Annotated in this window: 44 protein-coding genes and 2 pseudogenes (1 of these 46 running past the window's edge); 28 read left to right on the top strand and 18 right to left on the bottom strand. The window is 69.3% G+C overall.

Going from position 1 to position 50,742, the window contains the following annotated elements:
* Positions 1 to 124: 124 nt before the first annotated feature.
* From ACZ6TB_RS01400 to ACZ6TB_RS01365, 8 genes are all read left to right on the top strand, one after another.
* Positions 125 to 586, top strand: a complete 462-nt coding sequence (locus ACZ6TB_RS01400) for a hypothetical protein (RefSeq protein WP_465549305.1) — start codon at positions 125 to 127, stop codon at positions 584 to 586.
* Between the two features lie 5 nt (positions 587 to 591).
* A complete protein-coding gene (locus ACZ6TB_RS01395; protein WP_465549303.1) occupies positions 592 to 2,469 on the top strand; it encodes a copper resistance CopC/CopD family protein in 1,878 nt (625 codons plus the stop codon).
* 271 nt (positions 2,470 to 2,740) lie between these two features.
* On the top strand, positions 2,741 to 3,010 hold the full coding sequence (locus ACZ6TB_RS01390; protein ID WP_465549301.1) for a metal-sensitive transcriptional regulator: 270 nt from the start codon (positions 2,741 to 2,743) through the stop codon (positions 3,008 to 3,010).
* 113 nt (positions 3,011 to 3,123) lie between these two features.
* Positions 3,124 to 3,432 (top strand): rhodanese-like domain-containing protein, encoded by a 309-nt coding sequence (locus tag ACZ6TB_RS01385; RefSeq protein WP_465549299.1) that lies wholly within the window; start codon positions 3,124 to 3,126, stop codon positions 3,430 to 3,432.
* A 302-nt stretch (positions 3,433 to 3,734) separates the two neighbouring features.
* Positions 3,735 to 4,196 (top strand): rhodanese-like domain-containing protein, encoded by a 462-nt coding sequence (locus ACZ6TB_RS01380; protein ID WP_465549297.1) that lies wholly within the window; start codon positions 3,735 to 3,737, stop codon positions 4,194 to 4,196.
* Between the two features lie 34 nt (positions 4,197 to 4,230).
* Positions 4,231 to 5,007, top strand: a complete 777-nt coding sequence (locus ACZ6TB_RS01375) for a sulfite exporter TauE/SafE family protein (RefSeq protein WP_465549295.1) — start codon at positions 4,231 to 4,233, stop codon at positions 5,005 to 5,007.
* Between the two features lie 114 nt (positions 5,008 to 5,121).
* A complete protein-coding gene (locus ACZ6TB_RS01370; protein WP_465549293.1) occupies positions 5,122 to 5,493 on the top strand; it encodes a rhodanese-like domain-containing protein in 372 nt (123 codons plus the stop codon).
* Positions 5,494 to 5,521: 28 nt separating this feature from the next.
* Entirely contained in the window at positions 5,522 to 6,907 is a 1,386-nt protein-coding gene (locus ACZ6TB_RS01365) for an MBL fold metallo-hydrolase (RefSeq protein WP_465549291.1), read from the top strand.
* Positions 6,908 to 7,349: 442 nt separating this feature from the next.
* Here ACZ6TB_RS01365 and ACZ6TB_RS01360 read toward each other — a convergent pair whose 3' ends face one another.
* From ACZ6TB_RS01360 to ACZ6TB_RS01350, 3 genes are read right to left on the bottom strand one after another with little or no spacing between them, the layout of a single operon-like run.
* Positions 7,350 to 8,753, bottom strand: coding sequence for a non-reducing end alpha-L-arabinofuranosidase family hydrolase (locus ACZ6TB_RS01360; RefSeq protein WP_465549289.1), 1,404 nt, complete (start codon positions 8,751 to 8,753; stop codon positions 7,350 to 7,352).
* Positions 8,754 to 8,792: 39 nt separating this feature from the next.
* Complete coding sequence (locus tag ACZ6TB_RS01355; RefSeq protein WP_465550278.1) at positions 8,793 to 10,058, bottom strand: extracellular catalytic domain type 1 short-chain-length polyhydroxyalkanoate depolymerase; 1,266 nt, start codon at positions 10,056 to 10,058, stop codon at positions 8,793 to 8,795.
* 58 nt (positions 10,059 to 10,116) lie between these two features.
* The gene (locus ACZ6TB_RS01350) at positions 10,117 to 11,535 is read right to left on the bottom strand and encodes an arabinofuranosidase catalytic domain-containing protein (protein WP_465549288.1); all 1,419 of its coding nucleotides are present in this window, start codon (positions 11,533 to 11,535) and stop codon (positions 10,117 to 10,119) included.
* A gap of 578 nt (positions 11,536 to 12,113) precedes the next feature.
* On the opposite strand from ACZ6TB_RS01350, the gene ACZ6TB_RS01345 reads away from it, so the two are divergent.
* Complete coding sequence (locus tag ACZ6TB_RS01345; protein WP_465549286.1) at positions 12,114 to 13,754, top strand: cellulose binding domain-containing protein; 1,641 nt, start codon at positions 12,114 to 12,116, stop codon at positions 13,752 to 13,754.
* A 374-nt stretch (positions 13,755 to 14,128) separates the two neighbouring features.
* Here the strand turns inward: ACZ6TB_RS01345 and ACZ6TB_RS01340 are convergent, their stop codons facing one another.
* From ACZ6TB_RS01340 to ACZ6TB_RS01320, 5 genes and pseudogenes are all read right to left on the bottom strand, one after another.
* Positions 14,129 to 14,692 (bottom strand): RICIN domain-containing protein, encoded by a 564-nt coding sequence (locus ACZ6TB_RS01340; protein WP_465549284.1) that lies wholly within the window; start codon positions 14,690 to 14,692, stop codon positions 14,129 to 14,131.
* Between the two features lie 244 nt (positions 14,693 to 14,936).
* Positions 14,937 to 15,104, bottom strand: a complete 168-nt coding sequence (locus ACZ6TB_RS01335; protein WP_465549282.1) for an RCC1-like domain-containing protein — start codon at positions 15,102 to 15,104, stop codon at positions 14,937 to 14,939.
* Between the two features lie 14 nt (positions 15,105 to 15,118).
* Positions 15,119 to 15,199, bottom strand: a pseudogene (locus ACZ6TB_RS01330) (RCC1-like domain-containing protein); the annotation flags it as partial.
* Positions 15,200 to 15,256: 57 nt separating this feature from the next.
* Positions 15,257 to 16,006 (bottom strand): class I SAM-dependent methyltransferase, encoded by a 750-nt coding sequence (locus ACZ6TB_RS01325; RefSeq protein WP_465549280.1) that lies wholly within the window; start codon positions 16,004 to 16,006, stop codon positions 15,257 to 15,259.
* Between the two features lie 107 nt (positions 16,007 to 16,113).
* Entirely contained in the window at positions 16,114 to 16,545 is a 432-nt protein-coding gene (locus tag ACZ6TB_RS01320) for a Rossmann-fold NAD(P)-binding domain-containing protein (RefSeq protein WP_465549278.1), read from the bottom strand.
* A 446-nt stretch (positions 16,546 to 16,991) separates the two neighbouring features.
* Between ACZ6TB_RS01320 and ACZ6TB_RS01315 the strand changes: the two genes are divergently transcribed.
* The 3 genes from ACZ6TB_RS01315 to ACZ6TB_RS01305 all read left to right on the top strand — a co-directional run bounded on the left by ACZ6TB_RS01315 (position 16,992) and on the right by ACZ6TB_RS01305 (position 18,506).
* Complete coding sequence (locus ACZ6TB_RS01315; RefSeq protein WP_465549276.1) at positions 16,992 to 17,414, top strand: lysostaphin resistance A-like protein; 423 nt, start codon at positions 16,992 to 16,994, stop codon at positions 17,412 to 17,414.
* A gap of 228 nt (positions 17,415 to 17,642) precedes the next feature.
* Complete coding sequence (locus ACZ6TB_RS01310; protein ID WP_465549274.1) at positions 17,643 to 17,915, top strand: hypothetical protein; 273 nt, start codon at positions 17,643 to 17,645, stop codon at positions 17,913 to 17,915.
* Between the two features lie 24 nt (positions 17,916 to 17,939).
* Positions 17,940 to 18,506, top strand: a complete 567-nt coding sequence (locus ACZ6TB_RS01305) for a sensor histidine kinase (RefSeq protein WP_465549272.1) — start codon at positions 17,940 to 17,942, stop codon at positions 18,504 to 18,506.
* Between the two features lie 495 nt (positions 18,507 to 19,001).
* Here the strand turns inward: ACZ6TB_RS01305 and ACZ6TB_RS01300 are convergent, their stop codons facing one another.
* Positions 19,002 to 20,615, bottom strand: coding sequence for an ATP-binding protein (locus ACZ6TB_RS01300; protein WP_465549269.1), 1,614 nt, complete (start codon positions 20,613 to 20,615; stop codon positions 19,002 to 19,004).
* Positions 20,616 to 21,392: 777 nt separating this feature from the next.
* On the opposite strand from ACZ6TB_RS01300, the gene ACZ6TB_RS01295 reads away from it, so the two are divergent.
* A complete protein-coding gene (locus ACZ6TB_RS01295; RefSeq protein ID WP_465549267.1) occupies positions 21,393 to 21,569 on the top strand; it encodes a hypothetical protein in 177 nt (58 codons plus the stop codon).
* 103 nt (positions 21,570 to 21,672) lie between these two features.
* Here the strand turns inward: ACZ6TB_RS01295 and ACZ6TB_RS01290 are convergent, their stop codons facing one another.
* The 3 genes from ACZ6TB_RS01290 to ACZ6TB_RS01280 form a co-directional block, all read right to left on the bottom strand.
* Positions 21,673 to 23,061, bottom strand: coding sequence for an FUSC family protein (locus tag ACZ6TB_RS01290; RefSeq protein WP_465549266.1), 1,389 nt, complete (start codon positions 23,059 to 23,061; stop codon positions 21,673 to 21,675).
* Positions 23,062 to 23,428: 367 nt separating this feature from the next.
* Complete coding sequence (locus ACZ6TB_RS01285) at positions 23,429 to 24,106, bottom strand: BON domain-containing protein (protein ID WP_465549264.1); 678 nt, start codon at positions 24,104 to 24,106, stop codon at positions 23,429 to 23,431.
* Between the two features lie 135 nt (positions 24,107 to 24,241).
* Positions 24,242 to 25,711 (bottom strand): hemerythrin domain-containing protein, encoded by a 1,470-nt coding sequence (locus ACZ6TB_RS01280; RefSeq protein ID WP_465549262.1) that lies wholly within the window; start codon positions 25,709 to 25,711, stop codon positions 24,242 to 24,244.
* A gap of 199 nt (positions 25,712 to 25,910) precedes the next feature.
* Here ACZ6TB_RS01280 and ACZ6TB_RS01275 point away from each other — a divergent pair.
* Positions 25,911 to 26,204, top strand: a pseudogene (locus ACZ6TB_RS01275) (Gfo/Idh/MocA family oxidoreductase); the annotation flags it as partial.
* A gap of 183 nt (positions 26,205 to 26,387) precedes the next feature.
* On the opposite strand, the gene ACZ6TB_RS01270 reads toward ACZ6TB_RS01275, so the two are convergent.
* Positions 26,388 to 27,065 (bottom strand): BON domain-containing protein, encoded by a 678-nt coding sequence (locus tag ACZ6TB_RS01270; protein WP_465549260.1) that lies wholly within the window; start codon positions 27,063 to 27,065, stop codon positions 26,388 to 26,390.
* 120 nt (positions 27,066 to 27,185) lie between these two features.
* Complete coding sequence (locus tag ACZ6TB_RS01265) at positions 27,186 to 29,570, bottom strand: winged helix-turn-helix domain-containing protein (protein ID WP_465549258.1); 2,385 nt, start codon at positions 29,568 to 29,570, stop codon at positions 27,186 to 27,188.
* Between the two features lie 525 nt (positions 29,571 to 30,095).
* On the opposite strand from ACZ6TB_RS01265, the gene ACZ6TB_RS01260 reads away from it, so the two are divergent.
* The 10 genes from ACZ6TB_RS01260 to ACZ6TB_RS01215 all read left to right on the top strand — a co-directional run bounded on the left by ACZ6TB_RS01260 (position 30,096) and on the right by ACZ6TB_RS01215 (position 40,549).
* Positions 30,096 to 31,040: a PrsW family intramembrane metalloprotease gene (locus ACZ6TB_RS01260; protein ID WP_465549256.1), complete on the top strand. Its 945-nt coding sequence runs from the start codon at positions 30,096 to 30,098 to the stop codon at positions 31,038 to 31,040.
* Complete coding sequence (locus tag ACZ6TB_RS01255; protein ID WP_465549254.1) at positions 30,995 to 31,501, top strand: DUF1931 family protein; 507 nt, start codon at positions 30,995 to 30,997, stop codon at positions 31,499 to 31,501. The genes ACZ6TB_RS01260 and ACZ6TB_RS01255 overlap by 46 nt, the downstream gene beginning before the upstream one ends.
* A 13-nt stretch (positions 31,502 to 31,514) precedes the next feature.
* The gene (locus ACZ6TB_RS01250) at positions 31,515 to 31,919 is read left to right on the top strand and encodes a four-helix bundle copper-binding protein (RefSeq protein ID WP_465549253.1); all 405 of its coding nucleotides are present in this window, start codon (positions 31,515 to 31,517) and stop codon (positions 31,917 to 31,919) included.
* Positions 31,920 to 32,028: 109 nt separating this feature from the next.
* On the top strand, positions 32,029 to 33,930 hold the full coding sequence (gene dnaK / locus ACZ6TB_RS01245; RefSeq protein ID WP_465549251.1) for a molecular chaperone DnaK: 1,902 nt from the start codon (positions 32,029 to 32,031) through the stop codon (positions 33,928 to 33,930).
* Between the two features lie 7 nt (positions 33,931 to 33,937).
* Entirely contained in the window at positions 33,938 to 34,528 is a 591-nt protein-coding gene (locus ACZ6TB_RS01240) for a nucleotide exchange factor GrpE (protein WP_465549249.1), read from the top strand.
* A complete protein-coding gene (locus ACZ6TB_RS01235; RefSeq protein ID WP_465549247.1) occupies positions 34,528 to 35,496 on the top strand; it encodes a DnaJ C-terminal domain-containing protein in 969 nt (322 codons plus the stop codon). Before ACZ6TB_RS01240 ends, ACZ6TB_RS01235 begins: the two co-directional genes overlap by 1 nt.
* Positions 35,493 to 35,822: a chaperone modulator CbpM gene (locus ACZ6TB_RS01230; protein WP_465549245.1), complete on the top strand. Its 330-nt coding sequence runs from the start codon at positions 35,493 to 35,495 to the stop codon at positions 35,820 to 35,822. Before ACZ6TB_RS01235 ends, ACZ6TB_RS01230 begins: the two co-directional genes overlap by 4 nt.
* The gene (gene clpB, locus ACZ6TB_RS01225) at positions 35,813 to 38,434 is read left to right on the top strand and encodes an ATP-dependent chaperone ClpB (RefSeq protein ID WP_465549243.1); all 2,622 of its coding nucleotides are present in this window, start codon (positions 35,813 to 35,815) and stop codon (positions 38,432 to 38,434) included. Before ACZ6TB_RS01230 ends, clpB begins: the two co-directional genes overlap by 10 nt.
* Position 38,435: 1 nt before the next feature.
* Entirely contained in the window at positions 38,436 to 38,870 is a 435-nt protein-coding gene (trxA, locus tag ACZ6TB_RS01220) for a thioredoxin (protein WP_465549241.1), read from the top strand.
* Complete coding sequence (locus ACZ6TB_RS01215) at positions 38,867 to 40,549, top strand: FAD-dependent oxidoreductase (RefSeq protein ID WP_465549239.1); 1,683 nt, start codon at positions 38,867 to 38,869, stop codon at positions 40,547 to 40,549. The genes trxA and ACZ6TB_RS01215 overlap by 4 nt, the downstream gene beginning before the upstream one ends.
* Positions 40,550 to 41,106: 557 nt before the next feature.
* Here the strand turns inward: ACZ6TB_RS01215 and ACZ6TB_RS01210 are convergent.
* Positions 41,107 to 42,144: an AraC family transcriptional regulator gene (locus tag ACZ6TB_RS01210; protein ID WP_465549237.1), complete on the bottom strand. Its 1,038-nt coding sequence runs from the start codon at positions 42,142 to 42,144 to the stop codon at positions 41,107 to 41,109.
* 236 nt (positions 42,145 to 42,380) lie between these two features.
* Here ACZ6TB_RS01210 and ACZ6TB_RS01205 point away from each other — a divergent pair, with 236 nt between their 5' ends.
* A complete protein-coding gene (locus ACZ6TB_RS01205) occupies positions 42,381 to 44,663 on the top strand; it encodes a putative bifunctional diguanylate cyclase/phosphodiesterase (RefSeq protein WP_465550276.1) in 2,283 nt (760 codons plus the stop codon).
* A 125-nt stretch (positions 44,664 to 44,788) separates the two neighbouring features.
* Positions 44,789 to 45,289, top strand: a complete 501-nt coding sequence (locus ACZ6TB_RS01200; protein WP_465549235.1) for a hypothetical protein — start codon at positions 44,789 to 44,791, stop codon at positions 45,287 to 45,289.
* A 7-nt stretch (positions 45,290 to 45,296) separates the two neighbouring features.
* Here ACZ6TB_RS01200 and ACZ6TB_RS01195 read toward each other — a convergent pair whose 3' ends face one another.
* Positions 45,297 to 45,515 (bottom strand): UBP-type zinc finger domain-containing protein, encoded by a 219-nt coding sequence (locus ACZ6TB_RS01195; protein ID WP_465550274.1) that lies wholly within the window; start codon positions 45,513 to 45,515, stop codon positions 45,297 to 45,299.
* A 48-nt stretch (positions 45,516 to 45,563) separates the two neighbouring features.
* Entirely contained in the window at positions 45,564 to 46,055 is a 492-nt protein-coding gene (locus ACZ6TB_RS01190; RefSeq protein ID WP_465549234.1) for a hypothetical protein, read from the bottom strand.
* 478 nt (positions 46,056 to 46,533) lie between these two features.
* Between ACZ6TB_RS01190 and ACZ6TB_RS01185 the strand changes: the two genes are divergently transcribed.
* Together ACZ6TB_RS01185 and ACZ6TB_RS01180 are read left to right on the top strand one after the other, a co-directional pair.
* Entirely contained in the window at positions 46,534 to 47,643 is a 1,110-nt protein-coding gene (locus ACZ6TB_RS01185) for a hypothetical protein (protein ID WP_465549233.1), read from the top strand.
* Between the two features lie 963 nt (positions 47,644 to 48,606).
* Positions 48,607 to 49,629, top strand: a complete 1,023-nt coding sequence (locus ACZ6TB_RS01180; protein WP_465549231.1) for a LuxR C-terminal-related transcriptional regulator — start codon at positions 48,607 to 48,609, stop codon at positions 49,627 to 49,629.
* 172 nt (positions 49,630 to 49,801) lie between these two features.
* Here ACZ6TB_RS01180 and ACZ6TB_RS01175 read toward each other — a convergent pair whose 3' ends face one another.
* Positions 49,802 to 50,742, bottom strand: partial view of a sigma-70 family RNA polymerase sigma factor gene (locus tag ACZ6TB_RS01175; RefSeq protein ID WP_465549229.1) — the 3' portion only. Its footprint extends 196 nt past the window's final position; 941 of the gene's 1,137 nt are visible here — the last part of the coding sequence; its start codon lies off the right edge, out of view; the stop codon is at positions 49,802 to 49,804.

Below are 50,742 nucleotides of genomic sequence, written 5' to 3'. Positions count from 1 at the left end.
GGTGTGGTGGAGCGGGGAAGGAGGGGTGGGGGGGCGGATCAACACCCACCCCCCCCCCCCCCGACGGAGGCCCCCCGGTGGTGGGGGGCCCCCCCCCCCCCCGCACCCGGGAAGGAGAGCCACGATGAACCTCTCGATCCGCCGGTCCCCGCTGCTCTACCGGGTGACCATCGTGCTGCTGGCCCTCGCGCTCGTGGCCGCCGTAGTCGGGCGATTCGCCACCGGTGCGGCCGCCCGCGACCCGTATCGGGTGCCTCAGGACGGCCAGATGGAAAGCTCCCTGGGCATTCGCATCACCCAGGCCGCGCTCGTCGGAGACGACGGCCTGGTGGAGATCCGGTATACCGTGCTGGACGCCCAGCGGGCGTCGGCGTTCCAGAACGACGTCAAGCACCCCCCGGTGCTGCGCAACGAGCGCTCCGGCAAGGTCGCCTGGCGGGCCGCGCTGATGAAGCAGGGCCACCAACTGCGTCCGGGCCAGACGTACTACATCCTGTACCTGAACAACCAGAATGCGATCAAGCGCGGCGACAAGCTGGAGATCTCCACCCCCTCGCGCAAGCTGGCGCACGTTCCGGTCCGGTGAACGGCGTGCGACGTCTCGCCGCTCTCGCCATGCTCGCCGTCCTGGCCGCCGCCTTCGCGGCGCTGGCCGGGCCGGCCAGCCCGGCCGCCGCCCACGCCTACCTCGCGAGCAGCTCACCCGCGGACGGCGCGATGCTGGACCGGACCCCCGAACTGATCGTGCTCAGCTTCACCGAGCAGGTCGAGGTGTCCGCCACCCACGTCGACATCGTCGACGGCGATGGCCGGCGGTACGCGCCGACGTCGCTGACCCTGCGCCACCGGGCCGACGCCGCGGCCACCGGCCCGCAGCCCGAGGCCGAGGCGGACAGCGAGGAACCGGCCGACGTGGTCATCGGCTTGCCGCGCCTGCCGGCGAACGTCTACCACCTCACCTGGCGAACGTTGTCCAGCGACGACCTGCACGCCACCACGGGCAATCTGGTGTTCGGGGTGCAGCGCAAGGTGCGGGCCGGTGGAATCGTGCCCGGACCCGCGGCCCCCGGCCCGCTCGAGACCACCCTGCGCGCGACCGGACTGGTCGGCGTCTGCGTGCTGCTGGGCGGCGTCTCGCTGGCCCTGCTCTCGGGCCGCGCCGGCGCGCCGCGCCGCCGGCTGCTGCGGGCCGCGGCCGGTGCCGGGGTGGTCGCGCTCGTCGCCACGCCCGCGCTGCTGGCTGCTCAGGTGTACGCGGGCACCGGCAGCACCGGAAGATTCCTGCTGACCGAACTGATCGGAATGCGCCGTCTCGGCTACGAAATGGGCATCGCGGCGCTCGTCGCGGCGGCGCTGGTGGCTCGCACGCGGCCGGCCGTGGCGATCCGGATCGGGGCGCCCGCCGCCGTGGTGACCGCGTACACCGGCATGACGCTCGGGCACGCGGCCAACACGTCGGTTCTGGTGCAGTCGGCAACCGCCGTGCACCTGCTCGCCGCCGGCGGCTGGGCCGGCAGCGTGGTCGCCGGCGTCCTCGCTCTGCTGCCGGCTTTGCGGCACGGCGGCTCGGCCTCGGCCGCGGCGGGCGTGCTGCTGCGCTCCTTCGCCAAGCTCGCCGTCGCGAGCGTGACCCTGCTGGCTGTCTCCGGCCTGCTGATGACGGGCGCGCTTGTGGCCACCGTGGACGCCCTCCTGACCTCGCCGTACGGGATCATCCTGATCGCCAAGGTGGCTTCGGGCGCCGCGGCCGGTCTGCTCGGCCTGCGCACCGCCCGGCGCCTGCGGCGCGGCGGTCCGATCACCCGGGGCGTCACGCGCGGCCTCGTCGCGGAGGCGGGCGTGCTCGTCGGTGTGCTCGCGCTGGCCGCGGCGCTGGGCTCAGCCGGACCGGCGCGCGGACCGCATTTCGAGGCGGCGGCGATGCGGACCAGTACCGAGGTCAGCGGCCAGGCGGCCGACCTGGTGGACGCCGTGACGATTCGCCCCAATCGGCCGGGGCGCAACGTGGTGTCAGTGACCGTCAACGACACCCGGCGCCCAGCATTAGCCCCGGTCGGTGGCGTCTCGGTGCTGCTTCGGGCGCCGGACGGGCGGTACAACGTGCACCCGGCGACCCGGGCGGCGGACGGCCAGTGGGTCGCGATGACCGACGACATCGACACGGCCGGCGCGTGGCACGTCGCAGTGACCGTGCTGCGCCCCGGTCTGCCCCCGGTGACCGACGCACACGCCTGGGGGGTGGGCGGCGGACCGGCCCCGATCGTCTCGGCCGCGCCGCTGCGTCCGGTCACGACAACCCTCGCCGTGCTGCTGGGCGCGGCGTTGCCGATCGCCGGTGGAATCTGGTGGACGCGGCGGCGCCGTCGCCGGAACGATGAACGTTCCTCGGCGAACTCGATCGGTTCTGCCGGTACCGCCGGCGCGACCGCGGAGGAACATGTGACCGAGCCCTCGGCCCTCGTCCCGTAGATGTGCAGCGCGCCATGTCGCCTCGACGCAGCCGAGGAGAAATTTGCGTACTCGTGCGTCGATGAAGCTCGGGCTTATTGCCCCGCAAACGCACTGTTCATGGGCTCCGCCGCGGGCGCGATCACTGGGAATGTCGGGTCCGGCTACGGATCGCCGTATCACCACGTGGCCCCGTGCGGCATGCGTCATGTCCCCGGAACGGATACCCCCTGGGGTATATTGTGACCGGGGTACCCCCAGGGGTATCCTCGGCAACGGAGAAGGGGTGACCATGGAGATGAGTCCGGTCCTGCTCAAGGACGCATTGATCCGCTTGAAGCGGGCGCAGGGGCAGCTCGGTGCGGTGATCGCGATGATCGAGAACGGCGAGGACTGCAAGCGGGTGCTCACTCAGCTGTCCGCGGTGTCCAGTGCTGTCGACCGGGCCGGCTTCAAGATCATCGCTACCGGGATGCGGGAATGCCAGACCGCCCGCGAGCGCGGCGAGGAGCCGCCGATGAGCGAAGAAGAGCTCGAGAAGCTGTTCATGTCGCTGTCCTGATCCCGAGTTCCCGCACCCTCTGCCGGACGGCACGGGGCGGGAGTTCGGTTCATCTCATGGCCCAACCAAGCCGTTCATATACCCCCCGGGGTATGCACTGATTGGAGTTTCCCGTGACGGTAAGTGAGATTTCCGTTGGTCGGCTGAGCCGTAGCGGCTTCGTAGGTGTGGTACTCGATGTGCGCAACCCGGCTGAGTATGCCGGCGGTCACCTGCCCAGCGCGGTGAACGTGCCGCTCGATGAGGTAGAGACGGTCGCCGCGCGGTACGCCGGGCAGGACGTGGTGACGGTGTGTCACTCCGGTGCTCGCAGTCTCGCCGCCGCCGGGCTGCTGTCCGCCGCCGGCGCCCGGGTGCTGTCACTGGCCGGTGGCACCGAAGCGTGGCGTCAAGCCGGGTATCCGGTCGAGACCAGCCGCTGAGCACCGCAAACGAACGAGGAGATGATGCAGTGACTACGTCGAGTGTGGCGGTCCGCCCGCGGGGAGCAGCGGGCCGGCGACGACAACACCCGCCTGACTAGCTGGCGACCGCCACCTTCGCCGACGTGGCCGCAGCCCGCTCCCGATCTGCCCGCACGGCTCGCCGGCACGGTCTGGGTGTACTGCGGCTCCGACGATCGCGCCGCGGCCGTCAGCAGCTCGACGACGCGTGCGCAGACGCCGGCGCCGACCTGCCCATCGTTCCCGGAAACTGAACCGGAGCACCGAACCTTATGATCATTATGCCGACCGGCGCTCCAGCCGCCCTCGATGTCCCCGCCCTGCAGCACCTGCTGCGCGAGCACCGCGACGAACTGCGCCACCACCTCGACGAGCAGGTCGTCTTGGTCTGCCGCTCCGGGCAGCGCGCCGCGCAGGTCCTCGCCGGCGCCGGTTTGCCGAACCTGCGGGTGCTCTCCGGCGGCATCACCGCGTGGCAGGCCGCCCACGCAGGGGTCACCACCGGCGCCCCACGGTGGGACCTGGAACGACAGGTCCGCCCTGTCGCGGGCAGTGTCGTCCTGCTGGCCGTGCTCATCAGCACCTTGGTGGAGCCGGTGAAGTGGGTGGCCGCGGTCATCGGCGCCGGGCTCACGTTCGCGGCGTCGATCAACACCTGTGCGATGGGCATGCTGCCCTACAACCGCGGACCGCGCACCGACCTCGACCGGATCGTCACCGCCCTGACCGGCGGCCGGCGGTAGACGCCATGCCCCGTCACCCCGCGCGGGGCCGGTCGTGATCGCCGCGATCGGGTTCGGCGCGCTCATCGGGATCCTGCTCGGTCTGCTCGGCGGCGGCGGCTCGATTCTCGCCGTGCCTGCCCTGGTCTACGGCGCCGGCCTGCCCCTCGCCGCGGCCGTGCCCACTTCGTTGCTGGTGGTCGGTATCTCGTCAGCGACCGCCCTGCTACCGCGGCTGCGCGCCGGGCTGGTGCAGTGGCGCATCGCCGCCATCGTCGGCGGCACCGGCGCCGCCGCTGCGTTCGCCGGCGCCGCCGTCAACCGGCTGCTCGACCCCCGCCTCGTCCTGATCGGCTTCGCCGCCCTCATGGTCGTCGCCGGGCTGCGGATGCTGCGAGACACCGGCGACTCCGGCGGCGACTGCGCCCTGCCCGGCGGCGGGGTCAACTGGCGCGGCTGCCTCCCCAAATCCATCGCCGCCGGCCTCGCGGTCGGGTTCCTCACCGGCCTGTTCGGCGTCGGCGGCGGCTTCCTCATCATCCCCGCGCTGGTCCTGCTACTCGGCCTGGGCATGCCCACCGCGGTCGCCACCTCGCTGGTCATCATCGTAATCAACTCCGCCGCCGGGTTCGCCGCGCACGCCGGTGACGCGACCATCGACTACCGCATCGCCGCGGCGTTCACCCTCGCCGCCATCACCGGCTCCCTGGCCGCCGGCCGGATCGCCGGCCGGCTACCCACCAAGCGGCTGCAACGCGCCTTCGCCTGGCTCGTCTTCGCCATCGCCGCCTTCGTCGCCATCCAGGCGATCGTCAACCCTGTCACAGCCTGAACGCCCCCGGAGGGCGGCGCACAGCACAGCCATCACCCAAGTACCCCCGGGGGTATCCGATGAGATCGATACCCGCCCGTTGGTCCGGCACCACCAAACCACCAGGGAGACCCGATGCCCGTAGCCGCATTGCTCACCAAGCTGTTCCGCAAGCCCTACCAGTCCGTGGACCCGGAGCGGGTCGCCGCGCTGATCGCCGGCGGCGCGGTGCTGCTCGACGTGCGCGAGCCGGCCGAATGGCGCGCCGGGCACGCACCCCAGGCCCGGCACATCCCTCTCGGGCAACTCACCGCCCGGCTCGCCGAAGTGCCGGCCGACCGGCCCGTGATTACCGTCTGCCGGTCCGGGGCCCGCTCCCGGAAGGCCGCCGCCCTGCTCACCCACCACGGACGGCAGGTGCACAACCTCAATGGCGGCCTGCGTGCCTGGACCAGCGCCGGGATGCCACTGCTGGCCAAAGGCGGCCGCCCCGGCCGTCTCGCCTGACCGCCCCATCACGTTCAAGGGAAGAAGCATGCTCTTCACGCAGTACTACCTCGACTGTCTCTCCCAGGCGTCGTACCTGATCGCCGACCAGATCACCGGCCGGGCCGTGCTCGTCGACCCGCGCCGCGACATCGGCGAATACCTCGCCGACGCCCGTACCCATGGCCTGCGCATCGAGGGCGTCATCAACACCCACTTCCACGCCGACTTCCTCGCCGGACATCTCGAAGTCGCCGCGGCCACCGGCGCCTGGATCGGCTACGGCCACCGCGCCGACACCGAATACGAGATCCGCAAACTGACCGACGGCGAACGCATCAGCCTCGGCGACGTCACACTGCAGATCCTGGAGACGCCAGGGCACACCCCCGAGTCGATCAGCGTGCTCGTCTACGAACGCGCGACCGACACCGCGCCCTACGGCGTGCTCACCGGTGACGCGCTGTTCATCGGCGACGTCGGCCGCCCTGACCTGCTCGCCTCCGCCGGCGTCACCGCCGAGGAGCTCGGGCGCATGCTCTACGACAGCGTGCAGCGCAAACTTATGGGCCTGCCGGATCAGGTGCGGGTGTTCCCCGCTCACGGCGCCGGCTCGGCCTGCGGCAAGAACCTGTCCACCGAACGGCAGTCCACCGTCGGCGAGCAGCGCCGCACCAACTACGCCTGCGCCCCGATGAGCGTCGAACAGTTCCTCGCCCTGGTCAACGCCGGGCAGCCCGCCGCACCCGGCTACTTCGCCTTCGACGCCGCCCTCAACCGCCAGGCCCGCAACCTGTTCGACCACGCTGCCGCACCCCGGGCGCTGACCGTCGCCGAGTTCACCACGGCCCGTACGGCCGGCACTGTCGTGATCGATGCCCGGGACCCGCACGACTTCGCCGCCGGGCACCTGCGCGGCGCGCTGAATATTCCGGCCGACGGCCGGTTCGCCGAGACCGCCGGCACCGTCGCGCAGCCCGGCGACACGCTCCTCGTGGTCGCCGACTCCGACCGCGCCGAGGAGATCATCCTCCGGCTGGCTCGCATCGGCTTCGACCGGGTCCTCGGCTACCTGCACGAACCCGAGGCCGCCCTGCCGCAGATGGAAGCCGATCTCATCCGCGCCAGCCGGGTCACCGCCGCAGCCCTGCGCATCGCCCTCGGCAGCCCGCAACCGCCCGTGATCCTCGACGTCCGCACCGCCGGCGAACGTGAGCAGGGTGCCATCGACGGCTCGGCACACATCCCCCTGGCCGAGTTGCCCCGCCGCCTCGCCGAGATCCCGGCCGACCGGCCGGTCGTCGTGCACTGCGCCGGCGGCTACCGCTCGTCGGTCGCCGCCAGTCTGCTGCGCACCACCGGCCACCCGGACGTCTCCGACCTGCTCGGCGGATACGCCGCGTGGCAGCTCGCGCTCACTCCCGCCACCCGCTGACCGGCCCGCCTCGCAGGACCTGCGCAGGACCAGGCCCTCGGCGGTGGCGATCGCTTTCATCGTCACGATGCGGACGCCGGTGTAGAGCATGAGCAGGGCGAACAGTCCGAACCCGGTCGTCGCGGCGGTGGAAGGGCGGCCGGCCGCTGCGACGAGCGCGGCGAGGGCGGTCGCGACGGCGAATGCTGCGCACAAGATGTTGTTGCGCCGCCGGTTCTGGTAGACGGCGAGCGGCTGTCGCAGCGCGGCGGGTGTGGGAGGCCGTTGCGGATGTCGGATGACGACCACGATCTTACCGGCCACGCCGTCGACGGCGTCGGCCGGGAACGCCGGCATGCCGGGCGCGACCGCGGCTCCCGGGCGAGTCACGGTATCGAGAGCACTGCCGCAGGCCGACGCCGCCGCGTCCCGGCTGAACCGGGGCGCGACGGCGTACGGCTGGTTATCGCTGCAGGGTGAGCAGGCCCGGGCGCCACGGCAGGTTGTTGTAGTCGCCGCCGGCGTTGGGGTTCTTGCCCTGGTAGAGCAGTTGCAGGTTGCAGGGGTCGACGGTCTTGGTCTGGTCGGGGTTGTTGCGGACCAGGTCGCCGTGGCTGATGTCGTTGGTCCAGGTGGCGCCGCTGTTGGCCTTGCCCGCGAACGGGTTGCTCTCGCTGGCGGCGTTCGGGGTCCACGAGCCGCTCAGGCTGGAGGCGGTGAACGACCGGAAGTAGCGGCCCTGGCTGCCGATCGCCTCGACGAGCATCAGGTACTGGTTCTGGCCCTGCACCTTGTACACCTCGACCGCCTCGAACAGGTTGTTCGTCGAGTCGCTCATCACCGTGGTGTACGAGGAGCCGAAGCTGCCCGGGAAGTTCCCGATCGGCATGCTGGCCCGGTAGATCTTGCCGTTGTCCCCGGCGAAGAACAGGTACATGTTCTGCCCGTCACCGATCAGGGTCTGGTCGATCACGCCGGTGCCGGAGCCGGAGATGCTTCCGGTGAACAGGGTCTGCGCGCTGGACCAGCCGTTGGCGTTGGTCGGGTCGGTGGACGTCTTGTAGCTGAAGGCGGTCGGGCCCCATTGGTAGGCCAGCACCCAGATGTTCTTCGGGGCGAAGTAGAGCAGCGTGGGCGCCACGGTGCCCTGGCTCATGCCGTTCTGGCCGGCGGAGGCCATGTCCGACCAGTTGGTGAACGGGGTGAAGTTCATCGAGCCGTACGACCCGTTGCTGACGTTCGACGCGTACACCAGGTGCTTGCCGTTGTAGACGACGTTGGTGAAGTCCTTCAGCGACGTCCACCCGTTCTTGGGATTGGCCAGCGAACCGGTCGAGGTCCACCGGTAGCTCGACGGCAAAGTGCAGTTGCTCCCCGGGTTCGAGGGCGATGGGGTCGGCGACGTGGGCGTCACGGACGGCGACGTGGGCGTCGGGGTGGTCGGGCCGGTGCTGCCGGTGCAGGGGACGCCGTTCAGCGAGAAGCTGGTCGGGCTGGGATTGCTGCCGGTCCACGAGCCGTTGAAGCCGAACGACACGGTGCCGTTGGTCGCGACCGAGCCGTTGTAGCTGGCGTTGGCCGCGGTCACCGCCGACCCGCTCTGGGTCACCGTCGCGTTCCACGCCTGCGTGACCGTCTGCCCGGCGCCGTACGACCACGTCAGCGTCCAGCCGGACAGGGCGTCACCCAGGTTGGTGATCGACACGTTGGCGCCGAAGCCGCCCTGCCATTGCGACGACACGGCGTAGTTCACCGAGCATCCGGCGGTGGCGGCATGGGCGGGCATCGCCACGACGACCGCCGCCGACGCCAGCAATCCGAGGCCGGCCGACACCAGGCCGACCTTGGCTGGTCTGGATCTGGTCATGAATCTCTCCTGTGGGGGATGGGGTTGACGCGGACAGGTTCAGGCGGCGCCGCACGCTGCGCCGTTGAGGGTGAAGCCGGCCGGGGTGCCGCTGTTCCCCGTGTGTGTTGCCTGGAAGCCGATGCTGACCGAGCCGCCGACCGGGATCGCGGCGTTGTACGACACGTTCTTGGCGGTCACCGCGCCGGCGGCGGGCGCGTAGGTGGCGTTCCAGCCGGAGGTGATCGTCTGCCCGGCGGGCAGGGTGAAACTCAGCGACCAGCCGTTGACGGCTGTGCTGCCGGTGTTGCCGACCGTGATGCTCTCGGTCAGCCCGGTGCTCCAGGCGTTGACCGTGGCCGTGACCCGGCAGGCGCTCGTGCCGGGCGGGCTGCTGGTAGTGGGGCTTGCCGGCGGAGTCGACGGCGTGCCATCCAGTCCGAGGAAGGAGATCGCGTACGCGAGCTGGCCCGTCTGCGGCAGCGCGTGCCCGACGCCGGCGATGCTGATGCCTTCGACCGTGGCCTGGGTGCCGGTGGTGCCGTACCGGGTGCGTGTCCACGACGACTGCGGGTGGTCGGTGAACGCCGGTGTCGGGCTCAGCCCGTGCAGGGCGGTCCACTGCTTGATCTCCTCGCCGAAGTTCGGGTAGGCGAGGGTGGTGTCGGTGTCGCCGTGCCACAGCTGCATCCGCGGGTACCCGCCGGTGTATCCGGGATACATCGCGCGGGCCTGGCTCGCCCACTGGGCCGCGGTCTTGATCAGGCGTCCGCCGGAGCAGGTGCTGTTCCACAGCGATCCGTCGGTGGTGGCGAAGCAGCCGGCCGGCACGCCGGAGAACGCCGACGCGGCCGAGAACACGTCCGGGTACTCGGCGGCGAGTACGTTGGTCATCATCGCGCCGGAGGAGAAGCCGCTGACCACGATCCGTGCCGGGTCCACGTTGTAGTGCGAGCGGGCCCAGGAGACCATCGACATGATGCCGGTGGAGTCGCTGCCCCCGTTGCGTTGCAGGGCCTGCGGGGTGGACACGTCGAAACAGCTTCCGCTGCGGGTGGCTTCGGGCAGCACGATGACGTAGCCGTAGCGGTCGGCCGCCGTGACGTAGTCGTGGCCGTTGCCGTTGAAGATGCCGGCGGCGGAACCGCTGCAGTAGTGCACGAGAACCAGCAGCGCCGGATGGGGCGCCACGGTGGCCGGCACGTAGACGTACATGTTGAGGTTGGTCGGGTTGGCCCCGAAGCCGGTCACCCGGGTGAGCGCGGCCGCGGCCGCGGGCCCGGCCAGCAGCAGCACGGAGGCGGCGATCAACGGGAGCAGGGCCATCGAGAGAGCGACCCGGAGATTCCTTCGCACATCGGATCCTTTCAGCGCGGGGAAGTGATCACCGGTAGCCGGCGGTGACGATGCTGGCCTGGACGGCGTTCTCGGTCGCGTCGCTGGGGTAGCCGGAGGCGATGGCGCCCTCGTAGAAGGTGCCGGTGCTGAGGTTGGTGTTGGTGGCGCAGCAGTCGCCGCCGCTGCCGAGGATGATTGCGCCCTGCTTCCTCATCGGGCTGTACCCGCGGGGGAGGGCGCCGTCCCACAGCGTGGCGAGTGAGCCGGACTGGGCGTTGCTGCCCTTGATGGCGAACCGGGAGGTGCCGTTGTTCTTCAGCATCGCGGTGACGAACTTGCTGGTGAAGGCCCGTTGGTTGGGGTTCCAGGAACTGCTGCCGCCGGGGTACAGGCCGTACTCGAGGTCGGCTTGGACCCAGGGACCGGAGCCGGAGCATCCGCCGAACCAGCAGCTGGTTCCGAAGTAGATCGCGTCCATCGCGCCGGCGCCGTCCGCGCGCCGGGTGGTCTCGCTGTTGCCGTAGTCGAAGCAGCAACCGCTGTTGACGTGGGTGCCGCTGGTGACCATGTACATGCCTTCGGGCGCGCTGCCGGTCGGTATGCCGGTGGCCGAGCCGTTGCGCCAGTAGCTGTTGCCGGGGTTGATGTAGAGCGAGTAGACCTTGCTGCCGCCGACCGTGACCGTCTCGCGGGTAGCACCGGCGGCGGTGTCGGCGCCCCCGACCCCGCCGGGTCCCTGGTAGCCGAGGTTGTTTCCCCGCCCGGACTGGTCGTAGATGACGGTGATGACGCACGAGGTGCCGCCGCAGAACGAGTCCTGCGCCGCGGCGTTGGCCGCGCCGCCCCGGCTAACGACGCCGATGTCGCGGGTGGTGTTGTCCGACGAGCGGCGCACCTGGTACAGGGCGCCGGTGTACGCGGCGAACAGCGCACGGGTGGTGCTGTGGGCGGCCACGCACGGCGTCCCCCCGGCGGCGTAGAGGTCGCAGGGCAGGCCGGCCGGCGGAGTGCTGGCCGTCGGGGTCGGGGTGGCCGGCGACGTGGTGGGGGTGGGCGTGACCGGGGCGCCGGTGCACACCACGCCGTTGAGCGTGAAGGCCGCCGGCGCGGGGTTGCTGCCCGTCGAGGCGCCGTTGAAGCCGAAGGCCGCGGTGCCACCGGTGGGGATGGACGCGTTGTAGCTCGCGTTGGCCACGGTGACCTGCGCACCCGACTGGGTCACCGAGCCGTTCCACAGCTGGGTGACGGTCTGACCGGCGGTGAACGACCAGGAGAGCTGCCAGCCGTTGATCGGATCGCCGAGGTTGGTGACGGTGACCGACGCGCCGAAACCGCCCGGCCAGGAACTGGTGACCGCGTAGTCGACCCGGCAGCCGGCCGCGGCCTGCGCCGGGGCCGTCGTCGCCGCGACCACTCCCGCCGTGAAGGCCAGCCCGACGGCGAGAAGCAAGGCTCTGGTTCGCATGGCGCCTCTCCTGTTCGGTGCGAATGTCCGGTGCGAATGTCCGGCGCGAGCGTCCGGCGCGAATGTCCGGCGCGGGGGCTCACCCCGTCCTGAGTGAGTCCCCGCGCCGACCGGGGCCCGGCACCGCTCACCCTCGTACCGGACCGTGCTCCCCACTGCGCCCGGCGTCCATACCGTGATCCACCACGTTGCGGAACGGGGTTGCGTTAACGTTAACAACGCCATCCGGATGTTACGGGAGCGCTCCCATGCATTCAAGATGGTAATTGGATTAGGGCTGTTGTCGATTCATAACGAGTTTTCAGGTATGCATTTCGCCGATACGTGCACACGGCCATTCCCAAGCGATCCCTTGACGACATGGACGCATCTGAATACGTTAGGAAAACGTTTTCCGAACATGCCGTCCCCAGCCCCCGCCACCGGGGCCCGGCCGTGTCCGGTGCCGGTTTCCGGGCGGATCAGTCCGAGGGCGGCGGGACGCGCTGCGAGCGCCGTCCTCCGCCGGCGCCGAGCCGGCCGGGAGCGCCTCAATCCGGCAGCGATGGCGGCTCCGCTCGAAGAGGAAAGAGAACATGATGCGAACTGTTCAGGCACCGACGCGGCGGTCGTTCCGCTGGACCAAGGCGGTGGCCTCGGTGGTGGCACTGGCCGCCGGGCTGGTGTACTCCGGCTCGATGATGAACCCCGCCGCGGCGGCGGCGGCCTCGAACACCCTGGTGGTGAACGCCGGTCAGAACCTGCGCCCGGTGACCCACGTCGCGACCGGAAGCCTCTACGGGCTGGCGAACGCGACGCAACCGTCGGTCGCCCTGGCCCAGGCGATCAAGCCGAACACCTTCGTGCAGATGCCGAAGGGCGGCCGGCAGCAACCCACCGGTGACATCTCGGTGGTCGCCCCGACCGCGGTCAGCGTGGGCGCCAAGCTGGTCAACCGGCTGTCCGACTACTACGCCGGCTGGCCGTACCAGTTCAGCTGGAGCACCTGGACGCCGTTCGTCAGCTCGCAGATCGCGGCGATGAAGTCGTCCTCGTACTACGGCAGCATCTCCGCCTACGAGCTCTGGAACGAGTCCGACAACACCTGGCAGAGCGCGAACGGCACCTATGAGAGCTTCTGGACGACCACCTTCCGCCAGGTCCGTTCCCTCGACCCGGCCAAGCCGATCCAGGGCCCGAGCTTCTCCGACAACATCGGCGACATGGAGAACTTCCTGCGCAACGCGGTCGCGACCAACACCGTGCCGGACGTCCTGGCCTGGCACGAGCTGATCAGCTCATCGAAGATCGCCGGTGACGTGGCCAAGGTGCAGGCGCTGGAGGATCAGCTCGGCATCAGCCGGCGGTCGATCGCGATCGAGGAGTACGCGGCGCCCAGCGAGGTCGGGCTGCCCGGACCGCTGGTCGGCTACGTCGCCAAATTCGAGCGGCTCGGCATCCGCGACGCCGAGCTGGCGTTCTGGAACCAGTCCGGCACGCTGGGCGACCTGCTGACCGCCCGGGGCGGGAGCCCGAACGCCGCGTACTGGATGTACACCTGGTACGGCGCGATGAGCGGCACCATGGTGACCACCACCCCGCCCGCGCAGACCGGCATCGACGGGTTCGCCGCGGTGCCGGCCGGCCGGAACCAGGTCAGCGTCGTGGCCGGCAACTGCAACGGATCGTGCGCGGTGACGATCAACGGCCTCGACGCGCTCGGCCTCGGCAACGCCGTCACCGTCAAGGTCGAGCAGACCGTGTCACAGGGCCGGACCGTCGCCTCGTCCGGCCCGAGCACGATTTCCAGCGCGGTCTATACGCCGTCCGGCGGCACGATCACCGTGCCGATCACGATGGCCACCAACAACGCGTACCGCATCACCGTCACTCCCGCCGGCGGCACCACCACGCCGCCGACCACCCCGCCGACCACGCCGCCGGCCGGGTCCGGCTGCGTCGCGTCGGTCACGGTGAATCAGTGGAACGGCGGCTTCGTGGCGACCGTACGGGTGACCGCCGGCGCGACGCCGCTGACCGGCTGGACGGCCGGACTCACCCTGCCTTCCGGCGCCGCCGTCACCAGCACCTGGAACGCCACCGCCCAGGGCAGCAGCGGCGCGGTGAGCTTCACCAATGTCGGGTACAACGGCAGCGTCCCGGCCGGCGGGTACACCGAGTTCGGCTTCCAGGGCACCGGGGCCGGCCCGTCGGCCACGCCCACCTGTTCGGCCCGATAGACCGATCGAAGCAGGGCCGCCGCGCGGTGGCCCTGCTTCGGCCCGATCCTTCCCATCCATCGATGTACTGCGATGATGGGAGCGCTTCTGGGGCGTGGGCGCCGACGGCGGCCCGACGGGCGACTGGACCGACTGGCGGGAATCGGCGCCGGCCGTCGAGGATCGCTGGCAATGCTTCGAATGGACGATGGACCCGGCGGACAACCGGTCGCGGTGTGGATCGACGGAACGGCGAACCCTGAGCTGACCGCCTCCACCACCGAGCACGGCCGCAATCTGGATCGACGACATTGCGCTGTCCACCCGGCGGCCCGGGCTGCTGACCGTCCGTCCCGATGACGTTGCCGCCGGCGGGTCAGGGGCTGCTCTTCGTCTCATCCCGCGACGATCTTCCAACGCTGGTTGGCGCTGGTGGAGTCACTGTACTGACCGGCGGCGGCGCCGTTCGCCGTACGCCCCATGCCGTCGAGGTAGAGACCGCTGCTCACGTTCCTGATCCGGACGAACGTGCCCGAGTTCTCGATCACCCATCGCTGGTTCGGACTGGCGCTGCCCGAGCCCTGAGCGACGTCGCTACCGGCCGCGGTGCGGCCCCAGCCGTCGGCGTACAGGCCGGTGGCGGCGTTGACGATGCGGACCGTGGTGGTGCCGCCGATGCCGATGCTCCACGAGTACCTCAGGCGGTTCAGCCCGGAGGGGTTGGCCAGCGTCAGGGTGAGGTTCGATTCGCTGCCGGTGCGCCGGGTCAGGCTGTACCAGTCGCCGTCGCGCAGACCGGGCCAGTAGACCCCGCCGGCGCCGAGCTCGCGCAGCTTGCTGCTGACACCCCGGACGTAGTCGGCGAATAACGAGCCGCTCGGGATGTTGTAGTCGATGGTGTCGTACGAGACGCCGTTCTTGCTGCCGGGGCTCATCGGGCCGCCCCACTCGGTGGCCACGGTCCGCGACGCGTACCCGCCGATGGAGCTCGCGATGTGGTTGGCCCACGAGGTCTCGTCCTCGTAACCGGCGAAGAACGAGTAGTCGTGGACGGCGAGCAGGGTCTCGTTGAGCCGGCTGTCCTGGCCGACCGCGGCGACGTTCTGGGCGAGCCCGGCGCCGTCCAGGATGACCCGGCCGCGGCCAGCACGGTGCCGTCACCGACAAGTCCCAGGGTACGGCGCCAGCCCGCGGCGACCAGGGTCACGTCGCGCCAAGACGACACATCGCGCTGCCATCGGCGTTCCAGCCCGTCGCCGTCACCGTGCCGTCGGCGCGCAGTCCGGCGCTGTGGGACCGCCCGGTGTTCGACGCTGTGTGCACGTTGCCCGCCGCCACCGCGACCACGTCGGTCCAGTCCTCGACCCGCACTCACCGGAGGCCCCCGTGCCGGCGGCGACCACGGTGCCGTCGGCGCGCAGCCCCAGCGAGTGCCGCCGGCCGGCGGCGATGACCGCTCTCCTCATCCGCCCCAGCATCGCGGGTGGCAGGGCGACGGTCGATCCCCCCTGACCGGTCTGTTCTCAGGTCTGGTCGGCCGGCCGCAGGACGGCGAAGTAGCTGAAGTCGTCCGGGTCGAGCGGCGGGTGCGTGGCATCTAGGCGTAGGCCCGTGCCGGTGAGCAGCAGCGCCAGGTCGGCCGGGGTGTAGCAGCGCAGGCGCTGGCTGATGCGTCGCTCGGGGCGGGCGGTCTCCCACCAGGTGTCGATGGCGGTACAGGTGTGCTGGTCAAAGGTGAACAGCCGGTCCAGTTCGGCTGGGTAGCCGTCCCCGGGCCGGGCGTCGCGATGTTCGCGCTTGCCGTGCTGGGCGGCCCAGTCGAAGGGGTTGTACACGTCGATCAGGGCGACGCCGCCGGGGGCGAGCCAGTCGCAGGCGATGCGGTTGAGCAGGCGGCGCTGGTCGGAGTCGCTGCCGACGCCGAAGCCGTCCCAGTAGGTGACCGCGTCGAATCCGGTACCGGGGTCGGCGGTGTAGAAGTCGCCGCGGACCAGGGTCGGCGTGACGTGGTGCTCGGCGGCCAGGCGTGCGACGTGCTCGGCGCGGCCGGTGAGCTCGACGGCGGTGACGGTGTGCCCGGCCATCGCGGTGGCGACGGCCGCGCCGCCGTACCCGCACCCGAGCTCGAGCACCCGAAGCGCCCCGGCCCGGCCGGCGTGGGCGCGGATGCGTGCCGCGCGTTGGTGGTCGGCGCCGGTTACCTTGGCTTCGGCGCCGCCCCACCAGTCACCCGTGCGGGTGTAGAACTCGCTGACCCAGTCCACATCAGGCATGGTTCACCACCTGGCGGCCGCGCGCACCGCCGTTACGACCTACGTGGAGGACTGAACCTCTACCTGCGGCCGACTCCCATGGCCAAGCGGCCGCACACCCACGGTGGTCACGATTCCCGACGGAAGCGCTCAGCCTCCGCGGCCGGTACGCCGATGCCGGTGAGATGCTCGAGGAGTTGCCGCTCGTCCGTGAGCCGGAAGGTGACGTGCTCGCCGAGCTCGGCGGAGAGCAGCTCCATCGCGTCCGGCCAGGACAGCAGCGCCGGTCCTGTCAGGTCGTGGTGGGCGCCCCACAGCTTCGGCTCCCTGAGCACCCGCAGCCCGGCATCGGCCACGTCCCGATGGTCGATCAGGGCCATCCGGCCACCGCCGGTAAGGCCGGTCCAGGAACGTGAGGCGCGGATCTCGGACGCCGCACGGACGGAAGCCAATTCCGTGTACGCGAGCATGCCGGTGTTCTGGTCTGGTTGCGCGCAGTGACGGTAGCGGGAAGGAAGGTATCGCAATATCGTCAGTGCATCCCGCTGGACCTCGCTCACTCGGCGGAGCGTCGTCAACCTCGTCGTCACCCGCGGAATGACCCCCACGGGGGGACTTGCGGGGTCGGTGTCGTCCCTAGCGTGCTGTGTATGCAGACAATGGGCGTCAACAGCGGTGAACTGGCAGAGGTCGTCTCAGCGGAGCCACGGCAGTACTCCCGCAGGAAGGTGCTGGGCGTTTGGGCAGCGGCCGCGTTGCCGATGGGCGCGCTGGCGTGGATCGTGGCGCCGGTGGTTGCCGGGCGCGACCCAACGCCGCAACGGCTCGCTCTGACACTGCTCTTCGCGCTGACCGCGGGGCTGCTCTGGCAGAGCTTGCTGGTGTTCGGCCTCGCGTGGGGGAGCGCACCCGGACTCGTACGTCGTTGCGTGATCTGCTCTGGTTGCGCGCACCGACTCGGCCGGGACGGCGCGGTGGACGGTTGTGGTGGTGGATTCTGCCGTACGTGGCCGGGCTCGCCGTTCTGGACATGCTGCCGTTCAATCTCGCGGGGCCTGCGGACCGTGACTTCGGGCAGTTCCTCTCCTCGGCTGCGGGGCGGCAGACCTTCCATCAGGCGTGGGCGCTGTACGCACTGGTCGCGGTTGAGCTGGCGCTCAACACGTTCCTCGGCGAGGAGTTGTTGTTCCGGGGTCTTCTGCTGCCGCGGATGCGCGGAGCCTTCGGTCGGGGTGACTGGATCGTCAATGCGGCGCTGTTCGGTCTCTACCACCTGCATGAGCCGTGGGTGATTCCCAACGCGGTGGTCACCGGCGCGCTGTGCGCATATCCGACTCGACGGTACCGCAGCGCCTGGATGGGCATCGCGATCCACTCGGTCGAGGCGGTCTTCTTCCTTGTCGTGCTGTTCCCGGTCGTGCTGTCCTGAGGGAAGGAGGCCGTCGATGAGTACTGCGGGAAGGGTTGATGTGGCACTCGCCGTCGTCTTCGTCGCGGCGGTCGCCGTGGAGCGGGCGAACCAGCCGGCCCAGAGCCTGCCGGCCACCATCTTCTCGGCCGCGCTCACGCTCGCCATGGCCGGCAGCATCGTGGCCCGGCGCCGATATCCGATGGCGGCCTACCTGATCAGCACCGGGCGTTGTGCACCGAGGCGTTGGTGCACCTGGCCAGCCCGATCTCGCCGTACGCCAATCTGCTCGGAGTCTATTCGCTGGGGGTCTATGCCAGCCGAGGCCGGGCGAACTGGGGTCCACCGTTGATCGCCGTAGCGACGGGGATCTACTTTCTCGGTACGAGCCGGGCCGCCGGAACCGTGCCGCTTGACGGCATCGGCGTTCTGATCGTCTGGCTCGCCGTCTGGAAGGTCGGGTATCAGACCGCCCGGCGCCGCGACGAGCAGCAGATCGCCCGGCGGGCGATCCGCCGGTAGGTGGTGGCCGAGGAGCAGACTCGGATGTCGCGGGAGTTGCACGACCTGATCGGGCACACGCTGAACCTGATGGTGGTCCAGGCCGGCGCCGGTCGGCTGATGCTTGACACCGACCCGGCGACGACGCGGAAGTTGCTGGCCGGGATGGAGGAGACGGGCCGCGAGGCACTGGCGGATCTGGACCAGATCGTCGGGGCGTTGCGCAGCCACCAGCCGCTTCTCGGGCTGGCGCAGCTACCGGATCTCGTGCACCGGCTCACCGAATCCGGCGTGGACGTGACGTTGAGCGTCGAGCCGGGCCTGCAACTGCCGCGCGCACTGGACCTGTCGGCGTATCGGATCGTGCAGGAGGCGCTGACCAACACGATCAAGCACGCGGCGCCCTGCTCCGCGGCCGTCGACGTGCACCAGGACGGGCCGGACGTCGTCATCGACGTGTCCGACACCGGCAACCGCCGGGTGGTCAGCTGCCGTCCTGGACGCGGGCTGCTCGGCATCGCCGAGCGCGTGTCGCTCTGCGGCGGCGTGCTGACCCATGGCCCTCGCGATCCGGGCGGCTTCGCGCTCCATGCCGTTCTGCCGCTGCGATGACGATCCGGGTGCTGATCGCCGACGACGACGCCGCTCTGCGCGCGGTGCGGCTGAGTCGAGGGCTGCGCTGGCAGGGTGGGCGTGGCAATCGCACACATTCAAACGTACTCAGCCCAGGTCGTTGGGCGCGTGCGGGCACGGTGGTGCCCTCGGCGCGGGTGCCGGGGTCGGTGAGCAGGATGTGGCCGTGGGTGGTGTCCAGCCGTGTGCGCTGCCGGGGTGCGGGGCTGGTGGCGCCGGAGCGGGCGAGGTCGATGTGGTGCACAGTGCCTGGCCGAGATGGCTTGCGCTACGGCGCGCGAGGGCGATCTGGCTCGATCTAATAGGTCGAGCTTCGAATCGTAGGTCAGCGGAGATTAATACAGCGGCGCCGAACGGTCCGCTGAAGCGATCAGGTCGGCGTTTCGTCAAGGCGTGATTGTGCCTCACAGAAGACGGCTGCCGTGCTGGGTTGCCGATTCGGACATCGGTGAGCCGTGTGGAGCGCTGGTCGGATCAGTTGACGGTCGCGTCGGCGCGAGGCAAGGAGATGTCGAAGGTTGTGCCGGGGCCGGTGTGATCGCGGACCGAGATGCTGCCATGGTGGCGTTCGATGATCGTGCGAGTGATGACCAGGCCGAGGCCGGTGCCGGGGATGCGTCGTTCCACAGCGGTGGAAGCGCGGTAGAAGCGGCGAAACAGCAGTGGCCATTCCACCTGCGGAATCCCGATGCCGGTGTCGGCAACGGTCCAGTTGATGTCACCGTTGTCCAGGCTGCGCGCGGTCACGGTGACTGCCCCACCTGCCGGGGTGTATTTGATGGCGTTCGAGAGCAGATTGTCAGCGACTTGCCGTAGCCGGTAGGGGTCGGCACGAAGGTGTAGCCGATCTGCCAGCAAGGCGGTGACGGTCAGATCTTTGGCCCGCGCGGACGCGGTCAGGCCATCGACCGCATCCTCGATGATGACCCGCAAATCGATGTCGGCCAGCTCGACAACCAGAAATCCGGATTCGAGCCGCGCCAAGTCCAGAAGATCCTCGGTAAGGACCGACAAACGTTGGATATGCCGAGCAACGACCCCCAGATACCGATGCTGTTCGGCCGTGGTCAGCGCCTCCAGGTCGTCGTCGAGCACTTGGACCGCGCTGGTGATCACCGCGAGCGGGTTACGCAGTTCATGAGTGACCAGCGCGAGAAACTCGTCCTTGGTCTTGGCCAGCTCGACCGCAAGTTCCTCGGCGCGTCGACGTTCCACGTATTGGCCAACCTGGGCGGCCAGACCGGTCATGAAAGCGATCAGGGTGTCTTCAGGATCCTCGATGCGGTCGCCGTAGACACAGAGAGCACCCAAGGTGTGCTGCCCGCCAGAGACCGGAACGCCGACCGCTACGTGTAGCCCGACGTGCGCGGCGGCACGGCTGCGAAACGATCGGGTGTCTGCTGCCAGGTCGGGGATCCAATCCGGGCTGGCCTGCTGGTACACCCGACCCGGCAATCCGACACCAGGTTCGAGCTCATCGAGCGCGAACGGACCGAGCTGCAGGCCTTCGGTTGCATGGCGGGCCGCGCAGACGATCAGCTGCCGGGATTCGTCCGCAAGCCAAAGTTCGGCCACCGGCCAGCTCATCCGCACCCCCAACGCAGTCACGACGCTCTGCGCCGCCACGGTGCTGGACTCGGCTGCCGCCAGACCGCGAGACACAGCCGCTTCGACGGCGGCGAAGCGACTCACACGCTGCGCGATGGTGACGTCCCGCGCGAAGGCGTGGAACATCCGTCCGGCCGGCTCTTCAGTCACGGTTAGGGTCAACTCAACCGGGAACTCGTGCCCGTCCCGATGGATGGCACGCACCTGTAGCTGCTGGCCGAGCAGGCGACCGGGTTGACCGGATGTGAGCCGGGCTAGCCCTGCCTGGTGAGCTGGTCGCAAGCGTGGCGGAATGATCAGGCCGGCGAGGTCTTCACCGCAAGCCTCCTGATGGGAATACCCGAACACCTTCTCGGCTGCCGGATTCCATGCTACGACCTGGCCGACCTCGTTGATCGCGACATACGCCTGCAACGCGACGGCCAGAACCCGTCCGGGGTCCTGCAGTCGTTGCCCGCCGCAACCGACCCGATCTTCCACCCGGTGACGACCCTCCCGCGGATCTGTGCCGTTGCCGTTCGGCGCGGGCGCAACTGAGGCCAATCTAGCCCCGCTGCTCGACCGAGCGGGCCGATAACTCCAGGTCAGTGCCAAGCTACTGGTTTCCGGTCGTCACTTGGTAAGTCATCGAGCGACACTGGCGGCTCAAACTCGGCCCTCGGGCTTCCGGTCAAGGAGGTAGCAGCAATGCCCTGCGGAGGTAGCGCGCGACGATGCCCTGGAGCGCAGGTGGGGCCACTGCATCGGCCGGGCCGGACGATGCGGCCGCTCGATCGCCGTGCCGCACGGAGTTTCCGGTCCGACCACGAACCAGCACTATGGCGGTGGCGCCGCAACAGTCGGCTGGTCGGGCTGGTGCACAGCTGACGGCTACCGGATCGGTGTCGCACGGCAGACCAGCAGATTGCGGCGTGCAAGCTGATGAGCTGCCCGCTGAGGTCGTCGGTGACGCTCCAAAGGTCCCGCCGACAATTTTGGCGTTCCAGTCCGAGGTGGCGTGGAGGGCGGCGATCAATGCCTGCTGGTTGGCCGGGCCGGGTCGGGCAGGCCGGGTCCGGGCTGGGCGGCGGTTGCGGCGTCGGCGTGGCAGCAGCGCCCACACGTCACCGAGCTCGGCCTCGGCGCCACGTTCGGTCAGGCCGTGGCGGCCCGCGCAGCGACGTCAGCTCGGTCGAGGCCGGTGGCTGCCGCCAACTCGGCGAACCAGCCTCGCCGGAATTCGTCGGTGACGGCGCCCACGGCGGCACCGAGTCGTCCATGGTGACGTGCTGCGCGCGCGACCTGATTGCCGCCGGCAAGGCCGAGCCGTCGTTCATCGTGAGCCACGAGCTGCCCCTCGACCGGGCGCCGGAAGCCTACGAGCACTTCGACAAACGGGACGACGGCTGGACGAAGGTCGTGCTGCACCCGGCGTTGACGGCGGCGGGTGCGTGACATCGGCGGATTGAGCTATCCCGCAACAAGCTAGCTATTCGCGTCGCAACCGTGCGATGGCGCACTCCGATGCATGAGGTCCAGGTCCGCTGAGCCAGCCGGGTCATTCCTGGTCAGCGCCGGGCTGCTGCTCGGCGGCGAGCGGGTCTGCGCTGGCATCCCTGCGGGGACGTGCAGCCCGTGGACTGGGATTCGCCAAATGCTCCGCCGCCTCCGCCGCGGCGTCTGTGGCGACGTCCATCATCCGTCGAACCGCCTGCCGGGAACGGTCGGTGACCAGCGGTAGACTCTGCTCGGCGGCGCCTACGACGCGCCGCGCGGCCCGCCGCGGCCCTTCGGTCAATGACGGTGGGCGCCACGGTTCGGTGGCCGGACGTACGGCCGCCTCGATCTCGACCCGCAGCCGGTCCACCGCGGTGAGCAGCGCGCCGTGTTGCTGCCATGCAGCAGCGTCGGCCTTCGGGTCGACCAGCAACAGCCGACCCAGCTGCTCTCGCCGCTGGTACAACTCGTGCAGTTGCTCGGCCACGCGGGCCCGAGTTGCGTCAACCGGCTCAGCGCCCGCGGCGACGGCGGCCACACCGTCGAAGGCCGCGGCGGCGACGTCGAGCACGTCGGCGAGGGCGACGCGGGCGGCTGCGGAGTAAGCGTCCGCTTCGAGTTCCGGCGGCAAATAGAACGTCCGATCGAACATCTCCCGGCACAGCGACCGGACAACTATGGTGCAGTATTCGATCGCAGTGAGGGCCGTACGCAGGCGCGGTTGCGCCACGCGAACCTCGCCGCCGCGCGGGTTGAGCACGGCGCTCTGCTCGGCCCGGACCAGCGAATGGTCGGCCTGCAGAACCGATGCGCTCAGGCCTCGGGCCGCCGAGAGCCAGTCCTGCGCGGCTTGACGCGACCATCCGGTGCGCAGGTCGGTGGACAGCGAGCGCAGGAAGTCCCCCAGGCGGGTGGCCAGGCTGGCCACCGCCGAGCCGGCAGATTCCACATGTACCGGAGGCGCGATCGCGAAGTTCACCGCGATGCCGGTCGCTGTACCGATGAGCGTCTCGTACACCCGACCGGCCGCTGCCTGCGGCGCTGTACTGCCGCCGACCGCCAGGACGAGCATCGCGCTGATCGGCACCTCCAGGGTGTGCGGCCCCAAACGCAGAACCTGCCCGAGCACCAGACTTGCGGCCACCATGACTCCGAGGCTCCACCAGCTCAGCCCCACGACGGTGGCGAGCCCGACCGCGACCAGGACGCCGGCCAGTACGCTCAAGACACGCTGGAATCCTTCGGCGACTGTCTGGTACACGGTCACCTGCACCACCAGGATGGCGGTCAGCGGCGCCAGAATCGGTGTCGCAGTAGTGTTCAGCAGATCGGCGGCGACGTAGGCCAGTACGGCGGCGAGCGTGACCTTCGCGGTGCGAATCCCGGGAATGCGGCCCCAGCGGGTCAGCACAGCCCGCCGAGGGTGGCGCAGGAGGGTGATCAGTCGCATCGCTCCTCCTCGTCGGCCGTTGCGGCCTCGTCTGGTGGGTGCGCATTCAGATGCTCTCGGGAGGTCGCTGGGCAGGCGGCCGAAATGTCACCGTAGCGGTTGACTGCCGGTTAAGGCGATATCGCGACGGGTAGCCGTTGCTACTCGGCGATGCCCGAGGCACGTGCATCGAAACGCAGGACAGGCGCGATCGGACAGCGGCCTGCGGCCGGGTCAAGCAGGCCGTGCGGTCGGAGGCCGACCCACCAGATCGGGGCGATGTCGTGGCGTCGACGGCCTCGCACCCGAATACCCTTCGGGGTGACTCCGCGGCGGCCGCCGCGGTGTTCGTCATGGACAAGCACCGCGATGGACTAATGGATCATGTTTACGCCTTGATCGAGATCAGGTTCGCCACGTCCGCGACACCGGGCGCCGACCAGGCGACACGCTCAGCCTCGAGGCGCTCGGCCCACGAACGTACGCTGCCCGTCAGGGTCACCTTGCTGCCGTGGGTGGCGACGTGGATCCGTGCCGCGTCCGTTTCGGCCGTTCGCGCCAGGGCTTCCTCGATCTTCTTTCTGAGCTCTTCCGGCGATAGGTCGATATGTGGCCGCACGGTGATGAGGTTGCTGATCCCCTTGACGCCGGTGAGGTTCCGGACCACCCGTTCCGCCTCCCGCCGCTGATAGTCCCAATTCGTCTCGCCACGCAGGGTGACCCAGCCGCCGGACACCGAGACCTTCACCATTTCATCGGGCACGAGTGAGTCCATCTCGAGAGCCCGCACGACGGATCGGGCGAGATCGACGTCGGTCTGCTCTTCGCTGGGCAACAGCCGGACCTCGATGTTGTTGACGACAGCTTTGACCCCGCGGATACGAAGCGCCGCGCGTTCGGCGGCCGACTTCTTGCTGAACGCGTCCACCTGGCCGGTCAGCGTCGTCACCCCGTTCTGCACGGTTACGCCGATCTCGTTCGGCGCGACCTCGGCGTCCCACTCGAGCTCGCGCAGTACCTCACGCTGGATGTCCTCATCGGTCGGGGTAGTTACGGTGCTGGCCACGCGGTCCTCCAAGGCTCCTCGGTCGTCAGCTGTGCGGGCCTTCTCGCGCCGCTCTCAGGCGATGGCCCGTTTCGACCATCGGCCCGGATCGGACGATTACGGCTCACCCGCGGCAGGGTAGAAGCGCGCTCGCGCTCAAGAGAAGCCGGCCAGCGCGTCGCGGACACGGTCCGCTGTTCGTGCCAGGGCCCGTGGCTCGGCTGACGCCGGGTCCTGGGGTCCTGCCTCGGCGGCGGCCGCCGCCTGCGCCGCGCGGACAGCCCTGCCCATCTCCCTGCGCTCCTGCCCCGGCACGGCTCTGCGGAGCTGGGGGAACTCCTCGTGTTCCTCACCGCGGGAGTGAGTGGTCACCATGTCGCGCAGCCCGACGATCGTGTCGTCGAAATGGCCGTGGGCGACGGCGCGTACGGCGTCGGACAGTGCGTCGCTGATCCGGCTCTCCTCGTCGACGAGACGGTCGGCCAGATGGTCGTCCGGGCGCAATCGCCGGATTAGCGGGTGGACTATCCGCTCCTCCGCGATCTCGTGCACCGCGATCAGCTGCGCCAGATCGCCGAACGCCATGCGCGCTTCGTCTCCGGTGGACCTCGCGGCAGCGTCGAACAGCTCGTTCGTCCGCGCGTGGTGCGTGGTCAGCAGCTCCAGCACGTCCTGCCCGCCCTCCGGTCGCGTCCGGTCCCGCGTCCGTTGACGGCGCCGGCGGGCAAAGCTGGCGCGATCCTGCCGATCCGCGTTGTGGATACAAGCCAGCGGCCGGTCGGTTCGCAGGGCCATCGGCTCGGGCAGGCCCTCGCCGACCACCTCATGTGGGTCACGACCGAAGTAGCGCCGTAGCATGGTCGAAGCCGTGCGCAGATGTGCCAGCCGCATCTGTAGATGCAGTTCCCAGATCGGCCTGAGCCGCCGGTCGTCCTCTTCGGCCATGAACGCGTAGTAGAGGTAACAGCCCGCCGACTCCTGGACGATCAATGCTTCCCAGCCTCTCTTCCGGGATAGTGGTTGATACCGGGTTGCCCACCGGTCGACCGCCTGCACCATGCAGTCGTGCAGCAGGGACAACGGCTGCATCGCCGGAGCAGAGGGTGTCTGACCGCGAGCCGGCGTGGTGGGCCGCGGGGACCACAATCTGTCCACCTCGTCGGCGATCTGATCGGCCCAGGGGAGATGTGTGCGGCCACTGAGCTCGGCGTAGCGGCGTAGGCGTTCCAGGTGCTGCCACGCCTGCTGCCGGTACGCGGACGACCGGTCTGGCTCGCGCTCGTTGCGGGCCGCCCAGCCAGCCATCTCGAACGCCGCCCGTTCACGATCAATCGCATCCTCTGCCGCGCTGTCCGTCGATGGCCGTACCCCGGCTATGTGCTGCCGCCGTTGGGCGGTCGCGTCGCGCAGGCCGCCTACGGACCGGCGTGCGTCGACGTCCTGGACGCTGTTCACGAGCTGCCGGTCGAAATGCTCGGCGTTCGCTTCGACGGCCGCCACCATGCTGATCCGGCGGAGGGTGGACGGATCGGTCGCGCGGGCATCGACCGGTTCGCCGTCGAGCTCATGCCAATGCCGGCCCTGCTGGTCGACCGGGATCCCGGGGTGGTCAAGTGGATCGAACACGAGATCTCCTCCGCTTCGCGGGTGGGCCGGACCCGTTGCTCCTCCGACGGATCCGCAAGCGACATCGTCGCGTCGGGGCAGGCGAGAAAGGGTCACCTGAAATGGGTGGTTCCGCCGGTCGAACTGTCGATGGACCACCACGTCTCATCTGTCCTGGGGGAGGGACGTGCCGGCATGAAGAGGATCGTGGACAACGCGCCTGCGACAGGCTGCCCTGCGGGCACCGCCGGACGTGCGCTTCGCCGGTGTCGGGGCCCCGGCGCCGGGACCCGTACGCGAACTCGCCGACCGGCACCATGTCCGGCCGTTCGATCGCTTTGCAGACCTTCTCGACCATTGCGATGCGGTGGCCTTCGCCGTTCCACCACCGGTACGGGCCGAGCTGGACACTGCCGCCGCGCAGCGCGGCAAGTCGCTGTTCCTGGAACGGCCGATGGCCGGCGACATCGCCGGCGCGGAGGAACTTGTCGAGGCGGCGCAGCGTAGCAACGTGGCCTCGCAGATCGGCCTGGCCTGGCGGTACTCCACGGAGGTACGCCGCTTCCTCGGCACCGAGGTCGGGCGGATCAAGCCGGACCGCGGCACGGGCCAGCTCGTCTCCGGCCGTCATCTCCACGGCGGATCGTCGGCGCGTGGCGCGTCGAGCGCGGAACTCTCCGCGATCGTCGGCGGAGGTTCAGTTCCCCACGACGATGCGGTTGTCGACCTCAATTACGCCCTGTGCCGACCACGCGGCCCTCTCCGCTTCCGCGGCCTCCACCCAGGAGCGCACGGATCCGGTCAGGGTGACTTTTCCGCCACCGACGGTGACGGTGATCGTACGGGTGTCCAACCTCGCGCTGCGGAGGAATGCGGACACGATCTGGTCCTTCACGGCGTCCGGGGTCGGTGGGTTGTCCGGCCGTACGGTGATGAGGTTCATGATTCCCCGGACGCCGGTCAGGTTACGGATCACCTGATCCGCCGCCAGCCGCTGATACTGCCAGTCGACCGTGCCGCGCAGGGTGACCCAGCCATTGGAGACCGACACCTGCACGGCGCTCGTCGGGATACGGGTGTCCCACGCAAGCGCCTGCACAGCACGCACGGCGATGTCGGCGTCGGTTCGTTGATCGCCGGCCGGCAAGCGAACTTCGACCTCGTTGGCCACGGCCTTGACGCCGCGTACGCGTAGCGCGGCGCGTTCGGCGGCCCACCGCGCGGGGAGGCTGTCCACCCAGCCGGTGAGCGTCACCACCTGGTCGTGGACGATGACGCCGATTTGGCTCTGCCTGACCTCAGCGTCGAATTTCAGCTCGATGAGCACCTCCCGCCGAACGTCCTCATCGGACGGGACGGTGGATGTGGCGGCCATGCGGAAGTCCTCCGAGTCCTGAGCACTGCGGTCGCGCCTTCGGATACACGATCGTACGGAGGATGATGGACGGGGGATGGATGAGGGCGGCTCACCTACAGCGGGGGAATTGCCGCACGGTCAGAGGAACCGAAGCTCGCGACCGCGCCGGATCGCGTCCTTGCGGCGGGTCGCGCCGAGCTTCGAGTAAATGTTCTTGACGTGCGTCTTCACGGTGTTCACCGAGATGTGGAGCAACTCGGCGATCTCGACATGCGAGAGGCTGCCCTGCAGATAGCGAAGTACGGTCAGCTCGCGGTCTGTCAGTGGCGTGATGGCAGATCCGGCGGGTATTGCGTCCCGGCCGTTCCGGCTCGGGTACGGCAGGGAATCCCGCATCGCCGCGTCCAGCGTCCCTGTCAGTGCCGCAGCCACTCGCGAAAACACTGGCATCGTCGGTGCCACCGACTCGATAAGTGCGCGCAACCGGTACCCGCCGGCGGCGAAGCCCCGTCGAAGATCCTCTTCCTCCGCCATCCGCAGGGCGGTCTCGAGGCCTCGTCTTGTCTGCTCGCGATGACCGAGGCCCTGACCGGCCAGCGCACTGACCAGACCGGCCCAGGCCCGGTATGTCCGGGAGGCGAACTCGTCGTGCGCCGCCACGTACGGTTCGACGGCCGTGGCGGCCAGGGCCGGCCGGCCCTCGGCGAGCAGAACCGACCCTTCGAGAACGGCCGCCGGTACCGGCAACGCGCCGACGTCCCGGCATGCCTGGACAAGTTCGTGCGCTCGGTCGAGGTCGCCGCACGCGAGCCGGAGTTCGCCCTCCACCAGCGACAGCGCGCACCGGATCGCTGTCGGTAGGTCGGTGGTGACCATCTCCCGCGCGGCCGCCCGCACCATGCGGTGCGCGTCGCCCGGTCGGCCGGTGGCGGTCCGGATTCGCACCTGCAGGATAGTGCCCCACAGCTGAATCAATCGATCGCCGCGCGAACCGTCCACGGCGGCGGCCGCGCACCGCTCGGCGTCGTCGAGCCGGTTCCACTCGAAATACGTCTCGGCCAGCGCCAGCCGGCTCCAGCCCAGGTCCACGAGCTGCGCCAAGCCGAGCCGGTTGGCGTGGTCGAGGGTCTCCGCGGCACACCGTGCGGCCTGCCGCAGCTGCCCCAGGGCGGCGTGGCAGGCGGCGAGATGGCTGGCGGCACTGATCGCGGCGCGTCCCATGTCGCGCCGTCGCGCCAGCGTCAGCGCATCGCGCAGGTCGCGTTCCGCCGCCGGCAGCTCCCCGCGTTGCAACTCCGCGGCGCCGCGGGACAGCAGGGCGAGCGGATGCAGCATCGCCGCGGTGCCGGCGGCCGGTTCCTCGCCCGATGCCGGCGTCGCCAGCACCTGTGCGGCGAGCGCGCAACCGCCGTCCAGGTCCGCCTCCAGCCGCGCGGCCGTCAGCTCCAGGGCCGCGAACGGCGGCGGGCCGGGGCCTTGGCCGTCCGGGTAGGTCTCTTCGTCGGCGCGCGCCAGCCGTAGAAGCTGACGAGTTCCCACGATGTCGCCCGCGTCCAGGCGCTCCGCGGCCATCGCGAACCACAGGTGCCGGGGCGGCTCGCCGTCCGGCGCCGGGATCGCCGTGACCGGCTGGTTGAGGCACCGGCCACCGACCACGATCTCCGCCCAATGACGCTCCGCGACGCGGATCGCCGACTTCCAGTCGCCGGCCGCCAGCAGATGCCGGAGCACGTCGGCGGCCGGTCCCTGAACCGCATGCCAATCCGCAGCGCGGCGATGCGCCTGCGCCGTCCGGTCCCGGTCGTGGCGGCCGAGTTCGCGATACAGCGTTCGGCTGAGCATCGGATGCAGTCGGTATGTGTCCTCCGTTCCGGCACACCGGGTGATGAACGCACCGCCGTGCTGGAGATCGGCGAGCAGGGCGGCGCCGTCGACTCGGCCGGTCATCGCGTTGACGAAGTCCGCCGTCAGCCGCTCCGCGACCGAGATCTCCGCCAACGCGCAGCGCTGCGCGGGATCCAGGCTGCCCAGTACCTCGGCCGCGAGAAAGTCGGCGACGGATTCGATCGCGGCCGATCCGGCCAGGATCTGCGCCGGGTCCGCATTGTGTTGCAGCTCCACCGCGGCCAGTCGCAGACCGGCCGGCCATCCCTCCGCCCGTGCGTGCAGCTCGGCGACCGCCAGCCACGGCAGCATCAGTCCATGCCCGGCGAAGAGGTCGGCCGTCTCGTCGACGGTGAGGGCCAGGTCCGCCTCGGAGATCTCGGCGAGCCGGCCGTCCACCCGCCATCGGTGCAGTGGGAAACTCGGGTTCCCCCGGCACGCCAGGATCAGCCGGGTTCCGGTGCCGCTGCTCCGCGCGGCTTGGGCGAGTCCAGCCAACTCGCCGGGATCGGCGGCGTCGTTGCAGTCGTCGACCACGATCGTCGGCGCCGCGGAGGATCTCTGCAATACCTCGATCAGGTGCCGCGGACCCGTCGCCGCGGTCACGGCGGCGAGCGGTGAATCCAGCACGGTGGCCACCGCCGACAGGACCCGCTGCCAGAACCCCTCCCGATCACCGCCGGCGACCCACGCCGCCCGGTTCGGCCGCCCAGCGGCCCAAGACCCCAGCAGCGCGGACTTTCCCCAGCCGGCCGGTGATGACACCACGGTAACGGTTGCTCGCGTGTCGTCCAGACGAGCGAGCAACCGCGGCCGTGGTACATGGTGCGGCGGTTGATCTCGTAGACCACCAGGCGAGGAAGCGGACACGGCGCCCCAGGGTCTCATGCGAGTCCCCGCACGCGGCGTGGTTGGTCCTTGTGCACGCACTCAATCCGACCAACCTGGCCGCGGTCTGTCGATTGGCAGGACTACCTATTCGGGCGAGCCGACAGTAGGCCCGAGACGGATGAGTCGGGCTCACCCCCGCGGCGGTAGATCGAGCTTTCCGGCATCGGGTCGCGGCCCGGGATTGGCAATGATGCCAATCGACGCCGGCGGCCGGTAGCGGTACGCCTGAAGGACTGTGTCCGACGGGCCGTGTCCGACGATGGGAGTGCGATCGTGGTTGAGGTCGTGTCCACCCCCCACCGTGTCGCACGCGGACGCCGCGCGTGGCTACGCATGTTCCTGACCGGGATCGCCCTCTGGGTGGCCGCCGTCGTGATCATTTTCGTGACCGGCAACGCCAACCTGATCCCCACCGTGGTGCTGCTCGGTAGCTTCCTGGTGCCGGTGACCTTCGTCGCGTGGGCCTTCGAACGCCGCGAGACCGGCGAGATAACCAGCGGGCTGATCTTCTCGACGTTTGTCACCGGCGGCATTCTCGGCGTTCTCGGCGCCTCGGTGCTCGAATCGTTTCTGTTGCACCCGTCGCCGTGGTTGTTCTTCGGGGTCGGGCTGATCGAGGAGGCGGTCAAGCTCGGCGCACTGATGCTGCTGACCCGGCACCTTCGCACCCGAACGCTCCGGGACGGGATGATCCTCGGTGCCGCCGTCGGCTTCGGGTTCGCCGCCTTCGAGTCGGCGGGCTACGCCTTCACCGCGCTTTTCGCGGTCGACGGGTTGTCGCTGGTGCAACTGGTGCAGACCGAGCTGTTGCGCGGCCTGCTGGCGCCGGTCGGGCACGGCCTGTGGACAGCGATCCTGGGCGGTGTGTTGTTCGCCGCGTCCCGGCCGGGCCGCTTCAGGATCACCGCGAAGGTGGTTCTCGCGTACCTGGGTGTGTCGATCCTGCACGGTCTGTGGGATTCGATGCACAGCATCGCCCTCCACCTGACCCTGGTGCTGACGGAGGGCGAGCAGTTCGTGGCGACACCGCACGGGTGGCTCGTCGAGCCGAGCGCCGAACAGGTCAACATCTTCACCGCCATGGAATGGGGCGGCCTGGCGCTGATCTCGATCGTCGGCATTGCCTGGCTGCTTCTCCTGTGGCGCAGGACGCCGCGACCCGTTCGCATCACATGGGCGACGCCTCGATCGCCGGTCGTACCGACTGTCGGCTCGTGAGGGGGACGACTTTGCCTGTCCTCGGTGTCGCCAAGTTCGAGCGCTTCTTCCGGGCTGCCGGGGAACTCGACGTCGACAAGAACGATCTCAAGCGGTACAGCGACTTCGTCGAACGCAAGCTGTACGACCTGCTGCTGATCGGGCAGGCCACGGCGGCGGCGAACGGCAGGGACGTCGTCGAGCCGTGGGATCTGCCCGTCACCAAAGGGCTGCAGGAGAGCATGCACGCGTTCCGCAAGCTCGACGAAGAGATCGAGCTGGGGCCGGTCCTCGGCCGGCTGGCGACGTATCCGCCGCTCGACCGGACGCCGAGTGAGGAGACCGAGGCGCGCCTGCCGGCCGTCGTGGGCGCACTCAGCGTCGCCCTTGCCCGGACCTTTCGGGTGATCGATCCCGACGTGCGGAACCCGCAGTCGGAGCACTGGGAGCGCGTGTTCCAAGTCTTCGACCAGCTGATCTGACGGAGGCGAGCCGATGACCGACGTGGCAGCCATACTCAACGCCTATCCCGGAGAACGGGCGCAGATGGACGATGACCTGCTGGTCATCGGCATCCAGGAGGCTCTCAACTGCGCCCAGGCGTGCACGTCATGTGCCGACGCCTGCTCGGCCGACTCGTCCGCGGCCCACCTGGCCCAGTGTGCGGGCGCCGCGCTCAACTGCGCCGACATGGCCACCGCGGTGGTGCGGGTGTTGTCCCGATCCACGCCGTACGACGCGCACGTGACCGCCGCCGCTCTGCGGGCCCTCGACGAGGCCTGCCGGGCGTGTTACGGGCGGTGCCAGAAGCACGCCCTGGAGGTCGAAGCCTGTCAGATCTGCGGCGAGGCGTGCCGCCGCTGCGCGCAAGCGTGTCAGCGCCTTCTTCGACAGGGGTGAACCCTGTCCCGGATTGGCAGTCCTGCCAATGGACATCGGATTTCCGGACTGTTGCGATCGAATCAGGACCAAAGGACGGCACGGCCGCAGACAAGTGGAGGACAACACCATGGCACGGGCAGTGGGAATTGACCTCGGCACCACCAACTCGGTGATCGCGGCGGTGGAGGGCGGTCACCCCACAGTGATCCCCAACGCGGAGGGATCGCGGACCACGCCCTCGGTGGTGGCCTTCACCGAACAGGGCGAGCGGCTGGTCGGTCAGCTCGCCCGCCGCCAAGCCATCCTCAACCCGAAAGGCACCATCTACTCGGCGAAGCGCTTCATCGGACGCCGGTTCGACGAGGTGTCCAGCGAGCTGAACGCGGTGACGTTCGACGTCGTGGCCGGCCCGGACAGCGCCGTGCGATTCACGGTGCGCGACCGGCAGTACGCGCCCGAGGAGGTCTCCGCGCTGGTGCTGCGCAAGCTGGTCGAGGACGCCTCGAAGTTCCTGGGCGAGCGGGTCACGGAGGCGGTCATCACCGTGCCCGCGTACTTCAACGACGCCCAGCGGCAGGCGACCAAGGACGCCGGACGTATCGCCGGCCTCGAGGTGCTGCGCATCATCAACGAACCCACGGCGGCAGCGCTGGCGTACGGGTTGGACAAGCGCGAGCACGAGACGGTGCTGGTTTTCGACCTCGGAGGCGGCACCTTCGACGTCAGCCTGCTCGACGTCGGCGACGGCGTGGTGGAGGTGCGCTCGACCGCGGGCGACACCCACCTCGGCGGCGACGACTTCGACCGGCGCATCGTGGACCACCTGGCCGACGAGTTCCAGCGCAGCGACGGCATCGATCTGCGCCGCGATCCGCAGGCGCTCCAGCGGCTCTTCGAGGCGGCCGAGCGGGCCAAGGTAGAGCTCTCCTCGGTCAGCCAGACCACGATCAACCTGCCGTTCATCACCGCGGACGCCAACGGTCCCAAGCACCTCAACGTGACTCTCACCCGGGCGACCTTCGAGCAGCTCACCGCGGATCTCGTAGATCGCTGCCTCGGGCCGGTCGAACGGGCCATGGCCGACGCGAAGGTCACTGCCAACGACATCGACGAGGTCATCCTCGTCGGCGGGTCGACCCGCATCCCGGCCGTGCAGAAACTGGTACAGCGGCTGACCGGGGGCAAGGACCCGAACATGACGGTCAACCCCGACGAGGTCGTCGCGCTCGGTGCCGCGCTGCAGGCCGCGATCATCAAGGGCGAGGTCAAGGATGTCCTGCTCCTCGACGTCACCCCGCTGTCGCTCGGCATCGAGACCATGGGCGGCGTGATGACCAAGATCATCGAGCGGAACACCACCATCCCGGCACGCCGTACGGAGACCTTCAGCACCGCGGCCGACAACCAGCCCGCCGTCGATGTCGTGGTGCTGCAGGGGGAGCGGGAACGCGCCGCGGACAACCGGGTGCTCGGACGGTTCCGGCTGGAGAACATCCGGCCCGCTCCGCGCGGCGAACCGCAGATCGAGGTCACCTTCGACGTCGACGCCAACGGCATCCTCAACGTCTCGGCGAAGGACAAGGACACCGGCGCCGAGCAGCGCATCACCATCAGTGAAAGCTCGAACCTGGACACTTCCGAGATCGATCGGATGGTTCAGGACGCCGAGCGCCACCGCGATGAGGACGTCCGTCTTCGCGAGATGATCGATGCCCGCAACTCGCTGGACTCGGCCGCCTATCAGGTCGAGCGGCGACTGGCCGAGCTCGGCGACGCGGTGCCGGTTCACGAGAAGGGCCGCGCCGAGATGCTGATCGGCGACGCGCGGCAGGCCATCAAGGACGAGGCGCCGCTGGATCGGCTGCGGTCCCTGACCGCCGAGCTTCAACAGGTGTACCAGAGTCTCGGCGTGGGCGGCGACGGCGCCGGTGCGGGCGCCGGGGCCGGGGCCGCCTCCTCGCAGGGCGGTCCGGGCAGTCCGGGTAGCCAGGACGACGACGTCATCGATGCCGAGTTCACGACCGGGTGACCTGGCGATGAGTGAACAGGAGCAGCGCCGGACGGCGGTCGGTGAAACCTCGCGACCTGGGGCGAGTTCGCCGTCCGGCGAATCCCGCCCGGAGGGCACCGGCCGGACCGATGCCGGCCAGACCGGCACGCGCGCGGCGCCCGGTGCCGCCGACGAGACCGAGGACCTGCGCACCAGGCTCGCCCAGATGGAGGACCGCTGGCGGCGGGCGCTGGCCGACTTCGACAACCTCCGGAAGCGAGCGGCCCGGGAGTCCGCTCAGCAGCGGGACGACGAGCGAGCCGCGGTGGCCGCGCGGTGGCTGCCCGTACTCGACAATCTGGAGTTGGCCCTACAGCATGCCGACGCCGACCCGGCGTCGATTGTCTCCGGAGTGCAGGCCGTCCACGAACAAGCCCTCGGCGTCCTCGCCGACCTGGGATTCCCCCGTCGCTCGGACGTGAACGAGCCGTTCGACCCGAGCCGGCACGAGGCGGTGGCGACGATGCCGGACGCGGAGGCGAAACCGGGCACGGTGCTGCGCGTCGTCCGGCCCGGGTACGGCAGTGACGAACGACCGCTCCGGCCGGCCTCGGTGGTCGTGGCGAAGGGCACCTGATGGCACCGTCCCGCGACTTCTACGAGACGCTCGGCGTGCCGAGGGACGTCGGCACCGAGGAACTGCAGCGGGCGTACCGCAAACTCGCGCGCACCTACCACCCGGACATCAACAAGGATCCGGGGGCGGAAGAACGGTTCAAGGACATTTCCGAGGCGTACGACGTGCTCTCCGATCCGGAGCAGCGGCGCCGCTATGACGCCTTCGGGCCGGACTTCCGGCAGGTGCGGGCGGACACCGATCCTCAGGCCTGGGCTCGCGCCCGGGCTGCCGCGGGCTCGGGCGGTGCCCGCCGCGGCCGAGGAGGGGCGCGCCGCGGCGGCGCGACCGCGGAGGATGTCCTGTTCCAGTCCGGCGGCGTCCACGACATCGATCTCGAGGACTTGCTGGGCGGCATGTTCGGTGGTGGCCGAGGCGGCTGGGGACCGGTGGCCGGAGCCGACCAGGAGGCCGAACTTGAGCTGTCGGTGGAGGAGGCCTATTCCGGCGTGCGTCGCAGTGTGACGCTGTCCGGTCCGGCCGGCACCCGGACGCTGGAGGTGACCATCCCGGCCGGGGTTACCGACGGGCAGCGGATCCGCCTGGCTGGTCAGGGCGGTCAGGGTAGCGACGGCGCGGCGCCGGGGGACCTGTACCTGCGGGTCCGGCTGGCGCCGCATCCGCGCTACCGGGTGGACGGCCGGGACATCAGCGTGAACCTGCCGCTCGCCCCCTGGGAGGCCGCGCTAGGCACCTCGGTCGCCATCGACACGCCCGGTGGCGAGGCGAAGGTCAAGGTCCCGGCCAGCACTTCCAGCGGCCGGCGGCTCCGGCTGCGTGGCCGTGGGTTGCCCCATCCGCGTGGCCGCAACGGTGACCTGTACGCCGTGGCCCAGATCATGGTGCCGCCCAAGCTCGGCGACGAGGAACGGCGGCTCTTCGAGCAGCTCGCCGCCACATCCACTTTCGACCCTAGGCGGCAGTCGTGACCTACCCCCTTGCTCGAAGGCCGGGCCCGTCCACCGGACGACTGGATCTGGTCACGTTCAGCCGCGTCGCCGGGATCCACCCGGAGATGACCCATCGGCTCGTCGCTCTGGGACTTCTCGAGCCGGTCCGCGACTCTGCCGGCGAGCCGTGGTTCCACCGCGACCAGGTGCTCGCGGTGGCGCGGATTCGGCGCCTGCGCGCCGGGCTGGGCCTCAACTACTCCTCGCTCGGGCTCGTCGCCGATCTGCTCGACCGGGTCGCCGACCTCGAGCGCCAGCTGCGTATGACCTCCCTTCGACGTACCGGGGGAACCCCGTGGATCTGAACCGCCTGACCCAGAAATCGCAGGAGGCCCTGCACGACGCGCAGACAAAGGCGCTCCGGTACGGCCATACCGAGGTCGACGGCGAGCATCTGCTGCTGGCCCTGCTGGACCAGGCCGAAGGGCTGGTGCCCCGGCTGCTCGACGCGTCCGGCGCCGACGCCCGCGCGGTGCGGGCGAAGGTGGAGGCGGAGCTGAACCGGCGGCCTCGCACCAGCGGTCCGGGCGTCGCGCCCGGCCAGGTCTATGTGACCCAGCGGCTGTCCCGGCTCTTCGACTCCGCGGAACGCGAGGCCAAACGGCTCAAGGACGAGTACGTCTCGGTCGAGCATCTGGTGATCGCCCTGCTCGACGAGGGCTCGGCGACCGCCGCCGGCCGGCTGCTGGGCGAGGCGGGGCTCACCCGCGACGGCTTCCTGCAGGCTCTGACGAGCATCCGCGGCAATCAGCGCGTGACGTCCGCGATGCCGGAGGTCGCCTACGAGGCGCTGGCCAAGTACGGCCGGGATCTGGTCGCGGACGCGGCCATCGGCAAGCTGGATCCGGTGATCGGGCGGGACGGCGAGATCCGCCGCGTCATCCAGATCCTGTCCCGTAAGTCGAAGAACAACCCGGTGCTGATCGGCGATCCGGGCGTGGGCAAGACGGCCATCGTGGAGGGGCTCGCTCAGCGGATCACCAACGGCGATGTTCCGGAGGGTCTGCGCGACAAGCAGGTCTTTGCTCTCGACATGGGATCGCTGGTGGCTGGCGCCAAGTACCGCGGCGAGTTCGAGGAACGTCTCAAGGCGGTGCTGTCCGAGGTGAAGGCGGCGGAGGGCCAGATCCTGCTGTTCATCGACGAGTTGCACACCATCGTCGGCGCCGGCGGCGCCGAGGGCGCGATGGACGCCGGCAACATGCTCAAGCCGATGCTCGCCCGTGGTGAGTTGCACATGATCGGCGCGACGACGTTGGACGAGTACCGCAAGCACATCGAGAAGGACGCGGCGTTGGAGCGCCGCTTCCAGCCGGTGCTCGTCGAGGAGCCGTCGGAGGAGGACGCCATCTCGATTCTGCGCGGATTGCGGGAGCGGCTGGAGGTCTTCCACGGTGTGAAGATCCAGGACGCGGCGTTGGTCGCCGCCGTTGTCCTCAGCAACCGGTACATCTCCGACCGGTTCCTGCCCGACAAGGCCATCGACCTGGTCGACGAGGCGTGCGCGATGCTGCGGACGGAGATCGACTCGATGCCTGCCGAGCTGGACGAGCTCACCCGGAGACTGACCCGTCTCGAGATCGAGGAGGCGGCGCTGTCGAAGGAGGACGACCCGACCAGCGTGGCCCGCCTCGACCAGCTCCGCAAGGAGCTCGCCGACCGGCGGGCCGAGGTGGATGCGCTGCGTGCCCAATGGGACGCCGAACGACGGGCGCTGAAACGGGTTCAGGAACTGCGTCGTGAGCTGGAGCAGATCCGGCTGGAGGCGGAACAGGCCGAGCGCAACTACGACCTCAACCGCGCCGCCGAGCTGCGCCACGGCAGGTTGCCCGACGTGGAGCGTCGGCTGCAGGCCGAGGAGCAGCGGCTTGCCGAGAAGCAGGGCGGCAAACGGTTGCTGCGTGAGGTCGTCACCGAGGCGGAGATCGCGTCCATCGTGTCCCGCTGGACCGGCATACCGGTCAGCCGCTTGACCGAAGGTGAACGCGAGAAGCTGCTGCGGCTGGACCAGATCCTGCACGAGCGAGTGATCGGGCAGGACGAGGCGGTCCAGCTGGTCACCGACGCCATCATCCGGGCTCGCTCGGGCATCAAGAACCCGCGCCGTCCGATCGGATCGTTCATCTTCCTCGGCCCCACCGGGGTGGGCAAGACCGAGCTGGCGCGGAGACTCGCGGCCGCTTTGTTCGACACCGAGGACAACATGGTCCGGATCGACATGAGCGAATACCAGGAACGGCACACCGTGAGCCGGCTCGTCGGGGCGCCACCCGGATACGTCGGCTACGAAGAGGGTGGGCAGCTCACCGAGGCGGTCCGACGCAAGCCGTACTCGGTGGTGCTCTTCGACGAGATCGAGAAGGCGCACGCCGACGTGTTCAACACCCTGCTGCAGGTGCTCGACGACGGACGTCTCACCGATGCGCAGGGCCGCACCGTCGACTTCCGCAACACCGTGATCATCATGACCTCGAACATCGGCTCGCAGTATCTGCTCGAGGGCATCTCCGACGCCGGTGAGATCAAGCCCGAGGGCCGCGAGCTGGTCATGAGCGAGCTGCGGCGGCACTTCCGGCCCGAGTTCCTCAACCGGGTCGACGACATCGTGCTGTTCAAGCCGCTGACCCAGGCGGAGATCGAGCGCGTCGTCGACCTGATGTTCGATGAGCTGCGTGAGCGCCTGGCCGAGCGGCGGATGACGCTGGGGGTCACCGACGAGGCACAGCGGTTCATCGCCCGCCAGGGCTTCGATCCGGTGTACGGTGCCCGGCCGTTGCGCCGCTTCATCGCTCGCGAGGTGGAGACTCGCATCGGCCGGGCGCTGCTCGCCGGGGACGCCCAGGATGGCGCGGTGATCCGGGTGAACGTGATCGACGGCGAGTTGACCGTCACCTACGAGAACCCGCTGGAGAAGTGACGTGGACAGCAGGGTGATCGAGTGCTTGAACTGCGGGCGCAAGAACCGGGTCCCCGCGGCCGCCGAGGGCTTCCCGCAGTGCGGCAATTGCCGCCAGCCGCTGCCCTGGATCGCCGAGGCGGGCGACGACGACTTCGGCGACGTGGCCGAGCGGGCGAACATCCTGGTCCTGGTGGACATGTGGGCGACCTGGTGCGGCCCGTGCCGGCAGGTCAGCCCGGCGCTGGAACAGGTGGCGCGCGACCTGGCCGGCAAACTCAAGCTGGTCAAGGTCGATGTGGACAGGGCGCGGAAGGTGTCCGAGCGGTTCACGATCCAGGCCGTACCCACCCTGATCCTGATGCGCGACGGCAAGGTGGTGGCGCGCCGGGCCGGCGCCGCCCCCGCCTCGGCCCTGCGCAGCTGGACGGACGAGGTCCTCCGGAGCCAAGCATGAGCCCGCGGGAGGAGCGGCTCTCCGAGACACCGGACATGGCCGGGGCTTATCCCCGCCTGTCCGACGAGCAGATCGAACTGCTGAGCCGGCGCGGCGAGAAGCGGCCGCTCCAGCCGGGTGACGTGCTTGTCGCCGAGGGCCAGCGGGACCGCGACTTCTTCGTCGTGCTGTCCGGCAAGGTCGCGGTGATCGAGGGGTACGGCACCCCGAAGGCCCGGACGGTCCGGGTACACGGCCCGCGCCGGTTTCTCGACGAACTCGGCCTGCTCACCGGGCAGCCGTCCTTTGTCTCATTGGTCGCGCACGAACCGGGCGAGGTTCTCGCGGTGCCCCTGCCCGGGCTGCACGAACTGGTCCGCGCGGAGCCCGACCTCGGGGACCTGATCCTGCACAGTTTTCTTACCCGCCGGGAACTGCTGATCGGCGGCATCACCGGCATCAAGATCGTCGGTTCGCGGTTCAGCCCGGACACCCGGCGCCTGCGCGAGCTCGCCGCCCGCAATCGGGTGCCGCACACCTGGATCGACCTGGAGGAGGATCCGGGCGCCGAGGAGCTATTGCGTCGGCTGTCCATCAGCGCGAAGGACACGCCGGTGGTGATCTGGCGGGACCGGGTGCTGCGCAACCCCTCGAACGCGGAACTGGCCCGGGTCGCCGGCCTGCGTCGCTCCGCCGCGGACGAGGCGATGTGCGACGTCGTCGTGGTCGGCGCCGGGCCGGCCGGCCTCGCCGCCGCGGTGTACGGCGCCTCCGAAGGACTCGTGACGGTCGTCCTCGACGCGGTGGCTGCCGGCGGGCAGGCCGGCACGTCCTCCCGGATCGAGAATTATCTGGGTTTCCCGGCCGGCATCTCGGGGGCCGACCTGGCCGACCGGGCCGTGGTGCAGGCGAAGAAGTTCGGCGCCGACCTCAACGTTCCGGCCGAGGCGGTACGCCTCGGATGGCACGACAACGACCAGATCGTGCACCTCGACGACGGGACACAGTTGCGAACCCGGACGGTGGTGATCGCCACCGGGGCACGGTACCGGAAACTCGACGTGCCGCGCCTCGCGGAGTTCGAGGGCACCAGCGTGTACTACGCCGCCACGTTCATGGAGGCGGTCTTCTGCGAGCGACAGCCGGTAGCGGTAGTCGGCGGCGGCAACTCGGCCGGCCAGGCCACGGTCTTCCTCGCCCGGCACGCCGCGCAGGTACGGCTGATCATCCTGCACAACGAGCTGGACCGCGACATGTCCCGGTACCTGGTCGACCAGATCGAGCGGCTGCCCAACGTCGACGTGCTGCGCCATACGGAGATCACCGAGCTGGCCGGCGACGGCGGCCGGCTGCAGGCGCTGGGCGTGCGCAACACCAGGACCGGTGAGCGGCAGGAGCTCCCGGCGAAGGTGTTGTTTGTCTTCATCGGGGCGCAGCCGTGCACCGGCTGGCTGGCGTCAGGTGTCGCCCTGGACGAGCGCGGTTACGTCCTGACCGGAGCACAGGTGTGCGCCGACGCACCGCAACCAACGATGCTCGAGACCAGCCGCCCCGGCGTCCTCGCAGTCGGTGACGTCCGCAGTGGCTCGATCAAACGGGTCGCGTCCGCGGTCGGAGAGGGCGCCATGGCCGTCCGCCTGATCCACGGGCATCTTGGCAGGTTCGGGATTGCCGCCGATCGGCGGCGCTCTCGCATATGACATCCGGAAGGAAACTATCGTGTCGGAGACGCTCAACCGTCAGAGATAGGCGGTGGCCCTGCGCGTCGTCGCCGCAATCCTGTTCGGCGTACTCGCTATCGTCTGACCTAGTATCACCGCGTTCGTCCTGCTCTGGATGATCGCCCTCGGAACAAACGACCCAAAGCCTCAGCCACCGGCATATGGTTGCCTACCACCTCGCTGCCGCCGAGCGCCATGCGCGGACCACGCCATGACCGACCCGGCGCCCCGCAACTTCCCCTCCCGAGCCGAACGCGAGGCACTCGACGCGGTGTCACGCTGCTGATGGCCGGCCTGCGTCTGCGCCAGCGGTGACGTCACCGATCCAGGTCGTCTCGGCCAAGTCATGTCCTCCACCAGCGACGGCGCGCGTGGTGGCACGGAGGACACGCCCATCCCACACTGCAGCAGGCTGACGAGAACCTATGAGATCCGGTCATTGCGGAATGGGCACCCGCTCGCGGGGGAGTGGCCGGCACCGGACGGGCACTATGGCCGATGCGCGGGAAACCAGCTCTATGCAGGCGGGTTCCAGATTATGACTGTCGTCGCGGGACGTTGTGTACCGCTCGTGGGCCGGTGGAGGCGTTGAGCGTTTGGGACGGTGGCACGCCGTACCGTGCACGGTAGGAGCCCGCGAAACGTCCGAGATGTGTGAATCCCCAGCCGTGTGCGATGTCGGCCACCGTCGTCTGGTCGGGGTCCGCCTGCCGAAGCTCCTCGTGGGCGCGGTCAAGGCGGACTTGACGCAGGTACGTAGTGGGCGAGATGCCGACGTATCGCTGGAAGCCCGCCTGCAGTGCCCGTTCACTTAGGCCGGTTATGTCGGCGAGTTTGGCGATGGTGATCGGCTGCTCGGGACGGCTGTGCAGAACCTCGATCGCCTGTCGTATCGCGCGGGGCGCTGGGTATGGTCCGCCGGGCATGGCTAGCCGGTCCCGGTACGGGTGGTCGCCGGCGAGTAGCAAGCCTCGCAGGAGCATCTCCTGGAGGGGCTCGGCGAGGAGCGGATTCTGCATCAGGCCGCGGTTCTCGCCGAAGGCGTCCGCGGCGAGCATGCGGACCATATTGGTCCAAGTTCGGCCGGGGCCGTGGGTCTGATCCAGCTGGCGGCTCAGCGCGATCGGGGAGCCGACGGGGGTGTCGAGCATGCGGGCCAGCTGCATCTCGAGGGCGCTGCGGTCGATCTTTACTGCCAGTAATCGGCAGTCGCCGGTCCACCGGTGGAGAACGGTGTCGCCGACGGGCTGGAACACCGCCCCGCTGGTTTCGGTGGCAACCTGGGGCTCGTCTCTGCCCTGCTGCCATTCGAGCCGGCCGGACAGGAGCACGTCGACGTGGTAGGCGCCGAGTTCGTGCAGCCTCAGCTTGAGGTCCGTGCCGAAGCGCACGTCACCGATTGTGACCGGGCCGAGATTGGTGACCCGGAGCTGGGTGTCAAGGCTTTCCGACGGCTCCAGCATGTCGACGAAATTGGAGTAGAAGTGCTCGGCGAGCACTAGCCGGGTCTCATCCAGGTCAGAGCTGTGAACTGTGACAGCGTGAGCGCCGTCATCGGCATCGCTCTCGAGCATACCGTATCACCTCGCCGCTACTACTATATTCGGTAATCGGATGGTGGTTCTCTTTCCGTGTGGGTAAGAGGGTATTCACATTTGCTGAGTTTGCGCGGGCCGCCTTTGGTGTGCCGATCACTCGGCTATCCGGAAACCGAAGGCCCCGATCCGGTCCCCGTAGTGAGCTGTTTTACAAAGCTGGGCGACTTCGTACTTGGGCTCAGATGTCGTTGTGGTGAGGCCGATTGCTGGTCGTGCGACTTACGCGGATTTGGTGCTGGTGGCTCGCCGCTGGTGTGCTGACGACGACTTGGTATTTTCTGCTGCCTTCCTCGTCGCTCATCGCGCGGGTCTGCTACAACGTCATTGGCCTGGCGGCTGCGGTGGCCGTCCTCGTCAGTGTGCGGCTGCATCGGCCGCGTCGCCCCGGCATGTGGTATTGGTTTGCGTCTGGGCAGGTCGTTTCGGTGCTCGGCGACATCACGTACGACTATTACCTGTACGGCCTGGGCAGCGTGCCGTACCCCTCCGCCGCCGATGCCTTCTACCTTGCCGCCTACCCATTGCGCGTCATGGGTTTGCTGCTGCTGTCCCGCCATCGCCGTCGCGGCGGTGAGATTAGTCACCTGATCGACGCGGCCGTCGCCGCCATTGGGCTTGGCCTGGTGCTCTGGACGTTCATCTTGCATCCGACCGTGGCCGACCGCTCGTCCATGGCTCTGGCTCGTGCGATCAGCACCGTATATCCCCTAGCGGACCTGCTGTTGATAGTGATGCTGGCGTGGCTGTTCACCGGCCCGCGTAGCCGCACTCCTAGCAACAAGTTGCTCAACGCCGCCGCAGCGACTTTGCTGGCAGCGGACATCAGCTACTCCGTGCTGATTTTCTACTTCGATGCCGACCCGTTTGCCCTGGATGCGATGTTCGTCGCCTCCACTCTGCTCTGGGCGGCGGCCGCCTTGCACCCTTCGATGGCGGCGGATCCCGGCGTCGTGCGACCCCCGAACCCTGAACAGAGTGTGGCCCGCTTGTGCGCACCCGCCGCGTGCTCGCTGCTCGGGCCGGCGCTGCTTTTGACCCCGTACGCCGGGAAGAACACCGTCGACCGCACGGTCATCGCCTGCGGCGCCATCGTCCTTATCCTGCTCACCGTCGCTCGGATGGCCCTGATCCTGACGCAGCTGAAAAGGCAGTCACAGGACCTGGAAATGCTCGCCATGCAGGACGAAATGACAGGTCTGGCCAACCGGCGTCGATTCGAGAGCGCATTGCGTGTGGCGATGGCCGACGGCCCGGCTCGGGTGGCCTTGCTCGGCTTGAACGGTTTCAAGAATGTCAACGACGAACTCGGACGGTCGGTCGGCGACCGGGCTCTTCGTGCCCTCGGCCAACGGCTTGCGCGGACGGTGCCGGGCGATGCTCTGCTTGCCCGGATGGGCGGCGACGAATTCGCCGTTCTGCTACCCGGCAGGGGCGCCCAGGAATCCGGCGCGCTGGCCACGGAACTCGCCGCCCAGCTGCGCGAACCGATTCACGCGGGCGGCCACGATCTGCTCGTGGGCGTCGGTATAGGTCTCGCCGAGGGCGAGCGCGACGACCCGATGGAGGTGCTGCGCCGGGCTGAGGCAGCAATGTCCGCGGCCAAGAGAGCGGGGCAGGCATACCGACATTGGGAGCCGGCGTTGGATGAACAGTCGACGGGGCACGCCAAGCTCGGCGCCGAGATGCAGATCGGTTTGGACGCCGACCAGTTTCGGGTGGTCTACCAGCCGATCGTGGCCTTCCCGCAGGGCCGGGTCGCCGCCGTGGAGGCGCTAGTGCGCTGGGATCACCCACAGCGAGGGATGGTCAGTCCGGCGCAGTTCGTGCCCGTGGCCGAGCAGAACGGCCTCATTTTCGAACTCGGTGTGTGGATTTTGCGGACGGCCTGCCGGCAAATGGCACGGTGGCGGGCCGAACTGGGCGCTAGCGCACCCGACAAGGTCAGCGTCAACGTCTCCGCCCGTCAACTCGCCCGGCCCGGCTTCGCCACGACTGTCGCGGACATCTTGGCCGAGACGGGACTCTCACCGCAGTACCTTGCCGTAGAGATTACCGAGACTGCCGTGTTCGAGGGCGGCCAGGCGGTCACCACGTTGCACGAACTGCGCAAGCTCGGCGTACGGATCGCGCTGGACGACTTCGGTACTGGGCATTCGTCACTCGGCCTGTTGCAGACCGTGCCGGTCGACATCCTCAAAGTCGACAAGTCGTTCGTCGACAATGTCACGGAGGCCGGCCGGCACAGCGTGATAGCGGAGGCGCTCATCCAGATAAGCACCGGACTCGGCATGACTGCGGTCGCCGAAGGTGTCGAGACCGCCGAGCAGGCCGACGCGCTCTATCGGCTTGGCTACACACTGCTGCAGGGTTACTACTTCAGCAGTCCCGTCGCCGAGCCCGATTTCGGCCGCGGGGACACGGCGATCGACGGCGTGACGGCTGTCACCGCCGCCGGTCGGGCACGCCCCGGCTTGCAGGACGCGATCGTGCGATGAACGTTTACTCGCCGGGCGGGTGAGCCCGGCTCATCTCGACGGCCCTGACGCTGGGGACCTCTATCGGCCGCAGGGAGAACAACGTCGTCCCGCAGATCGGGCTCGCCTGGCGCTACGCCGCCGATGTGCGGCACTTCCTGCGCACCGAATGGAAGCGGGTGCGGCCGGTGAGCGGCTGGGGCCGTGTGCTCTCCGACGATCACCTGGACGACGACCTCGCGGCCACCTGGCGGATCGAGCGGGGCGTGCGGCGCGACGACGGAGTGGATCTTCTCGATCTGCTGGAGGCCACGCTCGGCCCGATCGCCGGCGTAGAGGCGCACGGTGACCGGCCCGGCTGGATCGGCCTCATGCTCGATCACCTGGTCGGTCATCACAGCGAGGCCTCCGTGTCGGCTACCGTGCCACGCGGAATCCTCCGTGCCGACGTCGAAGTCTTCGCGCCGGGAGGTGCAGCGGCGCTCGGCTGCATCGGCGTCGTCGGGCCGGCCGCGTACCGCACCATGTACGCCGAGTTCGCCGCCGCGGTAGAGCGGCAGGTAACGCCGGCATTGGACGTCGAGCACGGGCTGCATCTGCAGCGCGTGATCGAGTCAGCCGAAACCGGCAGCGCATTCTGCGCTTGACTGGATTTCAGACGTAGGCCTCATGGACGAAGCACCACCGCCAGCCCTCGCCCGGCTCGAACGACCGGACGATCGGGTGCCCCTCCGTCTGTGCGTGATGCCGAGCGTGTCGGCCCGGGGACGCGTCGCAACAACCGACGTGCCCGCAGGTCAGACACAATCGCAGGTGAACCCACGGGATGCCGAGTGCCAGGCACTCAGCACAACCCTGTGGGGTCTGCGGCACGACCGGCCGGATCAGGCTGATGTGAGGATCAACCGTCGCGGTCACGGGTCAGACCTCCGCGAGGAGGCGTTTGTCGTCGACCGCCAGGTACACCACCGAATCCTGCATCCGGTCGCCGCCCGTGGTCACGGACCCGTTCAGCCGCAGCTCGCTCTGCAGGTCCCGGCCCACCACGGAGATCTGTTCGGGGGGCAGGCGGGCCTCGACGAGCCGCTCGACCGCCCATTGCGCCGTGTCGAAGTCAGCGAAGACGGCGATAACCGCTTGCTGGTTCGCGCTGACCGGGGCGCTGTCAGCGGCCGGCACGTAGGTGCCGGCCGTCGCGAGGCCGCGGGTTTCCGGGGCGGATCCGTGGCGATCGTTGAGCGTGTCCGCGGCTGGAGACCAGATGAGTGCGCCGCCAGCCTGCAGAGGCTGCTGGAAGATGCTGTCGAAGATGTCTGTCATTTGTTCCTGGAGGCTCTGGAATTCGGCGAACGGGTCGATGCGACGGGCGGGCGGTCCGGCGGCGCCGCGGTAGCGAGCGGGGGTGGTGGTCACGAGGTACCGTCCCTTCGGCTACGGACAGCACTGCGCTGCCACGTCCGAACGGTCGCCCCTGTCCGGGTGAGACCGGCTCACCCGGACGGGGCGATTCGGGCGGTTCACATGGCCGCACCTACGGCGTCCCGCGGTCACGTCCGGCAACGTGGTGTAAGAGTGTGATGGGTGTGAAGCGGGCTTTGCCGGTGGCCCAGGCAATCAGCGTCCGCTGGGCCGTTCCGGTTCCGGCACGCCTACGCTCGCCACAACTGCACCGCCCCACTTCCATGCCGCAGCCCGCGACCACGTGCGATGCCGACGCGACGGGCGGCGACCCGACCGGAGTTCCTCCGCGCTCCGAAACGACTACTCCGAGGTCGTCGGTCAAGCGCCCGCTGCGCCGACCGGAGCAGCAATACCTGATGCGCCGAGGCAGGTGTGTGCCGGAGCAGGGAACGCCGATGCGGGGATTGCCTGCTAGGAGTGAGGAGCTCCGATGACAGACCGTGAACGGGACCGCGCGGAGATCGTCGTCGGGTTGGTGGCGACCCCGCCGGACTATCCGGCGCGAGTGACGGCGCGGCTCACCGCCGAACTGGCCGGCCGGCTCGGCGAGCGGGTCGACCCGGGCGTGCGGTGGATCGTCCGGGAAGGCTGGGGTGAGGTGGCGCCGCGGCGCGACGGCGGCGTCGAGGCGCTCCTTGACGATCTTGCGAGCCGGCGCGCCGACGACCGGTGGGACATCGCGATCTGCCTGACCGACCTGCCGCTGCACACCGCGCGGGTGCCGCTGGTCGCGCATGCTTCCGCCCGGCGCCGCGCCGCGATGGTGTCCCTGCCCGCGCTGGGACTGCGCCAGTTACGAGGGGTCCGCGCGATCGTCCCGGATCTGGTGGGCCGGCTGCTCACCGACGCTTCCGACGAGCGGGTGCCGATGGTCGGCTGGGCACCGGCCGAGCTGGCCGGCCGGGTCGCCGTCATCCGCCGGATGGTCGGCGGGAGCAACGACGGGGAGCTCGGCTACGTCGCCTCGCGATTGATCGGCCGGGTGCGGCTGTTGATCGGGATGGTCCGGGCCAACCGTCCGGGCCGTGCGCTCCTGGGCTTGTCGAAGCTGCTGGTCGGCGCGTTCGGTACGGCCGCGTTCGCGCTCACCACCAGCACCATCTGGCAGATGGGCGATGCGCTCGGCGCACTCCGCCTCGCCGTGATCATGGTGCTCGGGCTGACCGCGCTGGTGGCGTGGCTGATCGTCGCGCACGACCTGTGGGAGAAACCGGACCGGCAGACGCCGGCCGAGCTGGCCCGGATGTTCAACTTGGGCACGATTCTCACTCTCACCCTGGCCACGGCGGCGTCCTATGCAATGCTCTTCGCCGGAACGGTGCTTGCCGCGGCGCTGCTGATCGATACGTCCGTGCTGGCACAGACTTTGCAGCGGCCGGTCCACTTCACCGACTACTTGACGCTTGCCTGGATCATCAGCTCGCTGGCCACCGTGGGCGGCGCGATAGGCTCCGGGCTGGAGAACGAGGAGACGGTGCGGGCCGCCGCTTACGGCTACCATCCCGAACCCGCCGGCTGGCGGGACGAGACGGACGGGTAGCACGGCTACGATCCGCGACCGAACCGCCGGCGTCAGCTCGGGGTCACCGCCGCGCCGGCTCGTCTTCCGCGCACCGTATCGCTAGCGCAGTTCGTGCCCGACAGCGGCACCATGACCGCCGGCTCAGCCTCTGAGCTGCCGCTGTTGCAGCGCATACAGCAACCCGGACGACGGCCCTACCAGCAGGATTGCGGCCGCCACCACCGCTGCGAGGACGGCCAGCGATGACTCGGGCGGCGACCGTGCCGATCGCCGTGTGGGCGCCCACCAGGTACGGGCACTGAGCGACGCCCCATGCCACGACGATCGCGGCGACTGCCAGCGCGGCCAGCTCCCGGACCAGGCGGGCCGCCACCCGGGGAACACGGCACCGGCCGTTCGCTGACGGGGATCTCCGGTACCGAAGCGCGAAGGCGCTGCCACACAACACGAAACCCAGTACGCGGGGGCGTCGACACGACTGGCAAGGGCAACGGCATTTCGCGCCATCTGGCTTTTTGGGCCACGCACGCAAAACGCGTCACGGCGCGGGGAAGGCCACGAACCAGCAAGGCGGTGCGTGATGACGGCGCATCGGCCGAGCACCATCAGAACCGGAGGCGGCATGAGTCGAGAGCCAGCGCGGAGGCGCAGCAAGAACACCGATCCCGCCGCTTGCGTCGCGGAAAGGATGTTCGGCCATTTGGTCGGCGGTATACAGGTACCCGCACCTCATCGGCGAGACGGTGCCTTCGTGAACCGCTCGCTGGTTTTGCGTCCAGGCAGTGTCACCTGCGGCGGTACCTGCGGCTGTCGCCGGATCGGATCGAGGGGGATGACAACTACGCACCGCGGGTGATCGCGCACCGGCTTTGGCCCGTGTCGGTCCGTCGGCAAATGATAAAGAAACCGGACAACTGCAAGAAAGTCGTCCGCGCACGCTGAACGGCCGATGCAGTTGCGGCCGTCGGAGGATGGAGAACTGTGCCGGAGCCCATGATGAGCGCGGTGGTATTCGCGGCGGAGATCAACCGGATCACTACTGCCGGTGGCCCGCCAGGCGAACTGGTGAGCCTGTGGGATCCGTTGCGCGCGATCGTGCCATTCTCGGCGGCCTGGCTGGGTGTGCTGGACACCCGTGGCCGGCGTTTCTTGACCGCCGGCGCGGTGGGCCATGACGTTGCGGCGCGGGCGTACATCGAGTCGCGAGGATTCTGCGCAGCGGTGGAGTCGTCCGGCGTGCTGCGAAGTCGCCACCCGATGTGCCTGCGGAACGGCGGACGGCCACCGGCCTATCGTTCCCTCGAAGGGCCTTGGTGGCCGGCCGGGAAGCACAACGGCATCGGGATGCCGCTGATCGCCATGGACGGACGACCGGTCGGCCTGCTTGTTCTGGTCACCGACGCGACCGGTCAACCCAGTGACGCCGACTGCAACGTGATCGGCAAGGTGGCGCCAATGATCGCCGCGGCGATCGATCCGATGACCTCGATCATCGGTTTGGCCGGTCTGGTCGGCGACGCCCGTGCTTCGGCGGTGGTCGGCCCGGGTGGTGCGGTACACCCGTTGCCCGGGTCACCAGTGCATCCGCTGCTGGCCACCGGTTGCCAAGTGGTCGCCATTGCGTCGAATCGCCTGCGGGCCCACGGGAGCCCCATTTCCTTCCTATGCCCGTACGCGACGCACGAGACTGACGACTACCTCCGCATCACGGTGATCGCCTGTCCGCCGATCCCATCGTCGCCGTTTGCCGAGCTCGTGATCGTGTCGCCGCCTGGCGATCTGTACGGTCTCACCCGGCGCGAGCTCGAGGTGCTGGGGTTGGTGATCGACGGCTCGACCAATCGGCAAATCGCCTCGGTTCTGTTCATCACCCAGCGCACCGTCGCGGCCCATCTGGAACACATCCGATCCAAGCTCGACGCGCCGACCCGCACCGCGGCCGCCGTCCGGTCGCTGGACCACGCCTTGTACATCCCACCTCACCTGGCCGGCCCGGACGACTGACTCTCGGCACGCGGTCACCTGCTCCGGTCTCGCGCGGGCCGGTGAGCAGGCGCCGCGCATCACCCCCAGCCATCGGTTGGGCTACAGCGCGTGCTCCGGGACTGGTCCTGTCAACTGAATCATGGCTGGCTGGAAGGCACCCAGCAGAGTCCGGCTCATCGGTCCGGCCCATCTACGGGTACGGCAGAGCGGTGGTCGGTGGTTCGTGGCTGGCCAGGATGGACTCCAGGTGTGGCGGCAGGCCGACCATGGTCATGGTGACGTGGGACCGCGACGCGGCCACCTGGGCGTCACGTAACACCGTAGCGCCGGTAATGTCGATGTGGAGCACCCAGGTCAGGTCGACGTCGAGCCGGCCCTGTTCGGCGGCCAGCGAGACCGCTGACTGTAGCCGCCGGGACAGCCGGTCTGCGGTGTGCGCGTCGATGTCACCCTCCACCTGGACGTCGACCGATGTGTCGCTCTGCCGTATCTGCACCTTCATGGTCTCCAGCCCGTAGTACTCGTGCACGTTGTTCCACGGCGGTGGCGAGTCGCTGAGCAGGGCCATCCGCAACCACGCCAGGCCGCGGCGGATCAGCCGCGACACGTGCATCTGCGAGATGCCGAATTCCGTAGCGATCTCCGATTGTGTCAGGTTGCCGTAGAACCGCAGGATGATCAGGCGCTGGATCTGCGGTGACAGTTCGCGCATCAACTCGGCCAAGGCGAGCCGATCCGGGATGTTCTCGAGCGTTGCGTCCGGTTTTCCGATCAGGTCAACAAGTTCTACGCCGTCGTCGCCCAGCGACGTGCTCAAAGACATCGGAGTGCGCCCAGCCGTGCATAAACGTGCGTTGCGCACGTCGTGCTCGTCCACCTCGAGATGCTGGGCGATCTCAGGGGTGGTAGGCGTCCGGGACAGAGTCTGGGTCAGTTCTGCGGTGGCGTGACCCACGTCCATGGACAGGTCTTGCAGCCGCCGGCTGACGTGCACGCCCCAGGTGCGGTCCCGGAAGTGGTGTTTCACCTCACCGGTGATGGTGACGAATGCGAAGGCGGTGAACGAACCGCGCTCTGGGTCGTATCGGTCGACTGCCCTGACCAGACCGAGCCGGGCCACCTGACGAATAT

It is taken from the genome of Actinoplanes sp. NPDC051537 (assembly GCF_055586105.1).
Note: the sequence above shows the minus strand (reverse complement) of the source record. Positions and strands in the feature narration are given on the sequence as shown.

Coding starts and splice junctions, on each gene's coding strand:
- ACZ6TB_RS01240 (WP_465549249.1), top strand. CDS start 33,938: ATGAGTGAACAGGAGCAGCGCCGGACGGCGGTCGGTGAAACCTCGCGA.
- ACZ6TB_RS01250 (WP_465549253.1), top strand. CDS start 31,515: ATGACCGACGTGGCAGCCATACTCAACGCCTATCCCGGAGAACGGGCG.
- ACZ6TB_RS01370 (WP_465549293.1), top strand. CDS start 5,122: ATGCCCGTAGCCGCATTGCTCACCAAGCTGTTCCGCAAGCCCTACCAG.
- ACZ6TB_RS01355 (WP_465550278.1), bottom strand. CDS start 10,058: ATGGCCCTGCTCCCGTTGATCGCCGCCTCCGTGCTGCTGCTGGCCGGG.
- ACZ6TB_RS01325 (WP_465549280.1), bottom strand. CDS start 16,006: ATGCCTGATGTGGACTGGGTCAGCGAGTTCTACACCCGCACGGGTGAC.
- ACZ6TB_RS01215 (WP_465549239.1), top strand. CDS start 38,867: ATGAGCCCGCGGGAGGAGCGGCTCTCCGAGACACCGGACATGGCCGGG.
- ACZ6TB_RS01210 (WP_465549237.1), bottom strand. CDS start 42,144: ATGCTCGAGAGCGATGCCGATGACGGCGCTCACGCTGTCACAGTTCAC.
- ACZ6TB_RS01270 (WP_465549260.1), bottom strand. CDS start 27,065: ATGGCCGCCACATCCACCGTCCCGTCCGATGAGGACGTTCGGCGGGAG.
- ACZ6TB_RS01295 (WP_465549267.1), top strand. CDS start 21,393: ATGGTGACGTGCTGCGCGCGCGACCTGATTGCCGCCGGCAAGGCCGAG.
- ACZ6TB_RS01235 (WP_465549247.1), top strand. CDS start 34,528: ATGGCACCGTCCCGCGACTTCTACGAGACGCTCGGCGTGCCGAGGGAC.
- ACZ6TB_RS01350 (WP_465549288.1), bottom strand. CDS start 11,535: ATGCGAACCAGAGCCTTGCTTCTCGCCGTCGGGCTGGCCTTCACGGCG.
- ACZ6TB_RS01380 (WP_465549297.1), top strand. CDS start 3,735: ATGCCGACCGGCGCTCCAGCCGCCCTCGATGTCCCCGCCCTGCAGCAC.
- ACZ6TB_RS01365 (WP_465549291.1), top strand. CDS start 5,522: ATGCTCTTCACGCAGTACTACCTCGACTGTCTCTCCCAGGCGTCGTAC.
- ACZ6TB_RS01305 (WP_465549272.1), top strand. CDS start 17,940: ATGTCGCGGGAGTTGCACGACCTGATCGGGCACACGCTGAACCTGATG.
- ACZ6TB_RS01290 (WP_465549266.1), bottom strand. CDS start 23,061: ATGCGACTGATCACCCTCCTGCGCCACCCTCGGCGGGCTGTGCTGACC.
- dnaK (WP_465549251.1), top strand. CDS start 32,029: ATGGCACGGGCAGTGGGAATTGACCTCGGCACCACCAACTCGGTGATC.
- ACZ6TB_RS01400 (WP_465549305.1), top strand. CDS start 125: ATGAACCTCTCGATCCGCCGGTCCCCGCTGCTCTACCGGGTGACCATC.
- ACZ6TB_RS01345 (WP_465549286.1), top strand. CDS start 12,114: ATGCGAACTGTTCAGGCACCGACGCGGCGGTCGTTCCGCTGGACCAAG.
- ACZ6TB_RS01255 (WP_465549254.1), top strand. CDS start 30,995: ATGGGCGACGCCTCGATCGCCGGTCGTACCGACTGTCGGCTCGTGAGG.
- ACZ6TB_RS01360 (WP_465549289.1), bottom strand. CDS start 8,753: ATGACCAGATCCAGACCAGCCAAGGTCGGCCTGGTGTCGGCCGGCCTC.
- ACZ6TB_RS01185 (WP_465549233.1), top strand. CDS start 46,534: ATGACAGACCGTGAACGGGACCGCGCGGAGATCGTCGTCGGGTTGGTG.
- ACZ6TB_RS01390 (WP_465549301.1), top strand. CDS start 2,741: ATGGAGATGAGTCCGGTCCTGCTCAAGGACGCATTGATCCGCTTGAAG.